We start from the raw sequence: 57671 nt of genomic DNA, 5'->3' as shown, positions 1-57671 counted from the left end.
GGCTGTCGTTACCTGGCGCGAACAAGAAGTCATCCGCCTCGAAAGGCAGCCCGGTGAGGCGCTGTGCGGTACGCCCGTCCGACAGCTGATTGGTCTGGCGGAGGTTCAGGATCAGATCGAATTGCGCCGGGTTGGCGGTAGGCAACATCGCCCGCAACACGCTGAGCGGTGCGGTCGCGGGATTCATCGGATGACCGATATCACCACTGAACCAGCGAGCAAGCCGGGAGAGGCGCTCAGGGTCGTCACGCCACAACGGCATCGCCTCCAGTTCGCGCATGCTCACCAACCAGCCGTTGCGAGGCCCGGGCAATCCCAGAGCCTGATACTCGGGGCGTTCCGCGCCATTCAGGCGCCTGAGCACATCAGTGTCAATGTAATCGTCCAGCACATCGATCATGGCCTGCGCGCGTTGCACCGTCACGCCGTCCTGCACCAGCAATGCTGTGAGTGCCTGGCGATCGCCACCATTGATCGCCAGCAAGCCTCTGACGTCCTGCACGGCTACAAAAGCCCCTTCCGCGGTGACGTAGCGACGGCCGTCATAGCGCATCTGGACTTCATGATTGCCGCGCCCTGCGGGCATCAACCCACGTGTGGAGTTCCAGTACAGCGTTGCCGCCAACGCACCGGCACCTGACGCTTTGGCCTGCGCGTACTGGCTGAAGTCCAGCGCGTTGCGGCGCAGGCCATCGTTTCTCTGTGCAAAACGCTGCGCCACCAAGGCAATGACGGCCAGGGCCGCCAAAACCATCAGCAGCACATAGCCACGCTGAGCTCTTGCGCCAACTCGCTTCACTGCTCCATGCTCCGACGCGATGTCCTTCCGGGCTCTGTCACGCTGAGCCGGGTGACGAGCGCACCACCCGCCTCATCACCAAGCTCGATCATGACGGCCACAGGCAAGCGCGGCAGCGCCGCCTGGGCCGCCCTGATGAGATCACTCTCGTACTGCACGTTGATGATGGGCACGGGCGGCGGCCAGTGGTCCTGCCATTCACCATCCCCGCCCAGGAACTTGATGCTGCCGGGCTTGCCCACCCAGGTCAGCAACTCGACAGTCCTGGGCGTGCCCCGCAGCTCCTGTTGGAAAGCGTCTGCCGTCGGTACCTCGCTCAGCAGCAGCCGTTGACGACCTGTTGGCGAATCGCTCTCAAGGCGAATCTGCAGCTTGTTCGAACGCATGCCAGCCAGACCCACAGCCTCGGCGCTTGCCAGCGTCATCTGTCGAGCATCGCCTTGCAGTTGCCGTGGACTGCCCATTTCTTCCACGAAGCTGGACTGGATGAGCCCCCGCAACCACTCCCGGCGCACGGCATCCAACTGGCCCTCGACACCCGAACGCTGCAGCACGCGCTCGACCCTCATGACCTGCTGCATCGCCTGCCAAAGAAGCGCGGAAATCATGGCCAATAAGGCCAGCGTGACCAGCATTTCAACAAGCGTAAAACCACGCTGAGATTGCTGGGAAAACTTGTAGAAATTCACCTTTGCGCTCCCGCGCTGGGTGAGCCAATACTATTTGATACGTTTGGCGAGCCACCCGAGGAATAGGTAGCAAGTTTCCAACCGGTTACCACTTGGACCCAATCCGCCCGTAGGCCGGTGTCGATACGCGTGACGCTGGCCTCCACGCGATAGAGGCCGAGAATCCAGCGCGGCAACAACCCTCCCCCGTAGTCAAACTCGGGCCGCATAGGCTCGATCAGCGTCGCCCGCCAAGCCAAGCGCATCCCGCTGAGCTCACGCTCACCGTCGGGCTCGACGGCCGGGTTGATGGTCGACAGCCACGACACGCCTTCCAGTTGGAGCTGGGAGCGTGCCTGGGACTGCTGCAAGCGGGTCGCCGTCGCTAAGTTCTGGCTGATCCAACTGAACAGGGCCAGGCCGGAGGTCGACAAGATGACGAGCGCCACCACCACTTCCAGCAACGTGAACCCCCTCGAGGTGCTGAGTGAGCACTGACGACGCTGGACTCCCGGACGCTTGCGAATCACCTCACGTCCCTTCAGTCACCCGGCCACTGACCGGCTCGATGGTCCAGACCTCTCGTGCATTTCCGCGACGCAGCTCCAACCGCCCGCCGACAGCAGCGCCGGTCGCACCATAAGACAGCGGCTCCGGCGTTCTCAACAAGATCGTCGCCGGCCCGCCGGGCACCGATGCGGCCAGCGCCGCGGCGTCCAATCTCATTTCCTGACCTGCAAGGAATGCCCTGACCGGCATACCTTCGAGATAGGCCTTCAGATCGGCGCGCCAACCTCGTTCCTGGACGCTATCCAGCCATCCCGCCGCCCTCGGCAGCACGATGCCGGTCGCAAGCGCCATCAACGCGAGGACGACCAGAACCTCAAGCAGCGTGAAGCCCCGCTCTTGTGCAGTGCGTTTCCCGGAGCTCGTGCTCATCAACGAGCGGAAGGACGCTTCACTATGGAGCGCGTGAGCACGATCAGTTGGCAGGCAGCACGCCAAGGTCCTGTGCGTCGCCTTCGCCCCCAGGCTGACCATCCGCCCCCAGCGAGTAGAGCGCGAAGGGCTGACCGTCACGTCCAGGAATCGCATACTGGTACGCCTTGCTCCAAGGGTCCAGAGGCACAGTCTCGTCGAGGTAAGGGCCACGCCAGCGGGTCGCGAGTGCAGGGTCAGCGGGCGCTTTGTTGAGCAGCGTCAGGCCCTCCTGCGCGGTCGGATAGCGTCCGATGTCCAGGCGCAGGTTCTCCACCGCGCCTCGCAACAGCTTGACCTGCGTGGTCGCCGTCGTGGTCTTGCCCTTGTCGACCTGCCTGAACAGCCTCGGCCCCACCAGACCGGCGATCAGGCCGATGATGGCCAGGACTACCAGCATCTCAAGCAAAGTGAAACCGCGCGCGCGCGCCGGCGAGGCCTGGAATTGTCGAAGCATGGTGCAGCAGTGTTGCAAGGGATTCGCAGTTTAAAGGATGGCGCCCACCATGAAAAAAGGGCGCCCGAAGGCGCCCTCTGGATTGCTGAACCGCCGAAGCGATCTGGCAATTAGTACGTCGGGTTGGCGTTGTTGTACGGACGATCCAGGGGGATGTACGAAGCAGCGGCGCCGTTGATGGCTTGCTGGTACACGCCCTTGATCTTGCCGGCCGACGAGTTGATCGTGAAGGTGATCGAACCACGCTTGCTGTTCTTGTCGAACGTGCAGATGTCCGAAGCCGTGATGGCCGTGGTACCTGCGTCCAGCACGCCGCTGCGCTTCGTGCCGTACGTCGGGGTCGTTGCGCCACCCGGGAAGGTGTTGGCTTCGCCGTAGCAAGTGGCCGAGTACGAAGCAGCTGCGCCCGTGTTCTGGAAGAAGAAGCGGGTCAGGTTGCCGTTCGAAGTGTCGTTGTTGAAGAACGCCGAGCGCAGCTCGATGGCGTTGGCCGTCCACACCCACCAGTTGGCATTGCCCGACAGAGTCTGGTCAGCCACGCCCGACAGAGCCGGATCCACAACAGCGGAGACGCCGAAGGTACGCGAGGTGCCCAGCGACTTCGTGGCAGCGGTCCTCAGGCGAACCTGAACCGTCGAGTTGCCGGTGGCTTGGAAAGCCGTACCAGCAGCGTTGAACGTGGCCGTGGCCGAAGAACCCGAACCAGCAACGGCGACACCAGCGGCGTTACCACCGTTGACGACGACCGACGAGTTGGTCATGTCCAGGCCGTCTTGGTCACCAGTCACCGTGAAGGTGATCTTGGTCACGTCGACGTGGGCGTTGAACAACGTACCGCCGGCGTTCGTCAGCGAACCGTTGACGTTGACGACGAAGTTGGCTTCAGCGACCAGGTTGGTGTCACCGCCCTGAGCGATGAAACCGAACAGCGGGCTGTTGCCACCGTTGAACAGCACGTCAGCCGACGTGTTGTTGTCTTGGGCAGCGACCAGCGTCACAGCGCGGAAGCTCTTGGCGACCACGTTCACCAGGTCATTGGAGTTGTCGATGCGGGCGGTTTCGCCCAGATCGAAGAAGCCCACGCCGATGCTTTCGGTAGCGCCTTCGGTGGCAAGCGAGTGATTCTGCAAAACCAGACCGGTCAGGGTCAAAGTGGCGTTGTCAGCAGCGACAAAGTTCGCGCTAACGTCAACTTCGTAGACGCACTCGGTCGTCGAAGCACGCTTCTGCGAAACCGCAGCAGCGCCGGAACCGCTACCGTTGCTGAACACCAGCGCCGGGCAGGTGCCGCTGAACTTCGTGGACGCGGATTGCGGACGCACAACCACGGTGAAGTCCTGAGCGGTGGTGCGAGCGACGCCGATGGTCGTCACGATGGAATCCAGCGTGACAGGCGTCGTGTTGGTGATGGCCTCCAAGGCGTAATTGCGCTGGGTAGCCGTTTGGGTGCCCGCGAAAGCGGAAGTACCGCAGGCCGCGGCGGCCGCCACAGCAAGGGCCTTGATGGTGAAGCTCTTCATCTTGATGAACTCTCCGGATCGTTGTTGCAACAAAAATCAAACACTAGGACTTAGCGGGACATCGCTCATCAGCACGCCGCACTGGATGATTGCTCTGCCCTGTGGCTGCAACAGTCACCAATACGGCGACCACTGCGTCGACTTGAGCTCCGTCCCGCCTCCCCCACCTTGCTTGCGACCACAAAGCATGGCCTCAACTCAGCAGGTTGGCAGGCAGCATAGCAGACGATTTAGTCAAGCCTTGCAAACCTTGCAAGTCGACAGTCGGGGTTTACCCCTTTCCATGTTGCATTCACGCATCAAGGAAAGCGTGAGCCATTTGAGAGTAACCGAACACCCCGACTCAATCGCCAAATTCGTCACAGACGACAAAGAAATAGCCAACCGCAACCCCTGGAGGATCGGGTTGGTCTACGGAGAAGGCGTCCGTTGAGGTGCCGATAAACTCGACCCCTTTGGCCCACCTGACGTGTCGACTGCGCGACATCGTTTCAAGACGCATCTGCAATGACCGCTCCACAAGAAAACGACATCGAGAGCCTGCTCGACCGACTCGAGCGCGCTGTGTTCCAGCGCCAGACCAAGGAAGGCGTCGCATTGCTGCTGCAGCTTCTGCAGGCAATGAGCACCACGCGCTCACCCTATGGAATCCTGCCGCCCAGCGCCTCCCCCGAAGAGCGGCGCGCCGCCTACACGCGGATCGCCGCCATGATCTCGGCGCTGATCTGCAGCCCCGATTTCCTGATCGACCTGGGCCAGATTGATTTCCTGTCAGGCCGCAAGCCGATGCTGGAAGCCATCTTCGAACTCAGCGGCTATGAAGGGCCCTTCCACCTGCTGAGCTACAACGGCCAACGCAATGCCGACGGCGGCGTCACTCTGCGGGCCAACCAGGTGTTCGTGCTGTCGTTGTTCTATTCGCTGGATGCGTTGCCGCCCGAGCTGATGCAAGGCGTGCTGAAGCTTCCTGCCGACCAACTGCTGCCGCTGATGGTCGGCTGGTTCACGGCGCCGTTCGTGCATCACGCCCGGGGCGAGGAGAACCGCAGCATCTTGATCGAACACTGCGCCAAGATTGAATCGGCCAAGCCGACGCAGGGCATCATCCAGGCGATGACGTCGGCGTGGATGCACTGCAGCTATGCAGATCATGTCCGCAAGCACGAGATCAAGCGCAGCCTCAACGAAGTGTGGCGCGGGCTCGCCAAGCTCGGCGGGCTCAAGTCCCACTGTTCGCCACGTCAGCTGACCGATCGCCCCAAACTGCTGATCTGCGCAGAGCGCATGAGTGCGGGCCATGCCATGCACCGCAGCTATGCAGCTGGCCTGAAGCAGTTGCGCTCCAAGTTCCACACGGTGTGCATGGCGATGACCGGATACATCACGGCAGACACGCACGACCTGTTTGATGAAGTTTCGATCCTCGAAGCGGGCATCCCTCTTCAGGAGATCGGCGCGCGCATCGTCCGACTGCAACCGGACGTCATCTACTACCCGAGTCTCGGGATGTCCGAGTGGACGCAGTTGGTCGCCAACCTGCGCTTCGCGCCCGTTCAGCTGATGTCGCTGGGCCACCCCGCGCCGGCGATGTGCGACACCATGGACTATGCGCTGGTCTCGCCCGGCGTCGGAGAGGTTTCATGGGAGTACGGCCGCAAGGTGGTGGAGATGCGAGCGACGCCTCCCTTCGAGCCACACGATGATGTTCTGGCCCATCAAGTGGACCGGGAGAAGTTCAACGACGGCCGCTTGCACCTGGCCGTCAACAGCTCGCTCATGAAGCTGTCGCCACGGTTCCTGGCCCTGTGCGAGCGCATCGAGGCGGAATCCCCGCGCCCCATCCACTTCCACTTCTTTGCATCGGCTGCGGGCGTCATGTATGACCGCATTCGCCAGGTCTTCGAACGACGCTTCCGTTACTTCACGCTGGAGCCGTCACGCACGTACGGCGGCTTCTTGAAGGTGCTGGAACGATGCGACGTCGCGCTCGCAGCCTTCCCGTTCGGCAACACCAACAGCACGGTGGACACCTGTCTTGTTCATGTGCCGACGGTGGCCTATCGCGGCAACGAACCGTTGAGCATCTTTGACCGGGACGTGCTGCGAATGGCAGGCATGCCCGACTGGTTGGCCTGCGACACCGACGAGGGTTACTTCCAGACGGTCATGCGGCTCATCAACGATGAGGCATTGCGGGCCGAATTGGTCGAGCAGCTTAAAATGAGCGACCTTCGCGAGAAGATGTTCGAGTGGCGGGCGTCGGAGGACAAAACGTCCTTTGTGGATGCGATCGAATGGATCTACCGCAACCACGAGACCTTGATGGCAAGTTCGGCGCATGTGATGCGCGCCGGTGAGCCCATTCCAGCCTAATCGCAGCCGAAGCCTTCCATGAGCGACAAGCCGTTGTACGTCACCGAACCTCACCTGCCCCCGTTGGAGGAGTTCCTCCCGAGCCTGCGGGAGGTGTGGGACAGCAAGTTCCTCACCAATGGTGGCCCGATGCACCAGAAGTTCGAGCGGGCGCTGTGTGAGTATCTTGGCGTGGAGCAGATTGCGCTGTTCTCCAATGGCACCCTCGCGCTGTTGACGGCGCTGCAGGCGCTGCGGATCACCGGCGAGGTCATCACCACGCCTTACTCCTTCGTCGCGACGGCGCACTCGCTGCTGTGGAACGGCATCAAGCCCGTCTTCGTCGACGTGGACCCGGTAAACCTGAACCTGGATCCCGCCAAGATCGAGGCCGCCATCACGCCGCAAACCACTGCCATCATGCCGGTGCACTGCTATGGGCATCCCTGCGACGTGGCGGCCATCGAGAAGATCGCCGACAGGTACAACCTCAAGGTCATCTACGACGCCGCGCACTCCTTCGGCGTGGAGTCCGACGGCCAGAGCGTGCTGAACTTCGGCGACATGTCGGTGCTGAGCTTCCACGCAACCAAGGTCTTCAACACGTTCGAAGGCGGCGCGATCGTCTGCAAGGACGCAAAGACCAAGCTGCGCATTGACCAGCTCAAGAACTTCGGCTTCGTCGACGAGACAACCGTGGTCGCGCCCGGCATCAACGGCAAGATGAGCGAGTTCAACGCGGCCCTCGGCCTGGTGCAGCTCCAGCACATTGGCGAGGCGCTGCGCCGTCGCGGCGAGATCGATGCCCGCTACCGCGCCTTGCTGGCCGACATTCCAGGCATTGAGTGCCTGCCCCCCAGCCCGGGCAGCAAGCACAACTACTCCTACTTCCCTGTTCTGGTGAAGCCGGAGTACGGCATCACGCGTGATGAGCTCTATGCGGCCATGCGGACCAAGAACATCTATGCGCGGCGCTACTTCTATCCGCTGATCAGCAGCTTCCCGATGTACCGCGCGCTGCCATCCGCGGCGGCGGCCAACCTGCCCGTGGCGCACCACGCCGCTGAGCAGGTGCTTTGCCTGCCCATCTTCCCCAGCCTGACCGAAAGCGATCAGCAACGCGTGATCGACGTCATCCGCAGCTTGGGACGCTGACGACATGAACCGCAGTGGTGGGCTTGCAGCGCATCAGTGCTCCGCTGCAAGCGGACGCCCCGTTGAACGTCATGTACGCCTCACCCCAAGTCTTAGCATCCGCCGGCAATCGGCCCCGAGCGAGCCTTCATGCCACTGAACGCCACCATCCTTGACATCGCGCCCTATCTGCCGGCGGGCCGCCTCGACAACGGGGACCTGGAGGTGCTGTACCCGAGTTGGCCCGCGAGCAAGATCCTGGACAAGACGGGCATCCAGAGTCGCGCCATCGCCGCAGAGAACGAGACCGCCGGCGATCTGGCATTTGCCGCCGCCAAGGCATTGTTTGCTCAAGGCCGGGTCGCGGCCGCTGACGTGGACTTTGTGATCCTGTGCACGCAGGCTCCCGACTACGTGCTACCGACGACGGCCTGCGTTCTCCAGCACCGCCTGGGCATCCCGACCTCGGCCGGCGCGCTGGACGTCAACCTCGGCTGCTCCGGCTATGTCTACTGCCTGTCGCTGGCCAAAGGCCTCATCGAGACGGGCGCGGCGCGCTGCGTGCTGCTGCTGACGGCGGACACCTACTCGAAGTACATCCACCCGCTGGACAAGAGCGTGCGCACGCTGTTCGGCGACGGTGCAACGGCCACCGCCGTGGTCGGCCGCGACACCCCCGCGCCCAACATCGGCCCCTTCGTGTTCGGCACCGATGGCGCAGGCGCCGAGCAGCTCATCGTGCCGGCGGGCGGATTCCGCCGACCCGCCAGCGCCGAAACGGCACTGGAAGAGGAAGACGCTTCGGGCAACGTTCGCAGCGCCGACCACCTGTACATGAACGGCGCCGAGGTGATGGCGTTCACGCTGCGTGAGGTGCCTCGTGCCGTTGACCAGTTGCTGATCAAGGCCGACATTGCCCGGGACGACATCGACCACTTCGTGCTTCATCAGGCCAATCGCTTCATGCTTGAAGCACTGCGCAAGAAGCTCAAGGTTCCCGAGGCACGCCTCCCCATCGAGTTGGAGACGGTTGGCAATACCGTGTCTTCGACAATCCCGCTGACGCTGCACGCCATGAAACGGGCCGGCGACCTGGTTGAGGCCAAACGGCTGATGCTGGTCGGGTTTGGTGTGGGCCTGTCGTGGGCTGCTTGTATTTTGACTATTGAAGGAATGGCGAATGAGTGAGTTTTATCAAGGCCTGGCCGAGATCGTGGAAGTCGACACCTCGGCGATCAATCCCGCATTCGATCTGCACAGCGGCGAAGCCGCGTGGGATTCGCTGGCGGTGGTGTCGACCATGGCCCTCATCGACGAAGTGTTCAACGTGATGGTGGATGGCCAGTCGTTGGGCAAGTGCGCCACGGTGGCCGACATCGAGGCGCTCATCGAGGCGGCCAAGAAGGCCTGACGCCGCAGCACCTCCGCACAGCCATCGCCCTGCGCGACAGGTTCCTGTCACCGATCCACTCAGCCGAATCGAAATGAACCCGACCAATACTCCCGCCGGCAAATACGTTCGGGTTGAACACGTCGCTCTGCGGGGCGTCGTCAGCGCATCGCCGAAGACGGAGATCAGGAACCAGGATCTCACCGACCGGTTCAGCCCGGAACTGATCGAGGAGATCGGCAAGATGACCGGCGTTCGTACGCGCCGGGTGGCCACGGAGGAGCAGACCACGTCCGACCTGTCCGAGGCGGCAGCTCGCGCGCTCATGGCGGACCTGGGCTGGGAACCGGACTCGGTGGATGCTATCGTCTTCGTGTCGCAGACGCCGGACTACCGGCTGCCGGCCACGGCATGCGCGCTGCAGAGCCGGCTGGGCCTGGGCACGCATTGCGCCGCGTTCGACGTGAACCTGGGCTGCTCGGGCTATGTGTACGGCCTGTGGCTGGCCTCCAAGCTGATCGATGGTCATGCCGTACGGCGCGTCCTTCTGCTGGCCGGTGACACGTCGTCCAAGCTGGTGGACCCGCAGGACCGCGCGACGGCATTGCTGTTCGGCGATGCCGGCACCGCCACCGCGCTGGAGTTCGATGCCACGGCCAGCCCGACCTCCTACGTACTTGGCACGGACGGACGTGGGGAGAAGAACCTGATCATTCCCAAGAGCACCTATCGCGGCGCCTGCGGCGCAGGTGATCTGCCGGAAAGTAACCCCGACTACCTGTACATGAACGGGCCGGAGGTCTTCAACTTCACGATCCGCAGCGTGCCGATGATGGTGAACGCAGTGCTGGAGGCCTCGGGCAAGTCGGTCAATGGCATCGGCTGCGCGCTGTTCCACCAGGCCAACGCCTTCATGCTCAAGCACATCGCGAAAAAGCTGAAGCTGCCCGCCGAGAAGTTCCCGCTCAACATCGATCGCTTCGGCAACACCTCCAGCGCCACCATCCCGCTGCTGATGGCCACGCTCGACGACAAGGCCCCGCTGGCGGGAGATGTCGTCATGGCCGGTTTCGGGGTCGGCTACTCCTGGGCTGCGGCGCACCTGTCGCTGAACACCATGACTGTGTGCCGTTGGATTGAAGTGTGATGCAGATCTTCAATGAGCATTACTTGGCCGGCAAGCGGGTGCTGGTCACCGGCGCGTCGTCTGGCATCGGCCGTCAGGCCGCCATCACGCTCGCCGCGTGCGGCGCTCGCGTCTGCCTGTCCGGGCGCGATGCCGGTCGGCTTCAGGCCACCCTGGACCTGCTGCCCGGCGCTGGCCACACGCTGCTCCCACTCGACCTGAACGGCGACGACGGTATCGCCGACGCCATCCAGGCCGACGCAAAGGCCTCCGGCAGCTTCTTCGCAGCCTTCCACGCGGCCGGCGTCAGCATGGTGCGGCAGGTCAAGCTGTGCAAGAGCAAGCAGTTTGACGATGTGTTCGCATCCAGCGTGCAGTCGGCCATGGCCATTTCCAGGGCCATGTCGCTGCGTGGCGTGATGGACGACGGTGGCGCGCTGGTGCTCATGTCTTCCGTGGCAGGCCTGCGCGGGCAGGCCGGGATGAGCCTGTACTCCGCGGCCAAGGCCGCCATCGACGGCCTGGCCCGGTCGCTGGCCGTCGAGTTCGCACCGCGCGGCATTCGCGTGAATTCCGTGTCTGCCGGCGCCGTTGAGACCCCCATGCATGACAGCCTGCTGACCACGCTCAACGGTGAGTCAGTGGAGGCCTACCGCAGCAAGCACCTGCTGGGCTTTGGCAGCGTGAATGACGTCGCCAACGCCGTGGCGTTCCTGGTCGGCGAAGGCGGCCGCTGGATCACCGGCACATCGCTGGTGGTCGACGGCGGCTACACAGTGAGGTAAGCATGAAGAAGATTGTCATTGTGGGCGCGGGCGGCATGGCACGCGAGATCATCGGCCTGCTGGCCCCCCTGATCCAGAGCGGACAGGTGGCCATTCGCGGGTTGATCGACGACACCCAGGCACCGTGCGAGTCCTTCTCGCCGGGCTATCCGCACCCGATCCTCGGCGGCATCGCCCAGTTCACGCCGCAGGCCGACGACGAGATCATCATCGCCATCGGTGACCCGGCTGCAAGGCTGCGCATCGGCGCCGAACTGCGGGCACGAGGTGGCCGGTTCTACACCCTCATTCACCCGCTCAGCGTGATCGCGCCCGACGCCAAGATCGGCGAGGGCGTGATCATCTATCCGTACAGCCTCATCTCGGCCAACACGCAGCTCGCCGATTTCGTCGTCATCAACGTGCACTCGGGGGCTGGGCACGATGTGTCAATCGGCGAGGGCAGCGTGATCTGCGCGCATGTGGATCTGACGGGCTTCGTGCAGGTGGGCCGAGGCGTGCTGGTCGGCTCGCACGCCTCCATCCTCCCGAAGGTCAAGCTCGGAGAGGGCTCGCGCATCGGCGCCGGCTCCATCGTGGTCCGCAGCGTCAAGGCCGGTGCCACGGTGTTCTGCCAACCCGCGCGTACGCTTCAACAATCGACCTGATGATGGATGCGCTGCTGCGTGATCGCTACTGGCACCTGCTGTGCCATGCCTCCGAGCTGGCAAAGCCGGGTGATTTCCTGAAGCTCCGCTGGCTGGACAAGGACGTCGTCGTTGCCTCTGACCAAGGCAATCTGGTCGTGTTCGACAACGTGTGCCCGCACCGCGGCGCCAAGCTCTATGCCGCCGAGCACGGCAATGGCCCCATCACCTGTCGCTATCACGGCTGGAGCTACAACGCCGGCGAACTGCATATCCCCTGCCGGCCCAAGTTCCGCGAAGACGAGGTGGCCTTGCTCTCGCTGACGACGCTGAAGATCGATTGGTGCGGTGACTTCCTCTTCGCGTCGCCCGACCCCGCACACACGCTGGACGAACAACTGGGCGATCTGTTCGATCAGTTGGCCGCCATCTCGATGGAGGTCCACGGCAGGCACGCGTGGAACGCGTACACCTACGACTGCGACTGGAAGATCGCCGTCGAGAACGCGCTGGACTCATTGCACACGCCCTTCGTGCACAAGGACTCGCTGAATCGCCTGCGCCTGTCAGATCCGGTGAACAGCTACGTGGGCATGAATTCGGTCGCTCGGTTCGAGATCTGCGATGCGCAGATGCTCAAGCAGCTCAAGTCCACATCGCGCCTGTTCGCGGGCAGCGAGCGGTTCGAGGGCTACATGAGCATCTATCTCTTCCCGTTCACGATGCTCACATCGACGTTCGGATACTCCTACTCGCTGCAGCACTTCTTCCCGTCCGACGTGCCGCAGAAGGCCAATTTCTACAGCCGCCTCCTGCGGGGCTCGCTGCGCCAGGGGCTGCCATCGAACGCGCTCGATCACTTCTTCGACTCGACGGCAAAGGTCAATGAGACCGTCTTCGAGGAGGACAACTCGATCTGCCGCGAGATGGACTTCAGCCGCTACGACATCAACGACCTGGGCCGCCTCTCCGTCGACGAAGAGAAGATCGAGTACTTCCGCCGCGGCCTGCAGACAGTGGCAGCGAAAGGTGCAGCCACCACGCCACAGTCGCTGCCGGCGTCCCTGCGCCAGCCATGATGGCGCAGCGTCCCATGAACTTGAAGGTTCCAGGCTGCGTGCTCGCCGCCAGCGCGTCAAGACGCAGCCTGCCTCACGGCCCCGCGGGAAACCGGTGAGCAGTCGCGCCGAAGTGGTCTGGCTGACCGGCCTGTCTGGAGCCGGCAAAAGCACGCTGGCCGAGGCCTTGGCCGCGGCCTTGCGCGCACATGGTGAAACGGTGGCCGTGCTCGACGGCGACGTGCTGCGGCAAGGGCTGTGTTCGGACCTGGGCTTCAGCCCCGAGGACAGAGTCGAGAACATTCGCCGCACGGCCGAGGTGGCTCGGCTGATGCAGCAGGCGGGCCTGCGCGTCATCGTCGCGTTGATCTCGCCTTACGCCGCCGAACGCGCTGCCGCACAGGCACGCTTCGCACCCGGAGAGTTCATCGAAGTGCATGTGCATGCCCCACTGTCCGTGGCCGAGGCGCGCGACCCCAAGGGGCTCTACGCACGGGCCAGGCGAGGCGAGATCCGGCAGTTCACGGGCATCGATGCACCCTACGAAGCCCCCGCTACACCGGCGCTGCGCATCGACACGAGCCGCTGCAACGTGACCGAGGCGGTCACGCAGTTGCTCAACCTCCTGCGGCCTGCCGACTGATGCTGCGGCTGGCCATCGTGGGCGGCGGGTTCAGCGCCGTGGCGTTGGTCCTGGCGTTGACAGAACAGCGGATCGCCGCCGACGCCCTGTCCCTGCACATCGATGTGTTCGAGCCCCGCGCCGAGTTGGGCCAGGGTCTGGCCTACGCGCCATGGGAGCGTGGAGCCTGGGGGCCCCTGCTCAACGTGCCGGCGGGTCGCATGGGTCCCAGCCTCGGACGACTGGACGCCTTCGCCACCTGGTGGTCAGCGCGCAGCGGCCGCTCCGCCGACTTTGCGCCCCGCGCGGATTACGGGCGTTTTCTCGCGCAGACGCTGGCTCAGGCTCTCGAAGCCTCGCCCTGGCTGCGGCTGAATCATTGCCGGCATGCCGTGGCCGCCCTGGAACGAACCACTTCCGGTTGGCGGCTGCAAGGCGGTGGCGACGAATGGACGGCTGATCATGTCGTGCTGGCCTATGGCCATGAGGCCAGAAGCCTGCCCCCTGGGGCTTGGGGGGAGTCCGGCTGGTACGCCGACCCCTGGTCTTGCGGCCAACTCCTCGATCAGTTGCCATCAGCCGCCCCCGTGTTGTTGCTCGGGAGCGGGCTGACGGCAGTGGATGTGTGGCAGCGCCTGGCCCTCAGGCCCCACTCGCATGCCGCGCCGCCGGTCCAGGTTCTGTCCCGCCACGGCTGGCTGCCTCAACCGCACCGCGCCCACGACTCACAGCCCGCTGGCGGCATCCTGCCGCCGGACGTGCTGCTGCGTGCCGATTCCGCAGCAGGTCTGATGAACGGCCTGCGAAGCCTGGTCGGTGAAGCCGGCATCGCTGGCGTCGACTGGCGCGACATCGTGGGCGACCTGCGCTCGCATACCCCACGACTGTGGCGTCAACTGCCACCAGAACAGCAGCGCCGGGCTGCAAGGCACGCCATGGCCGCGTGGGACAGCCATCGCCATCGTTTGGCGCCGCCGGTGGCAACGCAGGTGGAGGCAGCGCGCCGAGACGGCCGCCTGCAGATCGATGCTGGACGCCTCCTCGACTGGGAGCCCGGCGACGACGGAGGCTGGCTGCTGAAATGCCGGCGCCGCAACGGCGAAGCCACGGAGATACGGGCGAGCACCATCGTGAATTGCACTGGGCCGGCGCCTCAGGCCTGCAAACCGGCCTTGCAGCTTCGTGCCCAAGGTCTGAGCAGCGGCTGGTACCAGCCCCATCCCAACGGACTGGGGCCTCGCATCGGCGAGTCCGGGCAAATGCTGGACCCAGGCAACCAGCCTCAACCAGGCCTGTGGATGCTGGGTCCCGCGCTGCGCGCCGAGCACTGGGAGGCTACCGCGGTGCCCGAACTGCGCCAGCATGCCGCGAGGCTGGCGAGCGCGCTGCTCGCAACGCCGCGCGGCTGATCAGCGCCCCTCGCCCGCCGTCTCGGCGGTGCGACGGGCGATGGCGTCATCCAGGCCCATCAGCAGCGCCGCGCGATGGGGAAGCACCTGCTGCACCTGAAAGCGGGCAGCCAGCAGTTGCATCACGAAAGCCAGATTGGCTTGGCCCTTGGTGAAAGTTGTCGACGCATCCATGCGGTTCGCCACGAGAGCTTCCACAGCGCGCCCATCCATCGTGGCCAGCGCTTGTCGAATGCCTTGGATGGCAGTCGCCACCTCAGCCCAGTTCATCGCCAGCACGGCCGTTGCAGTACGCCGCCGCAAATCGGCTTCGTCACCGCCCGCCAACGCATGCTGCGCAAGCAGTTCGTTCAGCAGTCCCGCGCTCTGCCGGCCCGACTCGCTGGATTGCAGGTCGCGCGCGGCGCGGACCGCGTCGAGTGCGGCCTGCCAACGCCCCTCGCTCTGAGCCAACACGGCTTGGTGGATATGCCATTCGATCTTCTGCGACGCGGTCAGCTGAGCCCACTCGGCCCGCTTCGCCTCCAGCAGGGGGTGCACCACGGCGAGGACGGGCTTCCAGGTTGCGTCGCTGGCCACAAGGAGCTCACTGGGCTTCTTGGGAAGGAGCACGCTTGCCGCCGTCTCGGTTGCGTCAGCCGGCTGGGACAGCGCTGCGCCCAAACTGAGCATGCAGACCAGCCCCAACGGGCGAAGCCAGGTCGCTGCCTGCCGCGAATGCGTACGAGCGGCGATGGCGAAGATTCGGAACATGTTCAGGACTCCGTCAAAGGTGCGTGAAATTCGGGCCCCAGCCATCGACCCAGCAAGGCTCTTGGACGCGACGCATCCAATCGCGCCAGGTCGTCCAGCACGCGCTCGCCGGCACCGTCATCGACGAGCCGTGCGACACGCACGCCAGTGCAGGCTGTGGGCAAACTGGTCTCCTGGTCGGCGAGAAGCTCCTCGAAGAGCTTCTCGCCAGGCCGCAAGCCGGTGTATTCGATGCGGACGTCGTCGGTGGAGTGCCCGCTCATGCGAATCATCTGTCGCGCCAGGTCGGCGATACGCACCGGCTCGCCCATGTCCAGCACCAGCACCTGGCCGCTTTCGCCAATCGCGGCGGCCTGGATGACGAGGCGGGCCGCCTCGGGGATGGTCATGAAGTAGCGAATGATGTCCGGGTGCGTGACGGTGAGCGGCCCCCCGCGTGCAATCTGTTCCTTGAACTTCGGGATGACGCTGCCGCTGGACCCCAGCACATTGCCAAATCGCACCGCCATGAAACGTGTACCTTGGTGCCGCTTGGCGAGCGCCACCAGGGCCATTTCCGCGGCGCGCTTGGTGGCACCCATCACGTTGGTGGGGTTCACGGCCTTGTCCGTGCTGATCAGCACGAAGCGCTGCACACCCACTTCGGCCGCGGCAAGCGCCGCGTTGTAGGTACCCAGCGTGTTGTTGCGGATGCAGGCGGCCGAGTTGTCGGACTCCTCCATCAACGGCACATGCTTGAAGGCGGCAGCATGGAAGACCAGTTGCGGCCGGTGCCGGACGAAGCAGGCGCGCAGGTGGTCGAGATCCTTGACGTCACCGATGACACGCACCAGCGGCAGATGCGGGAAGGACTCGGCCAGCGTCTGCTCGATGGCATACAGAGCGTATTCGCTCAGCTCGTACAGCACGATGGAACGGGGACCGTAGCGCGCGATCTGGCGACACAGCTCGCTGCCGATGCTGCCGCCTGCACCAGTGACCAACACCACCTTGCCGCTGATGGTTTCGCTGATACCGCCCTCGTCCAGCTGAACAGGCTCGCGACCCAGCAAATCCTCGGGCTCGATGTCGCGCACTTCATTGACGCGACGGCCCGCCAGCAGCTCCGCGCCGCTGGGCACCGTGAGCACCGGCAAGCCCGTGCCAGCGGCGATGTCCAGCGCCCGACGGCGCTCGGCCAGGGCAGCCGCCGGCAACGCCACGATGACGTGCGTGACCCCCTGTACTTCCACGATGCGCCCGGCGTCGGGCAGGGCCCCCAGCACTGGCAGCCCCGCGACGCGCGCACCGCGTTTCTCCGGCGCGTCGTCGAGGAACCCCACCACCACCCATCCCTGCTGATGCTGAATGCCAGCCACCAGCAGCCGACCCGCATCGCCCGCACCCAGCACCAATGCGCGCCGCCGCTCCTGAGCGCTGCCGCTGATGCGGCTGCGCATCTGCTCGTACAGCATGCGGTAGCCCATGCGCATCATCGCCAGCAGCATCAGCGTGAACAGCGGATGCAGTGTCAGCACCGCGCGAGGCACTGCGCGCAGATGGGCCATCAGCACCAGCGTCGCACCGACCAGGCCCGCGATCAGGCAGGCGACTGCCAGCCGCTGAATCTCACCAAAGCCCGAGAAGCGCCACATGCCCTTGGGCACGCGCAGGCCCCAGAACACCAGCGCGTAGATGCCCACGAGCCCCAACAGCACCCAGCCGTCGTAGACCGGCCGCGCCGTGAACCAGCGCTCGAAGCCGAGCCGGAAGAGATAGGTCGCCTGCCAGGCCAGCGCCACAACGCTCAGGTCGAGCGACAGCGCCAGCACCTCGCGGTGGGGCCGCAGCCGCGTCAACAGGGTGTCAAGAAACTGCCAGTTCATCGGGGCGGTATTGTCAGCCGCGCAGCACGCGGCCCAGCGTGGCCAGGATCAGGCGCAAGTCGGTGCCCAGGTTGGCGCGGCTCGCATAGTCGGCCGACAGCCGCAGCTTGGCCGGCAGCACCACCTCGCGGTACTCCCGCTCCGGGTCCGCCGCCGCGGCCAGCAACTCGGCCTCGTGGCTGAAAGCCAGCGACGCCGGATCGGTGATGCCCGGTCGCACCGACAGCACGCGCTCCCTCAGGTCGGCGGGATACAGCTCGACATAGCGCGGCAGCTCCGGCCGCGGCCCGACCAGGCTCATCGCGCCGCGCAACACATCCCACAACTGCGGCAGTTCATCCAGCTTGCTGGCGCGCAGCACACGGCCGCTGCGGGTGATGCGGGGGTCCTCGCCCACCGTGATGGCCGATCCCGGCTCGACGCGCATCGTGCGGAACTTGTGGATGGTGAAGGGCACGCCGAAGCGGCCCACACGGATCTGGCGGAACAGCACGGGCCCCGGCGAATCCAGCCTGATCCAGACCGCCACGGCGAGCAGCAACGGCGCCAACAGCAGCAGCCCCAGGCCCGAGGCCAGCATGTCCAGCAGGCGCTTGCTCAAGACAGGATGCCGCGCACGGCCGCGATGACGCGCTCGACGTCGGCATCGCTCATCGCCGTGTACAGCGGGATGCTGACCATGCGCTCGTAGGCCTTCTGCGACTGCGGGAACATCTCCGGCGTCAGGCCATATCGGTCGCGCCAGTAGGGGTGCAGGTGCAGCGGCACGTAGTGCACGGAGCAGCCGATGCCGGCCGCGTACATGCCTTCGATGAAGGCGTTGCGGTCAATGCCGGCGTCGTCCGCCAGGCGCAGCACGTACAGATGCCAGCTGTGTGTGTCGCCTTCCGGCGCATTCGGCGGCAGCACCAGCGGCAGGTCGGCCAGCGCTTCGTGATAGCGGCGCGCGATGGCTTCGCGGCGTGCCTGGAAGGCGGGCAGGCGCTTGAGCTGGTGCAGGCCCAGCGCCGCCGCGATGTCGGTCAGGTTGTACTTGAAGCCGGGCGCGACGATCTCGTAATACCAGCTGGGCACCTTGGCCGTGAAGCGGTCGAAGGCGTCGCGGCTCATGCCGTGCAGGCGCATGACGCGGGCGCGCTTGGCCAGCTCGGGGTTGCGCGTGACCAGCATGCCGCCCTCGCCGGTTGTCATGGTCTTGTTGGCGTAGAAGCTGAAGACCGTGGCGTCGCTGCCCAGCGTGCCGATCAGCTCCTTCTCCAGCGTGGTGGGCAGCGCGTGGGCGGCGTCCTCCACGACGCGCAGGCCATGGCGGCGCGCGATGTCCAGCACGGCCAGCATGTCCACGGCCAGGCCGGCGTAGTGCACCGGCAGGATGGCCTTGGTACGCGGCGTGATGGCGGCCTCGAGGGCGGCAATGTCGATGTTCAAGGTGTTGGGGTCGATGTCGACCAGCTTCACGTCGGCGCCGAGGTAGCGCACCACCTCGGCGGTGGCGGTGAAGGTGTGCGTGGTCGTGATGACCTCGTCGCCGGGCTGCAGGCCGATGGCCTCCAGTGCCAGGTGCAGGCCCGCGGTGGCCGAATTGACGGCGATGCACTCGATCTGCGGGTCGCCCAGGAACTCGGCGAACGCGGCCTCGAAGCGCTTGGCCTTGGGGCCGGTGGTGACCCAGCCGGATTTCAGCGTGTCGACGACCTCGGCGATCTCGTCGTCGCCGATCTCGGGCAAGGCAAAGGGCAGGAAAGGCAGAGAACTCATGGAACGGGATTTTCGGTGATCAGGGCTTGGCGATCAGCACCAGGCGGTGCGTGCGCAGCCATGGGACCAGATTGAGCAGGCCATAGGCCGCCGGCAGCGCGCGCGCCAGCGGCGGCGCCAGCGTGACGCGGCGGGCGGCGAACTGGCCTTGCGGGAACAGCTCGCGCACGCGCGCCAGCGGCACGCCGCGCACATCCGGGTTGCGCGGGTTGTTGACGGTGAAGTCGTACCAGACGACGGCGCCGCCGGGCTTGAGCCAGCGCCACATCGCGTCGGCCACGCGCTGCTGCAGCGCGTCGTCGAGGATGGAGGAGAAGACCGTGGACTGCAACACCAGGTCCTGGCTGGCCGGCGCCACATCGGCGGCGCCGGCGTCGCCCGCCAGCAGGCGCACGCCTTCGGGCAAGGCCGCGCGCGCCGCCGTCAAGCGGTCGGGCAGTAGCTCGATGCCCGTCAGGTGCGAGGGCTGCAGGCCCAGACGCAGCAGGTCCAGCAGGTTGCCGCCGGCGCCGCAGCCCACCTCGGTGGCATGCCAGTCGGACGGCACGCCGGGGCGCTGCGCGAGCAGGCGCAGCAGCGCGCGCTGGCGCTCCTGCCACATCTGCCAGACCTCGGGGCGCAGCAGGCTGTAGCGGTCGCCGGCATCGCGGCGGGCGTAGCGCTGGGCGATCTGTTCAAGCTCGCTCATGAAATCGCATCGATGAAACGTGCGGCGAGCACGGGATAGGCGTGGTGGGCCATCGCGAAAGCGCGACCGCGCTGGCCCATGGCGGCGCGCTCAGCGATCGGCAGCGCCGCCAGTTTGAGCAGACCGTCGGCGACGGCTTGCGGGTCCTCGGGCGCGACGGTCAAGCCCGCGCCGGCCTCGGCCACCGGATCGTTGCCGGCCTCGACCGAATGCAGCACGGCGCACCCGGCCATCAGGTAGTCGATGAGCTTGTTGGGCGCGATGCCAAAGCGGTAGATGGGCGTGCGCTGCCAGCCGATGTAGGCGATGTCGAAGTGACCCAGCAGCGTCGGGATCTGCGCCTTGGGGATGGGCGCGAAGAAGCGCACGTTCGCCAGCCCCTCGGCCGCGGCGCTCTCGGCGAGACGAGTGGCCTCGTGGCCACTGCCGACGAGCACGAAGCTCAGCGGTTGGTCCTTGAGCTTGGCGGCGGCGTCCAGCAACACGTCCAGCGCGTTGGGCAGGCCCATGGAGCCGGCATAGCCCACGATGACGCGGCCGGCGGCCCGTTCGGCGTCCAGGTGTGCCCGCAGCGTGTCGCCCAGCGGCGCGGCCTCGCCCTGCCATTCCTCCGGCGCAAAACCATTCGGCACGATGTGCAGCTTGGCGCAATCCAGGCCCCGCGACGCCATGTGCTCCTGCACGCAGGGCAGCATGGAGACCACCCGGTCAGCGTCCCGATAGGCATCGGCCTCGGCCTTGCCGCACAGCATCACGAACGGATGGCGCGGCGACATGCCCGACAGCTCGATCAGCGACAGCGGCCACAGGTCGTGCACCTCGTAGACCAGCCTGGCCTTGGCGAGCTTGGCCAGCTTCTTTGCCACCCACACATCCATCGGATAGGTGCTGGACGCGATGACCGCGTCGGGCCGGAACTCACGCGTCAGCCGCCACGCATCGGCGCGCAGCTGGCGCAGGAAGCTCAGGATGTTGCGCAAGCGCCCCACGCCGTTGCCCTGGTAGGCCGGCACCGGCAGCCAGCGGTAGCGGATGCCGTCGATGAGTTCCTCAACCGCTTGGCCAGGCACCTCGGGCTGCACGGCCCGCACATGCGAATGGCTGGCGGCAACGATGGTGACCTCGTGCCCCGCCCTCACCCATTCGCGGGCCAGGTAGTAGGGCCGGAACTCCATGCCATGGCGCGGCGAGCCGGCGTAGTGGTTGACGAGCAGGATCCTCATTAGCGATGCCCGGCCGCCCGAAGGCGCTGATGCGCCCCCTCGGGGGGCAGTGAGCAAAGCGAACGTGGGGGCTTCATCATGCGGCCGACAACTCGCGCAGGCGGGTCAGGAAGCGCTGCACATGCGGCTCGAACAGCCCGTGCGCGGCCACCCAATCGCGGTTGACGACGGCAAGCCTTGCCGTGTCCAGCGCGGCCATGCGGGCGGGCAGGTCCTCGACCGCGCCGACGATGAGCCCGCGCGCCGAGTCGCCGATCAGCTCGCGGTTGGCCGGCAGTTCCGACAGCAGCGGCACGCAGCCATGGGCCATGGCCTCCAGCACCGACACCGACACCGAGTCACTTTCGGGCATGCTCAGGAACCACGTCGAGCGCGCGTAGTGCGCGGCCTGGGCCGCGGCATCCAGCCGGCCGACGAAGCTGATGCGATCCGTCAGACCACGCGCGGCCACGTCGGCTTCCAGCTCTGCACGCAGCGAGCCATCGTTGGCCACCACCAGCTTCGCCTCGGGCTGCACCGCCGCAATGCGCGCGAACGCTCCGATCACCCGCTGTGGCCGGTAGATGGGCTCCAGGCCCCGGTTGGCAAAGCACAGCCAGGGCTGCTTCTTCGCGTTCTGCTTGGGCATGGCCTCCAGGCCGAACGGAAACGTCATCACCTCGCCCGCGCCCAGTTCGCGCATGCGGTCGGCCATGTAGACCGAGTCGGATGTCGTGATCGCGCAGCTGCGCAGCGCCTTGCTCGTCAACCAGCGCCAGCCGCCGCCGCGGGTCGGCGTGACGAGGATGTCGCTGCCCCAGGCCGAGCCGGCGATCTGCGCACGCAGCCGCCAACCAAGCTTGGCCGCCCAGGCCATCGTGCCGTGCGAGGTCAGGTAGTGGGCGTGCAGCCAGTCGGCATCCACGGCAGCCAGCCAGTTGCCGATGCGCGGCAACTGCTTGATCAGCGCGACATTGCCGCCGCCATGGTCCGGCGCCGTGTTCAGTGCCAGCCGCTGCGCGTCGGGCAGCAGCAACTCCCAACCCGGCGCGAACCCACGCGACGAGATGGCCCACAGCCGTACGCGCGGCTGCAGCGCGCGCGCCCACTTCAGCAGGTGCGGGCTTTCGCCGTCGCCGATCAACACCAGTTTCAAGAGTCAGATCCTCACAACGGAAGGCGGCACCGCGCCTCGATACAACCAGGCCAGATAGGCCGCGAAGTACAGCGGCATCACGACGGAAACGGCGCCCAGCGCCTCGGTGACCGGCCGCCCCGACGCCAGCACCACGACCAGCGCCAGCACGTACAAGGCGTTGCCGACCAGGCTGAAGGCGAGCGCCCCGGTCTGGCGCTGCGTCACCATGGGCGCCACGGTCAGCGGCGCGCAGACGAAGTGTGCCGCGACATAGGGCGCCATCCATCGCGCGTATTCACCGGCGGGCGTCCAATCGGCCCCCAGCGCCCAGCCGAACAACGCGGGGCCCACCAGTGCCAACAGCACCGCGCCCCCAACAGCCGGCAGCAACAGGCCGCGCATGGCGCGGGCCAGCGTGGGTTGCAGGCTGCGGCCTTCGCGCCAGTCCTCGGCCAGCCGCGACAGCAGCGCTTCCGACAGCGCCCCGCCCACCAGCGTGGCGGGCGCCTTCACCAGCCTCACCATGACGGCGTACCAACCCGCCGCGGCCAGGCCCGCACAGGTTGCGATCAACGACAGCGCGATGGCTTCCTGCAGCCCGTTGATGAAGGCATGCGGGCTGTTCACCAGCGGGAACTGGCGGTAGCGCCACACCAGCGCCCGCACCCGCCGCCAGCGCCGCCGCGCGGCGACTGCCGTTCGCGCCGAGCGCAAACGCACTCGCTGGCCGCGCCACCACAGCCACAGCGGCGGCAGCAGCAGCGACAGCAGCTGCGCCCCCACCAGCGCGGCTGCCGTCAGCCAGCCCATGGCCACCGCCGCCAGCTGCGCCAGCGCCATGACGACTTGCTGGCCCACGCGCGCTTGCGCAATCACCGCAAAGCGGCCATGGCGGTTGTTCCACAAGGCCAGGCCTTGCTGCAGGCCCAGCAGGCCCACCGCCAACGCCAGTGCCGGCGCGTAGTCGTTCAGCCAGCCGACCTGTGCCCAGCGTCCGCCCAAAGCGCCCCCGGGCAGTGCGGCCAGGGCCCAGGCCAGCAGGGCCGTCGCCAGCGTGGCCACCAGCGCAAGCGCCAATGACAGCGACAGCAGCGCCCCGGCTTCGCCGCGCCGGCGCGGCAGCGGGATGGCGTACTCGTAGCGCGCGTTGGCCACCACCGCCAAGCTGGCCACGATGGCTGCGAACCAGGCCCATTGGCCCAGCACCTCGGCGCCAAACGTGCGCGTCAGCAGTGGCGCCATCGCCATGGGCAGGGCCTGGCTGATGGCCGACGCCGCTGCCAGCTGCGCGAAACGCTGGCGCAGGCTCATGCCGTCAACCGCGCACGCAGCGCCTGACGCTGGCGCTGGCTGAGACCGGCGTGCAGCCCCAGCGGCAGGTTAGCCACGCAGTCCGCGGTCGCCTCACCCACCGGGCAGTCGCCGCTGCGGTAGCCGTAGCGCAGGCTGCCGCGTGGATGAACGACGTCGTCAAACCAGCGGCCGAGTTCAATATCCTCGGTGGCCATCGCCACTGCCAAGGTCTCGTGGTCCAGGCCCGCCGGCAGCCGCAGCGGATAGCGCAGCAATACGTCGCCGGCGCCGCGCTCGGCGCGCAGCGTCGCGGGCAACAGCGCGTCATAGGAATCGGCCTGTGTGCGGCGCGCGGCCCAGATCTCTGCCGCGCGCGCGGCCTGACGCTCGCCCAGCGCGGCGGACCACGGATGCAGACTGAGCCGGTAATCCGGCCTCGCGCTGCCTTGCAGCTCACCGGCCGGTGTGGCGGCCACGACACCCAGCCGCCGCGACGGCGCGCGCAGCAATTGTTTGAGGCCGTTCAACCACGACACCGGCAGCGCTTGCACCAGGCGGTGCCAGGCCAGCGTCAGCGCCTGCTTCGCGACCACAAGCGCCGCGGGCCGGTGCAGCGCGGGCGGCTGCCAGCCTGACGCTGAGTCATTGACGAGCAGCGCGCCGCCCAGGCCGGTCGACAGCGGCTTGGAGTACTCAAAACTGAAGAAGGCCGCGTGGCCCAGCGTGCCCACCATGTGCCCGCCAGCGTCGCGGCTGCCCCAGGCGTGAGCAGCATCCTCGATGAAGACGATGTGCGGGAAGCGCTCGCGCAAGCTGGCGACGCCAGCCATGCTGATACCGAAGTTGTGCGGCACCAGCACCAGCCTCGTCGCCGGGCCGATCGCGCTGGCGACGCCTGCGGCGCTCGGGTTGAAGCCGCCCGCCTCGATGTCGACGTAGCGGACCGGCAACCCCAGGTGCTCGAAGACATTGGGCACCACGGCGCAGGTGTAGCCCGGCAACAGCACCTCGGCGTCGGTGGGCAGGTCCAAGCTGGCCACATAGGCGTGCAGCGCGGCGCGGCCGCTGCCGAACAAGTGGACGCGTGTCGTGTCCACACCCAGCGAGGTCGCGAAGCTGGCGCGAAAGTCCTGCAGGCAGGCGTCACCCCGGCGCAGCCAGCGCCAGGTGGCGAGGGGAAAGTCCAGCCAGCGCAGCGCCGTCGCTGCGTGGGATTTCATGAGGCCGCCGCCAGCGGGCGCAACGGCCGAGCCGGGCAGCCGCCGTAGACCCAGCCGGACGCGAGCCGGCCGCCAACCACCGCATGCGCGGCCACCACGACGTGGTCCTCGATCACCGCGCCGGGCAGCACGGTGACGCGGGCGCCGATGAAGACGTTGGAGCCTATGCGCACGGGCGCCCGCCGGTACTGCGTGCGAAAGAGCCCCTGCGGCCCGGCGTCGTTGGACTCGCAGAACAACATCAACCCCGGGCCGATGGCCACGTCATCGCCGATGTCCAGCGTCTGGCCGCCCACGAGAACGTAGGCGCCCGGCGCCAAGTGGCTGTCGCGCCCGATGCGAAAGCGCCCCTCGCCGGTGACCAGGATATTCACATCACGGTAGAGCACGCTGCGCGCGCCGAGGGCGCTGCCCGCGCCAAAACGCAGGCGCACGCCGCCATGCACGGCGGTTGCCGGGCCTGCCTCCAGGCCGCGCAGACGCCACGCCCACGCGCGCAGGCGTGCGGCGGCAGCTTCCAGGCGATAGGGCCAGAGCGCCATCAGTGGCGTCCTCGCCTCGCACAGCAGCGCGGCAGTCGGGCAGACAGGGGTGCGGAAGGCGGCATGACGGAGGTGGAAAGGGCCGAGTCGCAGCGTGTTGAGACATGCCGAAGGCCCCGACGGGGTGGCGGATTCTAAAATCGCCGGTTCGACCTAAGGCCCGCAATGACTCAAGCACCCTCGACCACGCCCGTCCCGCCCACCGACGACAACCAACTGATCGCCGAGCGCCGCGAAAAACTGGCCGCGCTGCGGGCTGCCACCAAGGTGCCCTTCCCCAACGACTTCAAGCCCCAGCACCGCGCGGCGCCGCTGCAGGCCCAGTACGGTGAGGTGGCCAACGAGGAACTGGAACCTCAAGGCATCAAGGTCAGCGTGGCCGGCCGCATGATGCTCAAGCGCATGATGGGCAAGGCCAGCTTCTGCACGCTGCAGGACGCCACCGGCCGCATCCAGCTGCGCGTGACCATCGACAACGTCGGCGCCGACGTCTACGAGGCCTTCAAGAAGTGGGACCTGGGCGACATCCTCGGCGCCGAAGGCACGCTGATGAAGACCAAGACCGGCGAACTGTCGGTGGCCGTCACGACGCTGCGCCTGCTGACCAAGAGCCTGCGACCGCTGCCGGACAAGTTCCACGGCATGACCGACCAGGAGCAGAAGTACCGCCAGCGCTACGTCGACCTGATCACCGACGAGGACGCCCGCAAGCGCTTCGTCGCGCGCAGCCAGGGCGTGTCGGCCATCCGCTCGTTCATGGTGGACAACGGCTTCCTGGAAGTGGAGACGCCCATGCTCCACCCCATCCCCGGCGGCGCCAACGCCAAGCCGTTCACGACGCATCACAACGCGCTGGACCAGGAGATGTTCCTGCGCATCGCGCCGGAGCTGTACCTGAAGCGGCTGGTGGTGGGCGGCTTCGAACGCGTGTTCGAGATCAACCGCAACTTCCGCAACGAAGGCATCTCGGTCCGGCACAACCCCGAGTTCACGATGATGGAGTTCTATGCGGCCTACTGGACGCATCACGAGATCATGGACTTCACCGAAGCCGTGCTGCGTCATGCCGCGATTGCCGCCACCGGCAGCGCCGAGCTGACCTACGCCGGCAAGCCCGTCGCGCTGGACAAGCCGTTCGCCCGCGTGTCGGTGCGTGACTCGCTGATCCAGTTCGCCGGCCTGACGGCCGAGGAAGCGGATTCGCCGGACGTGCTGCGCGCCAAGATCATCGCCGCCGGCGAAGAGGCGCCGGCCCGCTGGAGCCTGGCCGAGCTGCAGTTCGGCCTGTTCGAGGCGGTCGTCGAAGAGAAGCTGTGGGAACCCACCTTCATCATCGACTACCCCGTCGAGGTGTCGCCGCTGGCTCGCGCGTCGGACGACAACCCCAAGATCACCGAGCGCTTCGAGCTCTTCATCACCGGCCGCGAGTACGCCAATGGCTTCTCCGAGCTGAACGACGCCGAGGACCAGGCCGCGCGCTTCCAGGCCCAGGTGGCCAACAAGGACGACGGCGACGAGGAGGCGATGTACTTTGACGCCGACTTCATCCGCGCGCTGGAATACGGCATGCCCCCGACCGGCGGCTGCGGCATCGGCATCGACCGGCTGATGATGCTGATCACGGACTCGCCGTCGATCCGGGATGTGATCCTATTCCCGGCATTGCGCCGGGAGGCTTGAGTCCTGGGCGCGACCGGCCTCTAGCGAGGGGCCGACCGCCCTTGTTCGCCGTAGCGGATGGACACGATCCTTCCCTCGCGGATGCGCACCACCGCCACCAGGTTGCCCGTCCCGCGGTCGTAAAGCAATTCCTCGACCACCACGCAGGTCTGCGGGTACGCTGGCGAACCGTAACGGGCCGGGAGCGCCGGTTGCAGGATGGGAGCGCAGTACGCGTCGGACAACGTGGGCTGACCGCAAGCGCGCAAGAGCCACAGCTTGCCGTCGCCTTCATCGACGCTGATGCCGCTACAGCGTAGCGGATCCGCATGGGCTCCTCCGGCGGCCAGCAATGCCGCCAGGGCCCAAGCGTGGAAAAACCGTTGATTCAGTTGATTTATGCGGCGCTCCCGGGCGGCTGCTGATCGACCAGCAACGGCTTTCAGGCGGCCGGCGTTGACGGCCTCCTCAGCGGGCTGCCGCTATCGATGCGCCGTCGGCGCCTTGCCTGCAATGATCATCGCCAGCACCTCGTCCTCCGTGACCGCGGACGTCTGCGTCATGCCGACCAGGCGGCCGTTCTTCATGACCATCAGCCTGTTGGACAACGCGAACACGTCCGGCATGTCATGTGTGACGAGCAGGATGCCGACGCCCTCGGCGCTGAGGCGCCGGATCAGGTCGTGCACCATCGCCGTCTCGCTAGGGCCCAGCGCCGCGCAGGGTTCGTCCATGATGAGCACACGCGCCTCGAACTGCAGCGCCCGCGCAATGGCTACCACCTGGCGCTGGCCGCCCGACAAGGACGTCACCGGGTCGGCGATGTTCTTGAAGTTCGGGTTCAGCCGCGCGAACAGCGGCACGGCCGCGGCACGCATGGCGGCGTCGTCCAGCAGGCCGAACCGGGTGCGGATCTCGCGGCCCAGGAACAGGTTGGCGACCGAGTCCAGGTTGTCGGCCAGCGCCAGCTTCTGGTGAATGGTCTCGATGCCTGCGGCGCGCGAATCGGCCGGGCTGTTGAACTTGACCGGCTGCCCGTTCAGCAGCAATTCGCCACCATCAAAGGGCAGCGCCCCCGCCAGCATCTGCATCAGCGTGGACTTGCCGGCGCCGTTGTGCCCCAGCACGGCCAGCACCTCGCCGGGCGCCAGGCTCAGCGAGATGCCGTCGACCGCATGCACGCCGCCAAACGATTTGCGCGCATCGCGCACTTCAAGCAAAGGCGTCGCGCTCATTTCTGCACCACCCGATCGAAAACCACGGCCGCGACCAGCACCTGGCCCAGCACCACCATGCGCCAGCCGATGCTGACGTCGGTCAGCAGCAGGCCGCTGTCTATGCTCTGGATGATGAGTGCGCCCAGCACCGTGCCGCCCACGCTGCCGCTGCCCCCGGCCAGGCTCACGCCGCCGATGACGGCTGCCGCGATAACCGTCAGCTCCATGCCCGTGCCCATCGAGTTCGTGCCCGCGTTCAGGCGCGCCATCGCGACGACGGCGGCCAGCGCCACCAGCGCTGCCAGCAACAGGTTCAGCTGGATCAGCACGCGCCGCACCGGGATGCCGGCCAGGCGCGCCGCGTCCGGGTTGCCGCCGATCGCGTAGACGTAGCGGCCGAAGCGCGTGTGCTTGGCGATGAAGCCCAGCACCAGCACGACGGCCACCCAGATCACCAGCGGCAGCGGCAAGCCCTGCCCCTGCTCCATGCCTTCGATCTTGTAGGCGTTGAAGACAGCCACCGAACCGAACACGGCCAGCGCGGCCAGGCCGCTCTTGATCAGCTCATGCTTCGCATCGCCCGGCACGCCGCCGGCGCGCAGTTGCGCGCGGCGCTGCGTGACCTGCCAGCCCCACAGCACGGCCACCAGCGCCACGCCCAGCAGCCAGCTGCCACGCTCGCCCAGCGAGCCGTCCAGGCCGCCGCCCAGCGCCAACAGCCAGGGCTCGGTGACGGGCTGCGTCTTGCCGTCGGCGATCAGGAAGGCTGCGCCGCGGAACGACACCAGGCCGCCCAGCGTGACGACGAAGGACGGGATGCCGATGACGGCCGACAGCCAGCCCTGGAACATGCCTGCCACCAGCGCGAACGCGAGGCCCGCCAGCAGCGACGCGCCGACCGACCAGCCCTGTGTGTACTGCAGCCAGGCCATCAGCACACCCACGGCGCCCAGCAGCGAGCCCACGGCGAGGTCGATCTGCCGCGCGACGATGATGAGCGCCATGCCGCTGGCGACGATGCCGACCACCGCTGTCTGTTGCGCGATGTTGTAGAGGTTCTCCGCCGTCAGGAAGCTGCCGGTGAGCACATGAAAGCCGATGGCGATGGCCACCAGCACGGCCGCCATGACGGCGAGCCGCTGGGTCTGGGCATTCATTGCTGATCCTTACTTGCAGGCCGCCGGCGCCTTGGCCGCGTCCACGCCCTTGCAGACCACGGCCTTGGGCACCCAGCCCGCCGTGATGACTTCACCCAGGTTGGCCTGCGTGATGGCCACAGGGGCCAGGAACTTTGCCTGAAGGCTGACCTTGCGCTCGCCGCCCGCCCAGGGCGCTGCGCCGTCGACCTTCTTGCCGCCGGCCAGTTGCACGGCGGCCGCGGCGGCTTCCTTGCCCAGCGCGCGCGAGTCCTTCCAGACCGTGACGGTCTGCGTGCCCAGCGCCACGCGGTTCAGCGCGGCGTGGTCGGCGTCCTGGCCGCTGACCGGCACACCCTTGATGCCCTTGCCGGCCAAGGCGGCGATGGCGCCACCTGCAGTGCCGTCGTTGCTGGCCACCACGGCGTCCACACCGCCCTTGAGCTTGGTGAGGATCTGCTCCATGTTCTTCTGCGCCACCTCTGGCTTCCAGCCGTCGGTGTACTCCTCGGCAACGATCTTCACGTCGCCTTTCTTGACGGCGTCGGCCAGCGCGTCCTGCTGACCAGCGCGCAGGAAGTCGGCATTGGGGTCGCTGGGCGAGCCCTTGATCATCACGTAGCGGCCCTGCGGCTTCACGGCCAGCACGGCCTTGGCCTGCAGGCGGCCCACCTCGCGGTTGTCGAAGGTCAGGTAGAAGACCTCGGGGGCTTCGATGAGGCGGTCATAGGCCACCACCGGCACCTTGCGGGCCTTGGCCTTGTTCAGCGCGGGGACGATGGCGTCCTTGTCCATGGCCAGGATGATGAGCACCTTGGCGCCCTTGGCCAGCAGCGATTCGACATCACCGATCTGCTTCTCGGGCGAGCCGCCGGCATCGGCGCTCACGTAGCTGGCGCCCTGGCGGGTCAGTTCGGCCTTGATGGCGGCCTCGTCGGTCTTCCAGCGCTCTTCCTGGAAGTTGGACCAGCTCACACCCACCACGGGGCCAGCAGCCAACGCTGTCATCGAACTCATCAGCAGCGTTGTTGCCGCTGCCCACACGTGTTTGCGCATCTTGTCTCCAACACCCGTTCGGCCGGGCGGCGGATTCTAGGAACGCCGACAAAAAAAAAGCGACCCTTTCGGGCCGCCTTTGATACGGTTGAAACCGCTTTGTTTCAGCGGCCAGCCACCGCGGTGCCGCGGCGGATGACGGGGGCAGCGAAGTCACCCAGCTCGCGGGCGGCGTTCTCGCCGTGGTCGGCGGCCAGGGCGGCGGCCGTCTTCTGGTCGACGGTCACGTCGGTGGGCTTGACCGTCAGCACGGCCTGGCGGGGCAGCTTGGCGGTGGCGACGGCGGACTTGCCAGCGGCCGGGGAGGCAAGTTCAACGCCCTTTTCGCCTTGGATGGCGGCGAGTTCACCGCTGTTGCGGGCGGCAACCAGTTCGGCGATGACGGCCTCGCGGGTCAGCGGGGCGGTGGTTTGGGCGGTGGCGGCGCCAGCGGCAACAAGGGCAACGGTGGCGATCAGGGTGGACAGCTTGCTCATGACGGGCTCCTTCAGCTTTGCGCAGGAACGTCCTGCTTTCGGTTCACTTGGACATCGCGACCGCGGTGTCCATGGGTGTGAACTGTAGGGAGCTCGTCTCAGTAGAAATACTAGGCTACGCTGAACTGACTATTCATCTTCCGCAAACAGTCGATCATCGAACGTCACCGTTGCGCCACAAAAACAAGCAATCAGCGGTGCTCGAACTTCGGGGCCCGTTTGGCCAGGAAGGCTTCCATGCCCTCGCGTTGGTCATGGCTGCCGAACAGCGCGTGGAAGTAGCGGCGCTCCACCGCCACGCCGTCGCGCAGCGGCGTCTGGTAGGCCAGGTTCACCAGTTCCTTGATCAGCGCGACGGACGGTGCGCTGAAGCCGTTGATGGTCTCGGCCGCGCCCAGCGCCTCTTCCAGCAGCTTGTCCGCCGGCACGATGCGCGACACCAGGCCGGCGCGCTCGGCCTCGGCCGCGTCCATCATGCGCGAGGTCAGCATCATGTCCATGGCCTTGCTCTTGCCCACCGCACGCGGCAGGCGCTGCGAACCACCCGCACCGGGCACCACGCCCAGCTTGACCTCGGGCTGGCCGAACTTGGCCGTGTCGGCGGCGATGATGAAGTCGCACATCATGGCCAGCTCGCAGCCGCCGCCCAGCGCATAGCCGGCCACCGCGGCGATGACGGGCTTGCGCACCTGCAGGATGGTCTCCCAGTTCTTGGACAGCAGGCCGCTGGTGAAGGCGCTGACGAAGGTGTGCGGCAGCATGGTCGGGATGTCCGCACCAGCCGCAAAGGCACGCTCGGAGCCCGTCAGCACAATGCAGCCGATGCCGTCGTCGGCGTCGAAGGCCAGCAAAGCCTCGCCCAGCTCGTCCATAAGCGGGTCGCTCAGCGCATTCAGCGCCTTGGGGCGGTTCAGCGTGATGAGGCCGGTCTTGCGCGGGCCGTCGCCATGGACGGACGTGAGGATGCATTCGTAGGTCATGGGCGGGATCTCCTGGGGATGTCGTTGGCCTATTCTGGCGCGGCCTGCAGCGGCGCGCTCTTCAGCATGAGGTCGATGTAGGTGTCGGCGTCCTGGCGGATGACGAGGCGCACCGGCAGGAACTGCAGCGACGGCGCCAGCCACACCTCCGCCAGCAGGTCGCCGCCGGCCACACCGCGCGTGGGCTTCAGATGCCAGCTAGCGACTGGGCCCATGGGCGTGTCCAGCAGTTCCTCGCCGACGACCTGGTACTGCCAGGCGTACTGGCGGTAGGGCAGCACGAGCGGGAAGTTGATGACGCGGCCCGCCTCCAGCGGCTCGCGGCCGGTCAGGAACAGCCAGGTCAGCTGCACGAACTGGCTGGCCGAGTCCTGCGCGCCGCGCGCCACGGGCTGGCGCGCGCCGTTGGCCAGTTGCACCTCGGTCCCCTGCAACAGCACGGTGGCGCGGCGGGCGTCGCCGAGGATGACGCGGGTCTCCTCGTCGTAGCGCTGCGGCGCGATGCCCTCGGGCGTGAGCTTGCCCTGGCTGCTCATGCGGCGCGAGATCAGCGGCGCAAAGCTGGGGCCCACGCCCACGTCCAGATGGACCTGATAGTCGCGCCCCTGGCGCAGCCACTCGACCTGCGCCTGGCCATGGACGGAACCCCGGTAGTTGCCGGTCAGCACATAACTGAGCCGCGTGGACAACGGCCATTCGGGACCGGGCTCGTCGGTGACCGGCGCAGACGCGGCCGCCGCCACCACTTCCGGGGCGGCGACCGGCGGGGCCTCGGCGACGGGCTCCGGGGTGGATGCCGGCGGCTCCGGCATCGGCAGCGGCTCGGACGCCGCAGCTGCCGCACCACGGGCCGGTATGGCGGGCGGCGGCGCGGCCATCCGGGCCACCGCGGGCGGCGGCTGCAGCACCATCTCGCGCACGAACTCCACCTGCATGCGCGGCGGCATGGGGGGCGGGCCATCGCGCTGCCAGCCCTCGTGAATGCGTTGCACCTCCTGGCCCAGCCACAGGTGCAGGGCCAGCACGCAGAGCACCAGCAGCCATGGCGGCCGCGGCGTCTTCATCGCGGGGTCAGGCGCCCAGCCAGCGGCGCCGCTCGGCGTGCTCGCCCACTGCCAGGCTCAGCGCGACTGCGGCGGCCCGCGCGGGCGGCAGCTCCACATCCAGCTCCAGCAGGCGCTGGTCGCGGCTCACGAGCAGCCGCAACTGCTTGGTACCAGCGGAAAGCAGCGACGGTGCATCATCCAGCCGGCGCAGCCGCCAGCCGTTGCAGCCCAGCACCTCGTCACGCGCATTGACGCCGCCCGCCTCGGCCGCACCGCCGCTCAGCACATGGCTGACCTGGATGCCCGCCAGCGCGCTCTCGCGAGCCCGCAGGCCCAGACGCTGGGCGACCGTTTGGCGACCATCGTCGCGCCAGTCCACGCCCAAAGCGGCCAGCAGCTCGCGCAGCGGCAGTTCGTCCGTGCCGTGGACCCAGCCATGCAACTGCGCGGCGACCTCGTCGCCACCCAGCTCGCGCACCGCGGACAGGATGTCCGCCTCGCTGACCGGGCCACCGGCGCTGCGCTGCCACAGCGACTGCATCACCACATCCAGGCTGGACTGGCGGCTGCGCAGGCTCAGGTCCAGGCACAGCGCCACCAGCGCGCCCTGTGCGTAGTAGTTGCTGGCCGCGTTGACGCTGTTCTCGTCAGGCCGGTAGTACTTGGTCCAGGCCTCAAAGCTGGCCTGCGCCAGCGGCTGCACACGACGCCCCGGCGCGGCCAGCACGCCGTTGACGGACGCCACCAGCAGCTTCAGATAGCGCGCTGCGTCGACGAGGCCGGCGCGGCACAGCATCAGCTCGTCGTAGTAACTCGTGAAGCCCTCGAAGAACCACAGCAGCTCGGTGTAGTTCTCGCGCTGGTAGTCGAAGGTGGCGAACTCGACGGGCCGCAGTCGCTTCACGTTCCACGCATGGAAGTACTCGTGGCTGAACAGGCCCAGCAGCCGCGCGTAGTTGTCACTGGGCGATGTGCCTTCCGCCGCTGCGGGCAACTCGCGGCGGGCGCAGATCAGCGCCGTGCTGGCGCGATGCTCCAGGCCGCCGTGACCGTCGTCGACGGCCCACAGCAGAAAGCTGTAGCGCTCGAACGGCGCCCCGCCCCAGAACGCGATCTGCGCCTCGCAGATGCGCTGCACGTCCGCCAGCAGCCGTTCACCGTCGAAACTGGGCCAAGCGCCGGCCACCACGACACGGTGCGGCACGCCGGCGGCAATGAACTCGCCCTGCCAGTGCGGGCCGATCTCGAAGGGGTGGTCCAGCAGCTCGTCGTAATCGGCCGCTTCGAAACCACTGGCGTCGGCCCGCATCTCGGTGGCGACGCGCCAGCCTCCGGGCACGCCGGCGAGTTCCAGACGGTGCGGCTGCGACTCGCGCCCATGGGCGCGCAGGCACAGGCTGCTGGCGTTGAAGAAGGCGCGCTGGCTGTCCAGCCAGGCGGTGCGCACGGACGCATCGAAGGCGTAGACGTCGTAACTCAGCGTCAGCGCCGCGCGGCCGCTGCAGCGCACGCGCCAGCTCGCCTTGTCTAGCTGCTCGACTGCGAGCTCGTGACCGCGCTGGTGCGCCCGCAGTCCGCTCAGATGTTTGGCGAACTCGCGCACGAGGTAGCTGCCCGGGATCCACACCGGCAGGCTGAAGTCCTGTTCCGCGGCCGGCTGGGCCAACGTCAGCGTGACGCGGTAGCGGTGGGCCGCGATGTCGGCCAGCTCGATGCGGTAGCTGGGCCCCGCCATCAGCTGCCCGCGGCGGCGAGGAAGCAGCTCAGCGACGCGACGGCCGTGAGACGGAAACGCAGGGTCAGCCAGTCTGCGGCGCCCAGTTGCGGGTAGACGCGCCGGTCGACGACATAGCAGGCGATCAACACCGCGCCGTGCAGCGCCAGCCCGGCATAGGGCGACATCAGCACGCCCAACCACCCCAGCAGCATCGCGAAGCCGCCCCAGACCAGCGGCTGCCGCACGGGCAGGCCGCGAGCGAATGACAGGCCCCAGTGGATGCCCCCCAGGAACGCGATCACCAAGCCTGCGTAGGCCGACAGCGCGAGGCTGACGAAGGCATGCTGATCCAGGCTGCGGTCACCGATCAGCCAGATCAACGCGCTGCCCAGCACGAAGGGAATCAGGCCGGCATAGCCCAGGCGATGCACCAGCCGGCGGAGGTCTGCAGTCATGATGGGGTCAGGACTTGCCGGCCGGCGCGGCCAGCACCTGCAGGCGACGCTCCAGTTCCACGGCACCCACGGCACCCGGGATGCGGTTGCCGTCTTCCAGCAGGATGGCCGGCGTTCCGTTCACATGGATCTTGCGCGACAGCGCGAGGTTGCGCTCGATGGCGGCGCTGTCACAACTGCCCGGCGCCTTGGGCGGCTGCTCGTTCTTCAACATCCAGCCCAGCCAGGCGGCGGTGTTGTCCTTGGCGCACCAGATCGCACGGGACTTCTCGGGCGAATCACCGCCCAGGATGGGGATGAGGAAGGTGTAGACCGTGACGTCCTTCAGATCCTGCAACGACTTCTCGAAGCGCTTGCAGTAGCCGCAATTGGGGTCGGCGAACACGGCGATGCGGCGCTTGCCGTTGCCGTTCTTCCAGACCACCGCATCCTTGAACGGCAGCGCCGCGAAGTCCACGCGGTTGAGCTGTGCGACACGCTCTTCGGTGATGTTCTTCTTGGCCTTGAGGTCGTAGATCTCGCCCTCGAAAAGAAAGCTGCCCGTCGGGTCGGTGTAGCGCACTTCGTTGCCGATGCGAAGCTCCCACAAGCCGGGTACGGGCGACGGACGCACTTCATCGATCTTGGGCGCGTTGGGCATGCGCTCGGTGAAAGCCTTGCGGATGACGGCCTCGTTCGCCAGGGCGGGGAGGCAGGCGGCCAGCAACAGGCCGGCCAGGATGCGGGAAAGGGACAGCACGGTAGGAACGATGAAGGGGTTAGAGACCGAGGGCGCGCTGGGTCAGCCAGCGTTTCACGGGGGTGAGTTGGTTGAGCGCGTCCAGGCCGCGATTGCGCAGGCTTTGAGCCACCGGCGACGAGTGCGCGAACAGCCGCTGCAACGCGTCCGTCAGCTCGCCCATCGCCAGCGTCGGCGCCAGCCGCTCACGGGCGTAGCGCCGCAGCAGGCGTTCGTCGCCCAGCGGTCGCCATGATTCCCGAGCAGCAAGCACCCCGGCGAGCGCACTGACATCGCCCAGGCCCAGATTGAGTCCCTGCCCGGCCAGCGGGTGCACGATGTGGGCGGCATCACCCAGCAGTACCCAACCGGGTCCGCTGACCGCGTCAGCGCGTGCGAGGGCCAACGGCCAGCTCGAACGCTCACTGGCCAGCTTCAAGGTGCCCACCGCGGTCGATGCGATGGTCTGCAACTCATGCTCGAATGCTTCGGGCTCCATCTGCTGCAGCGCCTGCGCCCGCACCGCTTCGCAGGACCACACGAGTCCGTACGACGCACCAGCCTCGGGGCGCTCAAAGGGCAGCAACGCGAGCACCTCGCCGCCGGCACGGAACCACTGCCGCGCGACGCCTTGATGGGGGCGATCGGTGGTCAAGCGCGCTGCGAGCGCGTGATGTCCGTAGGGCCGCAACTTGAACTCCACGCCCAGTGCTGCACGCGCCTTCGACTCACGCCCTTCGCACAGCGCCGTCAGCGCCGCATCGCAATCGTCGGGCACGTCGTGCACATGGGGTGAGAAGCGCAACGCCATGGCCAGCTGCGCGTCCAACGCGGCGGCGTCGACGATGACGGCCAACTCGCGCAGGCCTTGCTGCCAGGCCGAGAAGCTCAGTCGGCCTGCCGGCTCCCCAAGGCCATCGCCCCAAACGACCATGTCGTACACCGGGCTGATCGCATCAGGCGGCAGCGCGTCCCAGATCTTCAACTCGGTCAGCAAAGCCACCGACGCGGCGTTCAGCGCATAGGTGCGCACATCGCCCGCACGTGCGGGCTCCGACCGTCCAGCCATGCCGACGGACAACCCTTGAGCCGCCAAGGCCAATGCCAGGCTGCTCCCAACGGCACCACGCCCTCTGACCAGTACATCCACGCTCTGCATCGGGCGATTGTAGGCAGCGGGGCGAATCCGCCCCGCGGGCGGCAGTTGCCCAGGTCGGCGCGACTAAAATCATCGGTTCGGCACGCCGGTCTGCGGCGATTGCCTCCCAAAGGAAAGTCCCAGCCATGAGCCTCAAATGCGGCATCGTGGGCCTGCCCAACGTCGGCAAGTCCACTCTCTTCAACGCCCTGACCAAAGCCGGCATCGCCGCCGAGAACTATCCCTTCTGCACGATCGAGCCCAACGTGGGCATCGTTGAACTGCCCGACCCGCGACTGGCTGCGCTGGCGGAGATCGTGAAGCCCGAGCGCGTGATGCCCGCGGTCGTGGAGTTCGTGGACATCGCCGGCCTGGTGGCTGGCGCCAGCAAGGGTGAAGGCCTGGGCAACCAGTTCCTGTCGCACATCCGCGAAACGGACGCCATCGTCAACGTGGTGCGTTGCTTCGAAGACCCGAACGTCATCCACGTCAATGGCAAGGTCGACCCGATCTCTGACATCGAGGTGATCCAGACCGAACTGTGCCTGGCCGACTTGGGCACCGTCGAGAAGAGCCTGCACCGCTACAACAAGGTCGCCCGCGCCGGCGACAAGGAAGCCATCGCACTGGTCAAGGTGCTGGAGAAGTGCCAGGCCGCACTGGACCAGGCCAAGCCGGTCCGCACGATCGACTTCAGCAAGGAAGAACTGGTCATCCTGAAGCCGCTGTGCCTGATCACCGCCAAGCCGGCGATGTTCGTCGGCAACGTGTCCGAGGACGGTTTCGAGAACAACCCCTTCCTGGACCGCCTGAAGGAATACGCGGCCGCCCAAAACGGCCCGGTCGTGGCCATCTGCGCAAAGACCGAGTCGGAACTGTCCGAGATGGAAGACGAGGACCGCGCCATGTTCCTGGCCGAGATGGGTCAGGACGAGCCAGGTCTCAACCGCCTGATCCGCGCCGCTTTCAAGTTACTGGGCCTGCAGACCTACTTCACCGCTGGCGTGAAGGAAGTGCGCGCCTGGACCATCCGCATCGGCGACACCGGCCCGCAAGCGGCCGGCGTCATCCACACGGACTTCGAGCGCGGCTACATCCGCGCCCAGACCATTGCCTACGACGACTTCATCCAGTACCGCGGAGAGCAAGGCGCAAAGGACGCCGGCAAGATGCGTGCGGAAGGCAAAGAGTACGTCGTCAAGGATGGCGACGTGCTGCACTTCCTGTTCACCCCCGTATAGCAGCCCATTGACACGCACCCCTGCAGTGATACCTTATGGACATCCATGAGGTGTTGAACCGCGTCTTTGAAAAAGACGAGTAGCGGTGGGGGTCCGGGGGAGGCCCTGGCCTCTCCCGGGAGCGAGGGGCAAATGGGCAGGGCTGTGGATAACTCAATCCTGGAAGAGTGGCGCAACCTTGACACATTGCTGGTGCTCAAGCGCCTTGGCTGCTATTCGAAGCAGGATTCGTCCTTCACGCCCCTCAAGGCCATGGGCACGCGGCGTTACCACGTCAACGCGGATGGCGTGGACTACGAGTTGCTCGTCAAGGGGCCACGGTTCTTCGACACTCGTGCGCAGCGGGGCGGTGGCGGCGCCATCGATCTCGTCATGCACCTCTACGGAATTGACTTCAGCGCGGCGGTCAGGCGCTTGAAGGCCGTTTCATGACGGCAAGAAACGGCACCGTCGACGGCATGCCAACGCCTTTCTAGTCGGAGGGGCGAAGCTCACCGTGTCAATGCTGTCGTACATCCGATTCCAACCTTGGCATGAGGCAGCTGCGGACGATGGCGTTGCGTGGGAACGCGACGCCAATCACCCCGACATAGACCGCCTACCCCAGATCTTCTGGAGAAGCAGAGAAGGCTGGGCCGAAGCTAACTACTGGGCGCTAACGAAGGTTTCGGACGACGGTGTCGATCTCGAAACCGTCAAGTCCCTGATGAAGCACCTTCACGCTTACTCGGAATTCCTTGAAGATTCAAAACTGGACTGGCGGCACTTTCCAATTCGAATGGAAGACCGGGTATTGGTTCGCTTTCGCGGCCACCTGATCAAACAAATCGAATCAGGAAGCCTCAAGTCGAGCACAGCGAGCGCTCGGATCCGCGCAGTCATTCAATTTTACAAACACGCTAACGACCAGAATTTCATCACGCCAGAGTATCCGATGTGGCGTGATAAAACTGTCGTAATTCCATTTTTCGATGTGACTGGTTTCAGGCGCACGCTTGCCAGAGCGTCTACAAGCTTGGCAATAGCAAATCGAACCCGCCTCGGCACAAAACTCGAGGACGGGCTTCAGCCACTCAGCGAGCAACACATGAGCGAGCTGCTGGGATTTACGTTGCACGAAGCATCCGAGGAGCTTCATTTGCTGCTCACAACGGGCTTCTTTGTCGGCGCCCGGTTAGAAACCATTACGACGATTCGCATCGAAAATCTCGAAGCCGCCCTCCCCGACCCCTTTATAAAAGGCTTTCACCAACTTAACGCCGGCCCTGGAACAGGGATTCAGACAAAATTCGACGTCCAAGGCCAACTTCTCTTGCCAGACTTCCTATTGGCTGAACTGCTTCGCTACGCCTACTCAACTCCACGACTCAAACGAGAAGCCAGGGCTGCGCCCAGAGATCGCTCTCTGATTTTCCTCACCAGCAGAGGAAGCCGGTACAGCAGCAACTCCGTCAGCCGCTTAATGACGGAACTTCGCAGAGACGCGTCGCGCGCAGGGCTGAAGTTCATGTCTCGCTTCAAGTTCCACGAAACCCGAGCGACTTATGGAACTTGGTTGATGAAGATCATGCTGGGGATTACTTCAGTTCCCACAGCAATTGAGTTTGTCAAAAACGCGATGTTCCACAAGCATGAATCCACCACCTTTGGTTATGTGAAATTCATCGAATCCAGCCAAGGCAAACAGCAGGCCGCCGCCGCATTCAGCGAAGCATTTTCTGGTCTCACAACACGAAATTGGGATGATTTCCATGCGTGACGATCTGAGGCCCCCGGATCTAACTTTCCCGAGCATTCAGTATGGTGCCCGGGAAACACCGATGGATTTGCAGATTCTGCTGTACAAGGGTGGAGCCTTAACCTACACCAAGAAAACCAAGCAGCTCATCGACGACGGCGCCCTCGGCGAAGTGCTTGCGGAAAGAGTCGAGTTAGTCCGACGCATCCATGAGTTCATATCGGGCCAGTTGGCGGGCGGTGGCAGCCGGCAGACGGCCAAAAACAACCTTCGAAGCCTGCGAGACTTTTTCGGATGGCAAGATTCGACTAATACCTCTGCGTCAATCCACAACGTCGAACAGGTGTTTTTAAGCTGGGCAGACAGCATGCTCCTTCGTCACCGGGTGAAAAAGGATCTCACCATGCGTTCGGCCTATTCGATGGCCAGTCGCATCGCGCTGATACTGGATTTCATCTTGGAGCGCCCGACCACGCTTATTGCAGCGACCCGATTGATTCCACCGATTGTACGAAAGTCAGCTGTGTCGCGCGACTCGGAAAAGGAACTGCTGGAGGGCACGTTTGCTTTCGGCCATGCGCTGCAGGATATTTGCGACGGCTTGCCGAGAGACGTGGTACTGAAAGCCGCACTCCCCTTGCGCATCAAATTGCGCACCGGCCAGCACGTAGAGCAATGGTCGGACTTTCCTCGCAGATCCGTCGACATCTCGGAGCCTCCACGCACCGAGGCATTCTTGGCCTATCAGAACGAAGGCACATTGCGCACCCGCAGTCCGCTCGCGAATCTAAGAATCGAGGCCGAACTTCTCATGTTCATCGCGCAGACTGGGATGAATCTCGCTCAGGCGCATCAACTCAAGCTGCGTCACTTTTTCTATGCCAGCTACTTGGACGGTTACCAGGTCAGAGATCGCAAGAATCGCCGCGGCGGCGAAGTGCTGTTTGAGATATATAGGGACTACAAGCCGCATTTCGAACGCTACCTAACGTGGCGCAGGCAGCTATTTCCCGAGTCGGAATTCCTGTTCCCATTTATTCGCATGGGCCGGATCGCGAGTCAACACCCGCAGTTCCGACTCCGCACAATCTGCAAGGGATTGGGGATACGCTTTGTGCCGCCCCAGACGTTGCGAAATACCCGAGTCAACTGGCTCCTGCGCCGCAGCGGCGACCCCGACCAGACGGCGGAGATGGCCCAGCACACCAAGGAGACGCTGCTGCGGGTCTACGAAAGGCCCAGCCAGCAGCGGGCGATGGCCGAAGCCACCCACTTTTGGTCCAAGCACGATCCCCAATTGCTCTCCACCACGGCAGCCGCTCCCGGAGCATGTGATGGCAGGCCAGCGCCGCAAACAGACCCCCCCAAGGATGCGCCCTCGCCGGATTGCATTCGGCCGTCGGGCTGCCTGTGGTGCGAGAAGCACCGGGATGTCGACAGCCAGGACTATGTCTGGGCGCTGGCCAGCTTCCGACATGTAAAGGTCGTCGAACTGGCCGCATGGCCCGCGCCCAAAGCCACTCAAGAGGTGCATCCTGCACAGCTGGCCATCGAGCGCCTCTCCGGCAAGCTGGCCTGGTTTCGGGAATCGAATGCGCGTCGCCGCGGTTGGGTGGACGAGGCGCTGGCGCGCATCGACGAGGGAGACTACCACCTCGACTGGAGAAATCTGGTGTCTGCGTTGGAGGGCAGGCTGTGACGGCCAAGCTGCTTGAATTTGGGCTTCGTCTGCCCTGCGACTGGGTGACACCGACCAGCCGGAGTTTTCGTCCCCCTAGCTGGCCTCCTCCGCGGGACTGGGTGGTGAGCGAAGATGCCGATGGAGCCGTCCTATCGCGCTATGGCGACCCGACCTGGGATCTTTCGCCGTGGGCCGGAAAAAAAACCAGACTCGATTTCGGCGACGGACCCACCAAGAGATTGAAGAAGGCGGAACTGGACACTGGCAACGCCGACCTGTTGCGCGTCATCGCTGCTCTGCTCATCTGGGGGCCGAATGGCGTCGCCGCCGTGAATTCTCTCAAGAGCCGTTTCCTTGCGATCCGGCGTGTCGTCACCCATTGCAGCAAGCACGGCATACGTGCGGCCGATCTGATGCGCTTTCCTCGCGTCATCGACGACTTGGCCAAGCAAGTGCCTGAAAGCGAATATGAAACAACAATTGTTGCGTTCCATCGGCTGTGGGACTCTCGCGAAATCCTGGGCTTCACGATCCTTACCGCGGAAGGAATCAAGCGACTCGCCGCACTCAAGCCGCCGGCCCGAGATATCGTTCAAACGGCATACATTCCACCACGCATCTGGAAATATCAGCTCGAACGTTTGCGCGCCTGCATCGACGACTTCCTGAAGCATCAGCAGCAGATCGAGGACTGTTTCAAGTACTGCCTAGACGCCTACATCCACAATTTCGGCTCACTCGAAAAGGCCCTCTCGAAAAGAGGTCCGCAGACGCGGCACCTCAACCCCTTTGGACTCCGGAACAAGAAATCACGGAAATACAAATATCTTGGCCGCTTCGAACGGACCGCTGAGCAGTTCGGCGTCAAGGGACTGATGGAGCGCTGGCTGGGCGTCCAAGCAAGAGGATTGGAAATTCGCAGTTTCTCCGCCTATTTGACTTTGGTGCAATCGGCAGGTCTTGCGTATACCGCCAACTTCACTATCCAACGTGTCACCGAGGCCGCCTCTCTGCGCACGGACTGCCTGGTCTGGGATACAGATGCCAAGCTCGGGCGCATTCCGCTCATCTGCGGCGAGACGACCAAGACAGACGCTGACAGCGATGCGCGATGGCCGACGAGCCCCAGCGTCGAAGTGGCCGTGCGTGCCATGACCAGCATCGCTCGGCTGCGCATTCAGTGTGCCGCGGCCACGCCCGAGAGCCAACCCAGGGAGTCGGACATTCAAAATCCCTATCTTTTCGACAGGGCTTTCGAACCGTGGAGCGGCAATGAGGTGCAGGCGTACGGCCTGCGCCCACATGTCTCGGCATACCAATCCCAAGTCCAACGGAGCCCCTGCCTCTTCGACGAAAACCAACTGCGCATCACCGAAGAGGACTTAAAGATCGCCTGCATGCTGACGCCCAACCTGACGTCGAGGCAAGAGTTCGCGGTCGGCAACGTATGGCCCATGGCCTGGCATCAATTGCGCCGCACCGGCGCGGTGAACATGTTTGCGAGCGGGCTCCTGTCCGATTCCAGCATGCAGTTCTTGATGAAGCACCGCTCGAGGCTGATGCCCCTTTACTACGGGAGGGGCTACTCCAAGCTGCGCTTCAACACTGAAGTCGAGACCGCGCTCGTGTCCGCGATGTACGAAGTGATCGCCCGCAACTTGCACACCGCCATGAGCGAGCGCTTCGTTTCTCCACTGGGCGAAGACCGAAAGGCCGTAATCGTCGTCAACTTGGTCGGCGACAAAGACCTCAAAGCCCTGGCCGCGGCGGGTCGCAAGGGACAGACAGCCTTTCGCGAAATTCGCCTCGGCGCCTGCACAAAGCGGACCACCTGCTCGTACGGCGGCATCGAGTCGGTGGCACGTTGTGCGGGCGGCGACGGTAACGGCCCCTGTGCGGACGCGCTGTTTGATCGCGAGCGAGTTCCGGCCATCGAAGCAGACATGGCCGGCCTGGAATTGCAGATGAAGCAAGTCCCCGAGGGCAGCCCACGCCACCGCGCTCTGGCCGCCGAGCGCAACGGGATGGAGAACTTTCTGAATGTCACGCGCACCGATTGAACTGACGGCGGAGCAGCGCTTTCGTCAGGCATTCCAGCGACTCAAGGAAGGCAAGACGGAGGTCGTCGAGCGAGGCGCACCGGTGTCGCAGAACAACGTCGCCAAGGAAGCTGGATGCGACCCGAGCGCGCTGCGCAAAGAGAGGTTCCCCTCGCTGGTCCGAGAGATCCAAGCGTACGTCGAAATTCAGGGGCAACAACAGTCCTCCAAGAGGCAGGAGAAGCTCCAGCAACGTCGGTCACGCGCTGATCTGGCCACCCAACTTGAGGAGATCGCAGCTCAGCGGGACAGCGCGCAATCTCAGCTACTGAGCGCACATCGGCGAATCGTCGAACTGACCGCGGAACTCAAAGCGGCCCGCAATGAATCAAGCGGCCAGTCTGCCGCGCCAATTCAACTCGGTCGTGAGAGATAGCCTTTGCTGGGCATGCGGTCATCATGTTCGGCCCGCGCACCCAGGCTTGATTTGCTCGTAGATGACAAAAGGCCGGCGCATCGCGCCGGCCCCGGTCTCAGTTCAGTGAGGCCTTACAGACAGCAAAGCAACTGCTGGATGCAGCAGGCAATGTCGCCACAGCACGCCTGCGCGGCAAACGCAGCGGCGGAGCCGCCTAGCAGCACGCACCATACCAACGTATTCGTCGACATGGCCGCGATGGGACACTCACTTCCCCAAGCTCTCGGGCTTGTCCGCGCGCGACCCGGCCGACTGCCGACGCATCAGCGCAAAAGCCGCCGGCACGACGAACAGCGACAGCAGCGGCGCTGTCACCATGCCACCCAGCACGGGCGCGGCGATGCGGCTCATGACTTCGGAACCCGTGCCCGAGCCCCAGACGATGGGCAGCAGGCCGGCAAGGATGACGGCGACGGTCATCGCCTTCGGTCGCACCCGCAGCACCGCGCCCTCGCGGATCGCGTCCAGCACGACCTCCCAAGTGATTGCCGAGCCTGCGCGCACCCGGTCCTCCAGCGCGTGCTTCAGATACAGCAGCATCACCACGCCAAACTCGGCCGACACGCCCGCCAGCGCGATGAAACCCACCCCGGTGGCGACCGACAGGTTGTAGCCGAGCAGGTAGAGGAACCAGACGCCGCCGGTCAGCGCCAGTGGCAAGGTCGCCATGATGAGCGCTGCCTCGCTGGCGCTGCGGAACGTCAGGTAAAGCAGCACGAAGATGATGAGCAGCGTCGCAGGCACGACCACCTTCAGCCGCTCGTTGGCCCGCTCCATGAACTCGAACTGGCCGGAGTACGCCAGGCTCATGCCGGGCTCCAGCTTCACCTGCTCGGCCACGGCGCGTCGCAGGTCCCCGACCACCGAGGCAATGTCGCGGCCGCGCACGTCGATGTAGACCCAGCCCGACGGCCGGGCGTTCTCGCTCTTGAGCATGGGCGGCCCGTCGACGATGGCGACTGTGGCCAGCGAGCCGAGTGTCAGCTGCTGGCCGGACGGCGTCAGCACCGGCAGGTTGCGCAGCTTCTCGGGCGTGTCGCGCAGCTCGCGCGGGTAGCGCAGGTTGATCGGGAAACGCGCCAGCCCTTCGACCGTCTCACCGACGTTCTCGCCGCCGATCGCGCCGGAGACCACAGCCTGCACATCGCTCACGTTCATGCCGTAGCGCGCCGCGGCCGACCGGTCGATCTTGACGTCCACATAACGGCCGCCCGTCAGGCGCTCAGCGAGCGCCGAGCTGATGCCGGGGATGGTCTTGGCAACCGTCTCCACCTGCGCGGCGACGCGGTCGATGGCGGACAGGTCGGAAGCCGACACCTTCACGCCGATGGGGCTTTTGATGCCGGTGGCCAGCATGTCGATGCGGTTGCGGATGGGCGGGATCCAGATGTTGGAAAGGCCCGGCACCTTCACCGCGCGGTCGAGTTCCTCGACGAGCTTCTCAGGCGTCATGCCCGGGCGCCATTGGTCGCGCGGCTTGAGCTGCACCGTGGTCTCGAACATCTCCATCGGCGCCGGGTCGGTCGCGGTCTCGGCGCGGCCGGCCTTGCCGAAGACCCGCTGCACCTCGGGCACGGTCTTGATCATGCGGTCGGTGAGCTGCAGCAACTCAGCGGCCTTCTGCGCCGACAGCCCCGGCAGCGCCGAGGGCATGTAGAGCAGGTCGCCCTCGTCCAGCGGTGGCAGGAACTCGCCGCCCAGGCGCAGCAGCGGCCAGGCGGTGGTGGCCAGCATCGCAACCGCCAGCACCAGCGTGAGCCGGGGCCAGCACAGCACCCATTCCAGCGCGGGCCGGTACAGCGCGATCAGGCCGCGCGTGATCGGGTTGCGCTGCTCATCCGGGATGCGGCCGCGAATCCAGTAGCCCATCAGCACCGGGATCAGGGTGACGGACAGGCCGGCTGCGGCTGCCATCGCATAGGTCTTGGTGAAGGCCAGCGGCCCGAACAGCCGGCCCTCCTGCGCCTGCAGCGTGAACACGGGCACGAAGGACAGCGTGATGATCATCAGCGAGAAGAACAGCGCCGGGCCCACCTCCACGGCAGCGTCGGTGATGACGGCCCAGCGCGGCTCACCCTTGAGCTCTTCGCCCGGGTGGGCGTGCTGCCAAGCCTCCAGCTTCTTGTGCGCGTTCTCAATCATCACGACGGCCGCGTCCACCATGGCGCCGATGGCAATGGCAATGCCGCCGAGCGACATGATGTTGGCGTTGAGCCCCTGTTGCTGCATGACGAGGAAGGCCGCCATCACGCCCAGCGGCAGCGAGATGATGGCCACGAGGGCCGACCTCAGGTGCCACAGAAAGGCGACGCAGACCAGCGCCACGACGATGAACTCCTCGACCAGCTTGGTCGCCAGGTTGTCGATGGCCCGCTCGATCAGCGAGCTGCGGTCATAGGTCGTGACGATCTCCACGCCCTTGGGCAGGCTGGCCTGCAGTTGCTTGAGCTTGTCCTTGACCGCGGCAATCGCCGTCTGCGCGTTCTTGCCGGTGCGCAGGATCACCACGCCGCCCACGGCTTCGCCCTCGCCGTCCAGCTCGCTGATGCCGCGGCGCATCTCCGGGCCGGTCTGCACCGTGGCCACCTGGCCCAGCAGCACGGGCACGCCGTTGCGGCTGGTCAGCACGATGCTGCGGAAGTCGTCCAGCGACTTCAGGAAGCCACTGGCGCGCACCATGTATTCCGCCTCGGCCAGTTCCAGCACCGCGCCGCCAGCCTCCTGGTTGCCGTTCATCAGCGCCTCCCGCACTTGGCTGTGCGTGATGCCGTAGGCGAACAGCTTGGCGGGGTCCATCACCACCTGGTACTGCTTGACCATGCCGCCCACCGTGGCCACCTCGGCAACGTCGGCGACCGACTTCAACTCGAACTTCAGGAACCAATCCTGCAGGGCGCGCAGCTGTGACAGGTCGTGCTGGCCCGTCCGGTCCACCAGCGCGAACTGAAAGACCCAGCCCACGCCCGTCGCATCGGGCCCGAGCGAGGGCTTGGCCGTGGCAGGCAAGCGCGCCTGCACCTGGCTGAGGTATTCCAGCACGCGCGAGCGCGCCCAGTAGAGGTCCGTGCCGTCCTCGAAGAGCACGTAGACGAAGGAGTCGCCGAAGAAGGAGAACGCCCGCACGGCCTTGGCGCCGGGCACCGACAGCATGGTGGTCGCCAGCGGATAGGTGACCTGGTTCTCGACGATCTGCGGCGCCTGGCCCGGGTAGCTGGTGCGGATGATGACCTGCACGTCCGACAGATCGGGCAAGGCATCGATGGGCGTCGACCGCAGCGACAGCACGCCGGCGACGGCCAGGAACAGCGTGGCCAGCAACACCAGGAAGCGGTTGCCGACCGACCACCGGATCACGGCGGCGATCATTTGGCGCCCCCATTCGGATCGCGCTGCACACCCGTGACTTCATAGCCCTCAGCGCTCTCCCTGAACGTGAACTGCACCTTGTCGCCGACCTTGAAGCTATCGGCCAGCCCCGGTTGCGCGATCTTGAAGCCCATCTGCATGGCCGGCCACTTCAGGCTGGGCACCGGACCGTGGTCCAGGGTCACCTCCTGTGGGGTGAGCCCGACGATTCGCCCCTGTCCCTGATGGACCACCGCAGACGGAGCCCCCTGCGATCCCGCCGACGCCGCGGCACTGGCCGGCGCCGCACTCGGGCCTGCCTGGCGCTGCAGCAGGCCCTGCATGCTGGCTTCTGAGTCGATCAGGAACTGGCCCGAGGCGACGACTTGCTGACCCGCCTGCAGGCCTTCCAGCACCTCCAGCTTGTCGCCCCATTCGCGGCCGATGCGCACGGGCACGGGGGTGAAGCGCCCTGGCTGCTCGACGACGTAGACGATGGCGCGCTCGCCGGTCCGGATCACCGACTCGGCCGGCACCACCAGCGCCTCCTCGGCCGGCCCGCCCAGCCGCATCTGCGCAAACATGCCGGCGCGCAATCGACCATGAGGATTGGGCAGCTCCGCCCGGACGCGCAGCGTGCGCGTCTCGCTGCTGGCCTCGGGCAGCACTGAGGTGACCTTGCCTTTCAGCGTCTCGCCCGGGAAGGCCGCCAGCGTCACTTCGACCGGCTCGCCCACGCGCGCCGTGGCCGCCTGCACTTCGGGGAGCGCGGCCTCCAGCCAGACCGTCGACAAGCCGGTGATGCGCGCCAGGCTCATGCCCTGCGACACCGTCATCCCCGGCCGCACCATCATCTCCTGGACCAGACCACCAGTCGGCGCATGGACCGTGGTCAGGGCTTGCACCTCGCCGGTTCGCTCCACCTGCTGCACCAGCGCCGTGGGCATGCCGAGCAGGACCAGACGCTGGCGCGCGGCCGCAGTCAGCGCCGCGTCGCCCATTCGGCGCAGGGCCAGGAACTCCTGCTGGGCGCCAGCCCACTCGGGCACCAGCAGCTCGGCGATGAAGGCGCCTGCCGCCACGACGTCGCCCGGTGCCAAACGCGCCACCCGCTGCACGAAGCCCGCCGTGCGCGCTTGCAGGATCGCCACGTCGCGTTCGTTGAGCTGGACCGTGGCGGGCACCTGGACGGAGGCGCCGATGCGCTGCTTCTCCGCGGTCGCAGTGCGCACGCCCAGCATCTGGGCCACGCGCGGGTCGACGGCAACGCCGCTGGCGTCTGCCTCGCCGGCGTACTTCGGCACCAGCTGCATGTCCATGAATGGCGACTTGCCCGGCTTGTCGAACTTGTGCTGCGGCACCATGGGGTCGTACCAATAGAGCACCTTGCGGTCGTCTGCTGGCGGCTGACTGGACGCACCTTGCCCGCCAACTGCGGGAGACGGGCCGGTAGTCCATCGTGCGGCGCCGTAACCCAGGCCCGCGCCGATGGCAACGAGCAGGACCACCGTGAACAACTTCTTTTGAGGCGACATGGGGTTCACTCCGCGATGAGATAGGCCAGGCGGGCCTGCTGGGCCAGAACCTGGGCTTGCAGGTCCAGGGCGCGCAGCTGCACGTCGGCGGCGCTCCTGCGTGCCGTCAGCACGGTGCCGAGGTCGGCGCGGCCGGCCTGGTAGCTGGCCAGCGTCACCTGCACGCGATCTTTGGCCAGCGGCAGCGCGGCGGCCTGCAGGCGGTGCAGCACGCGCTCGGCGCGCTGCAGTTCGGCGACCAGCGCGTCGACCTCGGCGCGCACGCGGCGCAGCGCGTCCTCTCGCTCGGCCTGCAGCCGCTCCACTTCCTTCTGCCGCGAGGCCACCACCGGCTCCTGGCGCGTCGCGCGCGAGACCGGTAGCTCAAAGCTGAGCTGCACCGACACCATGTCCCCAAAGGCCCGGGGGCGGTTGCCGTAGGCGACTTCCCAGCCCCAGTCGCCACGGCGCATGGCGGCGGCTTCTTCAACGTCGGCCCGGGCCATGGCCAGCATGGGCGCGAAGGCCAGCAGGTCAGCGTGGCGATCCAGGTTGTCCAGCAGTCGGGCGAGGTCCAGTCGAAGCGCAGGCGGTTCGGCCTGGGCCGACAGCTCGGGTTGCTCGCCCGTCCAGCGGCGCAGCTGGGCGCGTGCCTGCTCGACGGCAGCCTGCAGCTCGTCGCGGCGGTCGGCGAGCTCCAGCGTCTCTTGCCGTGCCATCAGTGCGTCTGCCGGCATTGCGCCTCCAGAGGCGAGGCGTGAGGCCAGCGCGTCCTGCAGAAGTCGGTCTTCCTGCTCCAGCGCCGCAAACACGGCCAGTCGGCGCTGTGCGAAGTGCAGGCCCAGCCAGGCCAGCGCCGCTTCGCGCCGCACTGCAAGCCGTTCGGACTCCAGCATCGCCCGTTCTCGCGCGGTCTTGGCATCGGCCGCCTCCCGCTGGGCCGCCCGCCTGGCGGCGTTTGGCACGTCCTGCATGAGTCCGACCCGGCGCATCGTCATCGAGTCCCGGTTCCAGCTGAAACGCTCCGGGCCGGAGACTGGGAAGTTCTCGACCCCGACGGCGAGCTTGGGGTTGGGCAGTTGCCCGGCCGCCGTTCGTGCCTGCTGGGCGCCGTCGGCGGCCGCCTGGCGTGCGGTCAGCGCCGCCGAATGCTGCTCGGCAAGCAGCAGCGCCTGCTCGAAGCTGATGGGTGCGGCGCGCACCGTCCCGACAACGGTCAGGAAAACCGTGGCCAGGACGGCCACGCGTATGCGGCGCGAGGTTGAGCACGTGCCCTGATAGCGGACGCGTGATCCCGCTGAAAAGAAGATGGCCATGACGGCACTCCACAAAAGCCTTGGAAGCGATCAAGCGATCGCGCAGACGGGAGCGCGCTACCGAGCAATCGGCGGCGCGGGCGTCAGGGCTTAAATGCGAAAGACCTGGAGTGCGAGATAGACCGGCGGCGCGCCATCGGGCGGGCCGGTGTGGGCGGCAACGACCGCAGGCAGCGCCTGGGCCGCCTGGGGCGCTATCCACAGCGCCAGTCGCGTGAGCAGTCGGTCGAGCAGAACCGCTGGCGCTACATCCGCCACGGGTGCGTTGTTGACCGTCTGCCTGTCGCGGTCACAGTGCGCCTTGCACAGCTGCGGCTGTTCGGGGTCCATGCTCGACATGGCTTCGCAGTCAGGCATTGCTGCCATGGCCGGCTCACCATTGACGCCCTGCGGAGCGGGGCACGCGTATGCGGCCGTGGCGAACTGAAGGCATACCAGGACCGTCGCAAGCATGCTTGCGATCCAGCGCCGGTACACCTTCGTCAACCTCATGTCACCAGTTTACAGAGCAAGCCCGCCGATGTGCTGGCCTTCGTTTGCGCCAGCGCAAGGCCAAGCGACATATGGGCGCGGTGCGGTCGATGAGGCGAGAAGGCTCACTTGCTCTTCTGCAGCCAGGCCTCGAGCTGGGCAATTTCCTTGGACTGATCCTTGATCATCTTCTCGGCCATCGCCTTCAACTCTGGCGACTTGCCGTGCGCGACCTGAACCTTTGCCATGTCCAGCGCTTGCTGGTGATGCATCTTCATCATCATGGCGAAGTCCTTGTCGGTGTCGCCGGTCATCTTCATGCCCTGCATCTGCTGCATGCCGGACATCATGCTTTTGTGCATTAGCTCCGAGCCGTGGTTGGCAGACTGGGCGGTTGCGGCACCGCTCATTGCGAGGATGAGGCCGGTTGAACAAAGGGCGAGCCGTAGTGCAGCGACAGAACGATTCATGGAGAGGTCTCCTGGGTGGCTGGCGGATGACCCGCCAGCCCATCGCCGGCAATCAACGCTCCCGCTGGCACGTTCAATCAGCGAGTTCATCCAGGATCGGGCAATCGGGCCGCTGGTCGCCGTGGCAGCATTCGGCCAAGCGCTCCAACGTGCGCTTCATAGCCTCAAGCTCCTTCATGCGCCGGTCCAGGTCGGCCACATGCGTGAGGGCGATCCGCTTGACGTTGGCGCTCGCCCGGCGGCGGTCCTGCCAAAGCCTCAGCAGTTCTGCGATCTCAGCCATGCTGAAACCCAGGTCGCGTGCCCGCCTGACGAAGCGCAGCGTGTGGATTTCCTTGCCGGTGTACTGCCGATAACCGGAATCGGTGCGGCCCACCTTGGGCAGCAAGCCCAGCGACTCGTAGTGGCGCACCATCTTGGCCGACACGCCGGAGCGGGCGGCGGCCTCCCCGATGTTGAAGGGGCCGTCGGTATGCGATGTGACCGTGCTCATTGCTGACTCCCTTTCCAGCTGCGCAGCATCAGCGCGTTGGTGACGACGCTCACACTGCTCAAGGCCATCGCGGCAGCGGCCACTACGGGGCTGAGCAGCCCGAAAGCGGCGAGCGGAATGCCGATGACGTTGTAGACGAAGGCCCAGAACAGGTTCTGGCGGATCTTGGCGTAGGTACGCCGCGAGATGTCGATGGCATCGGCGACAAGCGACGGATCGCCACGCATGAGCGTGACGCCAGCGGCATGCATGGCCACATCGGTGCCGGTGGACATCGCGATGCCGACATCGGCCGCCGCCAACGCCGGCGCGTCGTTGATGCCGTCACCGACCATGGCCACCCGGTGGCCACCGTTCTTCAACGCGGTGACGATGTCGGCCTTGTCTTCAGGGAGCACCTCGGCGCGGATCTCATCGATGCCCAGTTGCTGGCCGACCGAATCCGCGCTGCCCTGGTTGTCCCCGGTCAGCATGACGGTTCTGATGCCCAGCCGTTGCAGCTCTTGAACCGCGTGTGCCGCCGATGCCTTGGGTGCATCTGCGAAGGCCAGCAGCCCGATCAGCTGCGGTTCGTCCCCCACGTCCGCCAGCCACGACACGGTTCTACCGCTCGCCCGCAACGCCTGCGCACGCGCCTCCAACGCAGTCAGGTCGACACCCAGCTCCTGCATGTAGCGGCTGCTGCCCAGCCTCAGCTGGCGCTGGCGTACGACTGCCGCCATGCCGCGTCCGGCAACGGCCCGGACTTCAATGGCCATAGGCACGCCGACACGCTCCCGCTTCGCGGCGTCCATGACCGCGCGAGCCAGCGGATGCTCGCTGTTCGCCTGAATCGCCGCGCTTGCGCCCAGCAATCCAGCGTCGTTGCCGTCCACCGCCTCAAAGGCCACGAGCTCCGGCTTGCCTTCAGTCAGCGTGCCGGTCTTGTCGAAAGCGACCACCTCGACGCCGTGCGCCACCTCCAGCGCTTCGGCATCCTTGATGAGGACGCCGTGGCGCGCCGCGACCCCCGTGCCGGCCATGATCGCGGTCGGCGTGGCCAGGCCGAGGGCACAGGGGCAGGCAATCACCAGCACCGCGACGGCGTTGAGAATGGCTCCTTCCCAGTCACCCGTGCCCAGTCCCCAACCGAGCAGCGTCACCAACGCAATGCCGATGACCACCGGGACGAAGACCGCGCTGACACGGTCGACCAGCCTCTGGATAGGCGCCTTCTTGGCTTGCGCCGACTCCACGAGGCGGACGATCCTGGCCAAGGTGGACTCGGCTCCCACGGCCAAGGTACGAATGAGCAACAAGCCCTCAGCGTTGACGGACCCGCCCGTCGCCCGGTCACCTGGGTGCTTGGCGACCGGCAGGCTCTCCCCGGTGATCATGGATTCGTCGATCTCACTGGCGCCCTCGACGACTTCGCCGTCGACGGGCACGCGCTCGCCAGGCCTGACGACGACCAGATCGCCGACACGAACGTCTGCAAGGGCCACATCCACATCGGTCCCGTCGCGGCGCACGCGGGCGCGGTCCGGCCGCAGTGCCTGCAGCGCGCGGATCGCTTCGGTCGTCTGGCGCTTGGCGCGCCCCTCCAGCCATTTGCCCAGCAGCACCAGCGTGATGACCACGGCCGATGCCTCAAAGTACAGTTGGTGCATGGCGTGCTCGCCGTGCACCAAGAGCTGGTAGACACTGAGACCATAGCCAGCGGTGGTGCCCAAGGCGACCAGCAAGTCCATGTTGCCGGCGCCCGCGCGCAGCGCCTTCCAGCCGGCCCGATAGAAGCGCGCGCCGAGCCAGAACTGGACGGGCGTCGCGAGCAGCAGCTGCAGCCAGCCGGGCAACATCCAAGGCAGGCCGAACAAGGCCGTGAACATCGGCAGCACCAGCGGGGCCGACAGCACGCCGGCGACCGCGACGGGCCACCATTCGGGAAGACGATGCCTGTTGGGCGCAGCCTCGGCAGCGCCTTCGGTCACAGCGCCGGGCTCGGTCACCGGGCGCGCGGCATAGCCGGCCCGTTCGACGGCGCGCAGTATCGCGGCCATGTCGATCTCCCTGGCCGCCAAGCGGACTTGGGCTTGCTCTGTCGCCAGATTCACCTCGGCCGCGATCACGCCGGGAACCTTCAACAGCGCTTTCTCGACGCGGGCGACGCAGGACGCGCAGGTCATGCCTTCGATTTGCACGCTCAGCGCCTGCTCGGGGACCTCGTAGCCGGCCTTCTCCACGGCAGCTCGCAGTGCGGCGAGGTCGACGTCAGCCGCTGCCTCAACGGCTGCTGTCTCGGTCGCCAGGTTGACGCTGGCTTCGCGGACGCCCGGGACTTTGGCGAGCGCCTTTTCAACGCGGGCGACGCAGGACGCGCAGGTCATCCCCGTGATCGGGAACGACCAGCGGCGAACGTCTGCCGATGGAGCTGTGTGAGCAAGTGAGTTCATGTCTTCCTTCCTGGTCGGCTGGCATGCCAACCCGTGAACGGAAGTCTCAAGCTTGCCATGATGGGAGGGTCAAGGGGTGGATGCAAAGATTTTTTGGGATCGCGGCCACCGTTGCAATGGACGCCCTGCTGGCCCAGGTCATCGCCACACAGATGCACTCGCTGCGGGTGCCGCAATGCATCTGACCGTCCCTGATGAATCCGTTCTGGGTCAACGGCGGGAAGTTGTCCTTCAAACTTCACCGCGTGATTTGCCCTTCGCCAGCTGTATGTAGCGTTCTCGCGCCAGTCCCAGGAGATACGCGGCCTTGCTGAACCTGGTCATGGATGCCACGTCGCCCATGCGCAACCGGTCCAAAGCCGCGCTGTTGATGCGTTGGGCGGCGACTACGCGCCGGTTCGCTCGTAACAGTGGGCTGGGTGCCATGACATCTCCCGGGCGTAGCGAAACAGCCCTGCCGCTGCTGCTGAACAGAGTTCCACGACGGCGTCAAAACCCTTGATGGCTACGCTGCTGGTCATTGATCCGGCCGTCAACATAGCTTTGCGCGTAGCTGTGCTCCACTCGGCAGCACCATCGCGGCGTCGAGCTCGATCTTGGCCGCACGCGCCCAGCGCCCACCCCCTCGCAGGACGTCCAAATCCTTGGAACAGGCTCTGGCGAAAAACATGGACTCCGCCACCCCATGTGCATGCAACAGTTGCTTGACCCTGACCGTACGGTGACGGAGATCGAAGTCCTGAAACTCTGCCCCTCGCCCGATACCGCCAGCGACTTGCGCCACGACGCGCCGAAGATTCTGCTGGACCGTTGCTGACACGGCTGGCACCGCCCGGGGGGATGACAGCTTGGCATGGCGAATGAACGGGTTGCGCCCCACTACCAAACCCCATGGGCGTTGTCCTCCCACCAGGTCGACCGTCATCGCCTCCAACTTTGTGAGCCCGAAATCTCGCGCCACTTGCAGTCGAAGTGCCAGACCCGGGTCCGATTGCGCGATAGCCGAGAGCGCCTGGCCGGCATCCTCATCTCGTCCGTCAACGGGCAACACGAAGGTGCACAACAGTCTGAACGCGTGGTCGTCACCAGCCTGTGCGGCCAAGAACAGCCAGTTCAAGCCCTGTTCTACCTCGCGCAGCGACCCCGATCCGCGCAGGATGGTCGCGCCGAGCCGGCGCTGCGCCAACACAACGCCGTTGGCTGCCGCCTTTTCGAGGCAGAACCTCGCCATGGGCGGATTGGCCACCGAACCGTTGTGATTTGAGTGGATTTCGTAGAGCCGAGTCCAAGCCTCGCCGTGTCCGCCGTCGGCCGCGCGCATGAGCAGCGCCGACGCTTTCCGGAGGTTCTGCCCCGAGACCAGCGACTGCCAGCCCAGGTTCCCAACGTCGTTGCCGCTGAGTGCCTGGCCAAGCATCAGAGCCGCGCCGCTGTTCCCTCGCACCACACAATCGTCCAGCAAGGTTTCGATAGCCTGGCGGTCCAAGGTAAGGGTTGCGCCGTGAAGTGAACTCGCATGCGTCAAGGCTTCGAAGACCTTGTCTGCCAGATCAGCATCTGGCGTCGCGCCTGGCGCCAGGCCGAGCGCCAGTGCGCGGAACAGCAGCTGCGGTTCCTGCCTCACCAGCGCCCGATCCATCGCGAACGTCAGCAGGTCATGCCAGCCGATGCCGGGCAGTTCTTTCAGAGACCGCAGACGCGACACGACCTCGCGCCGGCGGCGGGTTCGACCCGGCGTACAACGCGCAGACGGCAGCGGACGAGGCCGCGCACATCATCGTGGCGGCGGAGTTGGACAACGTTGCGCCGGATGCGAACTGGCTGTTGCCGATGATCCAGTCGGTCAAGGACAACCTGGACGAGCTGCCCGCATTGGCCCTGGCGGACGCGGGCTACCGCAGCGAAGACAACCTGAAGAGTGCGCCGATCGAGCTGGTGGTGGCGCTGGGCCGCGAAGGCAAGGAACACGCCCAGGTCGACGCCGGCAAGTACCCGCACACGGCGGCGATGGCGGCCAAGCTGCAGACCGACGACGGCAACGCGGCGTACCGCAAGCGCAAGTGGATCGCCGAGCCGCCCAACGGCTGGATCAAGAACGTGCTGGGGTTCCGACAGTTCAGCCTGCGGGGGCTGCACCAGGTGCAGGCTGAGTGGAAGCTCGTGTGCATGGCGCTGAACCTGCGGCGCATGGCAACGATGGTCGGCTGAAGGTGCACAGATGTGCGAAGAGCACGCTTGCAATGTGCCTGCAGCAGCCTTGCCAGGCTGGCCAAAGGCTGCACCCCATCGGGACAGCCGCTAAAAGCTCATCGAAGCTCAAGCCGATGGGCTCGCAGCACGCTGCAACCGTGCGCAGCGAGTTCTGCCGCGCAGACTCCTAGGCCACCGACCCGCACTGCGAAATTCACTGGTGGGCTCTATAGAGCGTTAAGAGTTGCGAACGCAAGCGTCGGGTGGCCCTGCTATTTGCCTTTCCGCCGACGTGTGCGCTTTACGTATTTGCGACGGGCGTCGCCGCCCTTCGTTGAATTACGGCGCAATCGCCACACCGCCACCGCGGCAATCGCAACGCCGACCAGCCAGATCAGGATCAACTGGCTGAACAGCTCTCTTGAGATCCAGCGGCCTTCAATCCACATTCAACGCCTAGTTCAGATGGAGAAAAGCTGTCGACATGTCTACGGACGTTGTCAGGGTGTCGACGCTGGGGTTGCCGGGTGACCACCGCGAACGCGGCTATGTGCCGAGTCATCCGGTATGGTCTTCCTTCAGCAAGGCCTCCAGGCGGGCAACTTCGTTACCAACCGCCGTGATCTGGCGTCCGTCCTTGGCCGTGAGTATCTCGCCGCGCTTCAGGAATACGGCGCGACCGAAGGCATCCTCCTTGGACATCTTGCCATCCTTGAAGACGTGCAGTGTGGAGCCGTCACGCAACTCGATGGAGGCTTTCACTGCGTTGGCGAGCGCGTGATGGGCCTGTGCCGGAGCGGCCATGCCGCCAAGCGCGATGCAAGGACTGCAGAGGTGATGAAGGGCTTCATGGTCGATCCTTTCAGAGATGTGCCAAGTGCACGCGTTGACTCTAGGAACACATAACCAACATCAGCCGCACCGAACGATGACAAATCCGTCATCCGCCCTCCGATGCCGCTGGCCACCGAAGACCAATCTCCGTCCAACATCATGGGACCGCGCGAAGTCGTAGCCGCAGTGCATGACCGCGATTCCTGCTTGCACGAGGTTCATCCCAGGCCCTGATGGCTGCGCGAGTCCTGCCGCGCCCCGTCGCCGTATACGAAGCGGCTGAACAAGTGCCGCACCCTCCAGCGAGACGCCGACGCCGGGATTGCGAACCTCCAGCCTCACTTGGCTGCCCTGCGTAAGCAGCCAGGGAACACATGTTGATCTGACCGTGCCTCGGTAGTGAACATCTGTCCGCTTAGAAGGAGGCGGACACGTGAACACTTATGGG

General features: G+C 66.0%; 54 protein-coding genes and 1 pseudogene (1 of these 55 running past the window's edge). 18 read left to right on the top strand and 37 right to left on the bottom strand.

Going from position 1 to position 57671, the window contains the following annotated elements:
- The 6 genes from J2X21_RS19295 to J2X21_RS19270 all read right to left on the bottom strand — a co-directional run.
- A protein-coding gene (locus tag J2X21_RS19295) for a type II secretion system protein GspK (RefSeq protein ID WP_310331827.1) crosses the window boundary here: on the bottom strand, positions 1–754 show its 5' portion. It extends 203 nt beyond the left edge of the window; 754 of the gene's 957 nt are visible here — the first part of the coding sequence; its start codon is at positions 752–754; its stop codon lies beyond the left edge, outside the window.
- A gap of 41 nt (positions 755–795) precedes the next feature.
- On the bottom strand, positions 796–1488 hold the full coding sequence (locus J2X21_RS19290; RefSeq protein WP_310331329.1) for a prepilin-type N-terminal cleavage/methylation domain-containing protein: 693 nt from the start codon (positions 1486–1488) through the stop codon (positions 796–798).
- Positions 1485–1997: a type II secretion system protein gene (locus J2X21_RS19285; protein WP_310331328.1), complete on the bottom strand. Its 513-nt coding sequence runs from the start codon at positions 1995–1997 to the stop codon at positions 1485–1487. Before J2X21_RS19285 ends, J2X21_RS19290 begins: the two co-directional genes overlap by 4 nt.
- A gap of 1 nt (position 1998) precedes the next feature.
- Positions 1999–2406, bottom strand: coding sequence for a prepilin-type N-terminal cleavage/methylation domain-containing protein (locus tag J2X21_RS19280; RefSeq protein WP_310331327.1), 408 nt, complete (start codon positions 2404–2406; stop codon positions 1999–2001).
- Positions 2407–2449: 43 nt separating this feature from the next.
- Positions 2450–2902, bottom strand: a complete 453-nt coding sequence (gene gspG / locus J2X21_RS19275) for a type II secretion system major pseudopilin GspG (protein WP_310331326.1) — start codon at positions 2900–2902, stop codon at positions 2450–2452.
- Positions 2903–3012: 110 nt separating this feature from the next.
- Entirely contained in the window at positions 3013–4422 is a 1410-nt protein-coding gene (locus tag J2X21_RS19270; RefSeq protein ID WP_310331324.1) for a hypothetical protein, read from the bottom strand.
- A 507-nt stretch (positions 4423–4929) separates the two neighbouring features.
- Between J2X21_RS19270 and J2X21_RS19265 the strand changes: the two genes are divergently transcribed.
- The 10 genes from J2X21_RS19265 (at position 4930) to J2X21_RS19220 (ending at position 14924) form a co-directional block, all read left to right on the top strand.
- Positions 4930–6795 (top strand): hypothetical protein, encoded by a 1866-nt coding sequence (locus tag J2X21_RS19265; RefSeq protein WP_310331322.1) that lies wholly within the window; start codon positions 4930–4932, stop codon positions 6793–6795.
- A gap of 18 nt (positions 6796–6813) precedes the next feature.
- Positions 6814–7929, top strand: coding sequence for a DegT/DnrJ/EryC1/StrS family aminotransferase (locus J2X21_RS19260; protein ID WP_310331320.1), 1116 nt, complete (start codon positions 6814–6816; stop codon positions 7927–7929).
- Positions 7930–8058: 129 nt separating this feature from the next.
- Complete coding sequence (locus J2X21_RS19255; RefSeq protein ID WP_310331318.1) at positions 8059–9096, top strand: ketoacyl-ACP synthase III; 1038 nt, start codon at positions 8059–8061, stop codon at positions 9094–9096.
- Entirely contained in the window at positions 9089–9319 is a 231-nt protein-coding gene (locus tag J2X21_RS19250; protein WP_310331316.1) for an acyl carrier protein, read from the top strand. Before J2X21_RS19255 ends, J2X21_RS19250 begins: the two co-directional genes overlap by 8 nt.
- A 73-nt stretch (positions 9320–9392) precedes the next feature.
- Positions 9393–10445 carry a ketoacyl-ACP synthase III gene (locus tag J2X21_RS19245; protein WP_310331314.1) on the top strand — a complete coding sequence of 351 codons (1053 nt, stop codon included), beginning with the start codon at positions 9393–9395 and terminating at the stop codon, positions 10443–10445.
- Positions 10445–11209, top strand: coding sequence for an SDR family NAD(P)-dependent oxidoreductase (locus J2X21_RS19240; RefSeq protein WP_310331312.1), 765 nt, complete (start codon positions 10445–10447; stop codon positions 11207–11209). Before J2X21_RS19245 ends, J2X21_RS19240 begins: the two co-directional genes overlap by 1 nt.
- 2 nt (positions 11210–11211) lie before the next feature.
- Positions 11212–11856 (top strand): NeuD/PglB/VioB family sugar acetyltransferase, encoded by a 645-nt coding sequence (locus J2X21_RS19235; RefSeq protein WP_310331310.1) that lies wholly within the window; start codon positions 11212–11214, stop codon positions 11854–11856.
- Entirely contained in the window at positions 11856–12914 is a 1059-nt protein-coding gene (locus J2X21_RS19230; protein WP_310331308.1) for a Rieske 2Fe-2S domain-containing protein, read from the top strand. The genes J2X21_RS19235 and J2X21_RS19230 overlap by 1 nt, the downstream gene beginning before the upstream one ends.
- Positions 12915–13008: 94 nt before the next feature.
- Positions 13009–13536, top strand: a complete 528-nt coding sequence (cysC, locus tag J2X21_RS19225) for an adenylyl-sulfate kinase (protein WP_310331306.1) — start codon at positions 13009–13011, stop codon at positions 13534–13536.
- The gene (locus tag J2X21_RS19220; protein ID WP_310331304.1) at positions 13536–14924 is read left to right on the top strand and encodes an FAD/NAD(P)-binding protein; all 1389 of its coding nucleotides are present in this window, start codon (positions 13536–13538) and stop codon (positions 14922–14924) included. Before cysC ends, J2X21_RS19220 begins: the two co-directional genes overlap by 1 nt.
- Here J2X21_RS19220 and J2X21_RS19215 read toward each other — a convergent pair whose 3' ends face one another.
- From J2X21_RS19215 to J2X21_RS19170, 10 genes are all read right to left on the bottom strand, one after another.
- The gene (locus tag J2X21_RS19215; protein WP_310331303.1) at positions 14925–15677 is read right to left on the bottom strand and encodes a hypothetical protein; all 753 of its coding nucleotides are present in this window, start codon (positions 15675–15677) and stop codon (positions 14925–14927) included.
- Positions 15678–15679: 2 nt separating this feature from the next.
- Entirely contained in the window at positions 15680–17488 is a 1809-nt protein-coding gene (locus J2X21_RS19210; protein ID WP_310331301.1) for a polysaccharide biosynthesis protein, read from the bottom strand.
- A gap of 67 nt (positions 17489–17555) precedes the next feature.
- Complete coding sequence (locus J2X21_RS19205) at positions 17556–18143, bottom strand: sugar transferase (protein ID WP_310331300.1); 588 nt, start codon at positions 18141–18143, stop codon at positions 17556–17558.
- Complete coding sequence (locus J2X21_RS19200) at positions 18140–19300, bottom strand: DegT/DnrJ/EryC1/StrS family aminotransferase (protein WP_310331298.1); 1161 nt, start codon at positions 19298–19300, stop codon at positions 18140–18142. Before J2X21_RS19200 ends, J2X21_RS19205 begins: the two co-directional genes overlap by 4 nt.
- Before the next feature lie 19 nt (positions 19301–19319).
- Complete coding sequence (locus J2X21_RS19195; protein ID WP_310331296.1) at positions 19320–19988, bottom strand: methyltransferase domain-containing protein; 669 nt, start codon at positions 19986–19988, stop codon at positions 19320–19322.
- Positions 19985–21211, bottom strand: coding sequence for a glycosyltransferase family 4 protein (locus J2X21_RS19190; protein ID WP_310331294.1), 1227 nt, complete (start codon positions 21209–21211; stop codon positions 19985–19987). The genes J2X21_RS19195 and J2X21_RS19190 overlap by 4 nt, the downstream gene beginning before the upstream one ends.
- Positions 21212–21287: 76 nt before the next feature.
- A complete protein-coding gene (locus tag J2X21_RS19185; RefSeq protein WP_310331825.1) occupies positions 21288–22337 on the bottom strand; it encodes a glycosyltransferase family 4 protein in 1050 nt (349 codons plus the stop codon).
- A 12-nt stretch (positions 22338–22349) separates the two neighbouring features.
- Positions 22350–23639 carry a lipopolysaccharide biosynthesis protein gene (locus J2X21_RS19180; RefSeq protein ID WP_310331292.1) on the bottom strand — a complete coding sequence of 430 codons (1290 nt, stop codon included), beginning with the start codon at positions 23637–23639 and terminating at the stop codon, positions 22350–22352.
- Complete coding sequence (locus tag J2X21_RS19175; RefSeq protein WP_310331290.1) at positions 23636–24841, bottom strand: DegT/DnrJ/EryC1/StrS family aminotransferase; 1206 nt, start codon at positions 24839–24841, stop codon at positions 23636–23638. The genes J2X21_RS19180 and J2X21_RS19175 overlap by 4 nt, the downstream gene beginning before the upstream one ends.
- On the bottom strand, positions 24838–25383 hold the full coding sequence (locus J2X21_RS19170; RefSeq protein ID WP_310331289.1) for an acyltransferase: 546 nt from the start codon (positions 25381–25383) through the stop codon (positions 24838–24840). Before J2X21_RS19170 ends, J2X21_RS19175 begins: the two co-directional genes overlap by 4 nt.
- 165 nt (positions 25384–25548) lie before the next feature.
- On the opposite strand from J2X21_RS19170, the gene lysS reads away from it, so the two are divergent.
- Complete coding sequence (gene lysS / locus J2X21_RS19165) at positions 25549–27063, top strand: lysine--tRNA ligase (RefSeq protein WP_310331286.1); 1515 nt, start codon at positions 25549–25551, stop codon at positions 27061–27063.
- A gap of 20 nt (positions 27064–27083) precedes the next feature.
- Here lysS and J2X21_RS27170 read toward each other — a convergent pair whose 3' ends face one another.
- The 11 genes from J2X21_RS27170 to J2X21_RS19115 form a co-directional block, all read right to left on the bottom strand.
- Complete coding sequence (locus J2X21_RS27170) at positions 27084–27395, bottom strand: DUF2845 domain-containing protein (protein WP_404667385.1); 312 nt, start codon at positions 27393–27395, stop codon at positions 27084–27086.
- A gap of 129 nt (positions 27396–27524) precedes the next feature.
- The gene (locus tag J2X21_RS19160; protein ID WP_310331284.1) at positions 27525–28277 is read right to left on the bottom strand and encodes an ATP-binding cassette domain-containing protein; all 753 of its coding nucleotides are present in this window, start codon (positions 28275–28277) and stop codon (positions 27525–27527) included.
- Positions 28274–29416, bottom strand: a complete 1143-nt coding sequence (locus J2X21_RS19155) for a sugar ABC transporter permease (RefSeq protein ID WP_310331282.1) — start codon at positions 29414–29416, stop codon at positions 28274–28276. The genes J2X21_RS19160 and J2X21_RS19155 overlap by 4 nt, the downstream gene beginning before the upstream one ends.
- Before the next feature lie 9 nt (positions 29417–29425).
- Positions 29426–30412 carry a substrate-binding domain-containing protein gene (locus J2X21_RS19150; RefSeq protein WP_310331281.1) on the bottom strand — a complete coding sequence of 329 codons (987 nt, stop codon included), beginning with the start codon at positions 30410–30412 and terminating at the stop codon, positions 29426–29428.
- A 143-nt stretch (positions 30413–30555) separates the two neighbouring features.
- Positions 30556–30927, bottom strand: coding sequence for a DUF4148 domain-containing protein (locus J2X21_RS19145; protein WP_310331280.1), 372 nt, complete (start codon positions 30925–30927; stop codon positions 30556–30558).
- A 191-nt stretch (positions 30928–31118) separates the two neighbouring features.
- On the bottom strand, positions 31119–31907 hold the full coding sequence (locus J2X21_RS19140; protein WP_310331278.1) for an enoyl-CoA hydratase: 789 nt from the start codon (positions 31905–31907) through the stop codon (positions 31119–31121).
- 29 nt (positions 31908–31936) lie between these two features.
- Positions 31937–32971 (bottom strand): DUF3108 domain-containing protein, encoded by a 1035-nt coding sequence (locus J2X21_RS19135; protein WP_310331277.1) that lies wholly within the window; start codon positions 32969–32971, stop codon positions 31937–31939.
- Between the two features lie 7 nt (positions 32972–32978).
- Positions 32979–34688, bottom strand: coding sequence for a M61 family metallopeptidase (locus tag J2X21_RS19130; protein WP_310331275.1), 1710 nt, complete (start codon positions 34686–34688; stop codon positions 32979–32981).
- Positions 34688–35125 carry a DUF3429 domain-containing protein gene (locus tag J2X21_RS19125; protein WP_310331273.1) on the bottom strand — a complete coding sequence of 146 codons (438 nt, stop codon included), beginning with the start codon at positions 35123–35125 and terminating at the stop codon, positions 34688–34690. Before J2X21_RS19125 ends, J2X21_RS19130 begins: the two co-directional genes overlap by 1 nt.
- Positions 35126–35132: 7 nt before the next feature.
- Positions 35133–35864, bottom strand: coding sequence for a DsbC family protein (locus tag J2X21_RS19120; RefSeq protein ID WP_310331271.1), 732 nt, complete (start codon positions 35862–35864; stop codon positions 35133–35135).
- Positions 35865–35883: 19 nt separating this feature from the next.
- On the bottom strand, positions 35884–36828 hold the full coding sequence (locus J2X21_RS19115; protein ID WP_310331269.1) for an FAD-dependent monooxygenase: 945 nt from the start codon (positions 36826–36828) through the stop codon (positions 35884–35886).
- Between the two features lie 299 nt (positions 36829–37127).
- On the opposite strand from J2X21_RS19115, the gene ychF reads away from it, so the two are divergent.
- From ychF to J2X21_RS19085, 6 genes are all read left to right on the top strand, one after another.
- Positions 37128–38222: a redox-regulated ATPase YchF gene (gene ychF / locus J2X21_RS19110; RefSeq protein ID WP_310331267.1), complete on the top strand. Its 1095-nt coding sequence runs from the start codon at positions 37128–37130 to the stop codon at positions 38220–38222.
- 132 nt (positions 38223–38354) lie between these two features.
- Complete coding sequence (locus J2X21_RS19105; protein WP_310331266.1) at positions 38355–38654, top strand: hypothetical protein; 300 nt, start codon at positions 38355–38357, stop codon at positions 38652–38654.
- 64 nt (positions 38655–38718) lie between these two features.
- On the top strand, positions 38719–39981 hold the full coding sequence (locus tag J2X21_RS19100) for a site-specific integrase (RefSeq protein WP_404666607.1): 1263 nt from the start codon (positions 38719–38721) through the stop codon (positions 39979–39981).
- On the top strand, positions 39974–41659 hold the full coding sequence (locus J2X21_RS19095; protein ID WP_310331264.1) for a site-specific integrase: 1686 nt from the start codon (positions 39974–39976) through the stop codon (positions 41657–41659). The genes J2X21_RS19100 and J2X21_RS19095 overlap by 8 nt, the downstream gene beginning before the upstream one ends.
- Positions 41660–41763: 104 nt before the next feature.
- On the top strand, positions 41764–43701 hold the full coding sequence (locus tag J2X21_RS19090) for a hypothetical protein (RefSeq protein ID WP_310331263.1): 1938 nt from the start codon (positions 41764–41766) through the stop codon (positions 43699–43701).
- Positions 43682–44116 carry a hypothetical protein gene (locus tag J2X21_RS19085; RefSeq protein ID WP_310331261.1) on the top strand — a complete coding sequence of 145 codons (435 nt, stop codon included), beginning with the start codon at positions 43682–43684 and terminating at the stop codon, positions 44114–44116. The genes J2X21_RS19090 and J2X21_RS19085 overlap by 20 nt, the downstream gene beginning before the upstream one ends.
- Positions 44117–44365: 249 nt before the next feature.
- Here the strand turns inward: J2X21_RS19085 and J2X21_RS19080 are convergent, their stop codons facing one another.
- From J2X21_RS19080 to J2X21_RS19045, 8 genes are all read right to left on the bottom strand, one after another.
- Positions 44366–47524, bottom strand: coding sequence for an efflux RND transporter permease subunit (locus J2X21_RS19080; protein ID WP_310331260.1), 3159 nt, complete (start codon positions 47522–47524; stop codon positions 44366–44368).
- The gene (locus tag J2X21_RS19075) at positions 47521–49038 is read right to left on the bottom strand and encodes an efflux RND transporter periplasmic adaptor subunit (protein WP_310331258.1); all 1518 of its coding nucleotides are present in this window, start codon (positions 49036–49038) and stop codon (positions 47521–47523) included. The genes J2X21_RS19080 and J2X21_RS19075 overlap by 4 nt, the downstream gene beginning before the upstream one ends.
- Before the next feature lie 5 nt (positions 49039–49043).
- Positions 49044–50261 carry a TolC family protein gene (locus J2X21_RS19070; RefSeq protein ID WP_310331256.1) on the bottom strand — a complete coding sequence of 406 codons (1218 nt, stop codon included), beginning with the start codon at positions 50259–50261 and terminating at the stop codon, positions 49044–49046.
- 162 nt (positions 50262–50423) lie between these two features.
- Positions 50424–50825: a hypothetical protein gene (locus tag J2X21_RS19065; protein WP_310331253.1), complete on the bottom strand. Its 402-nt coding sequence runs from the start codon at positions 50823–50825 to the stop codon at positions 50424–50426.
- Positions 50826–50929: 104 nt separating this feature from the next.
- The gene (locus J2X21_RS19060; protein ID WP_310331251.1) at positions 50930–51274 is read right to left on the bottom strand and encodes a DUF305 domain-containing protein; all 345 of its coding nucleotides are present in this window, start codon (positions 51272–51274) and stop codon (positions 50930–50932) included.
- 73 nt (positions 51275–51347) lie between these two features.
- Positions 51348–51767, bottom strand: coding sequence for a Cu(I)-responsive transcriptional regulator (gene cueR / locus J2X21_RS19055; RefSeq protein ID WP_310331250.1), 420 nt, complete (start codon positions 51765–51767; stop codon positions 51348–51350).
- Complete coding sequence (locus J2X21_RS19050) at positions 51764–54199, bottom strand: heavy metal translocating P-type ATPase (RefSeq protein WP_310331248.1); 2436 nt, start codon at positions 54197–54199, stop codon at positions 51764–51766. The genes cueR and J2X21_RS19050 overlap by 4 nt, the downstream gene beginning before the upstream one ends.
- 532 nt (positions 54200–54731) lie before the next feature.
- On the bottom strand, positions 54732–55904 hold the full coding sequence (locus J2X21_RS19045) for a tetratricopeptide repeat protein (RefSeq protein WP_310331848.1): 1173 nt from the start codon (positions 55902–55904) through the stop codon (positions 54732–54734).
- Positions 55905–55909: 5 nt separating this feature from the next.
- Between J2X21_RS19045 and J2X21_RS19040 the strand changes: the two are divergent.
- Positions 55910–56407 (top strand): annotated as a pseudogene (locus J2X21_RS19040) (transposase); the annotation flags it as partial.
- 254 nt (positions 56408–56661) lie between these two features.
- Here J2X21_RS19040 and J2X21_RS19035 read toward each other — a convergent pair.
- Entirely contained in the window at positions 56662–56838 is a 177-nt protein-coding gene (locus J2X21_RS19035) for a hypothetical protein (RefSeq protein WP_310331246.1), read from the bottom strand.
- Between the two features lie 109 nt (positions 56839–56947).
- On the bottom strand, positions 56948–57193 hold the full coding sequence (locus J2X21_RS19030) for a CopK family periplasmic copper-binding protein (RefSeq protein ID WP_310331244.1): 246 nt from the start codon (positions 57191–57193) through the stop codon (positions 56948–56950).
- Between the last annotated feature and the right edge of the window lie 478 nt (positions 57194–57671).

This window comes from Roseateles asaccharophilus (assembly GCF_031458115.1).
GTDB lineage: Bacteria > Pseudomonadota > Gammaproteobacteria > Burkholderiales > Burkholderiaceae_C > Pelomonas > Pelomonas asaccharophilus_A.
The sequence above is the reverse complement of the archived record's forward strand: the minus strand, read 5'-3'. Positions and strand labels throughout refer to the sequence as shown.

Bases quoted from the DNA above. Each gene is read 5' to 3' on its own strand.
- gspG (WP_310331326.1), bottom strand. From the start codon at position 2,902: ATGCTTCGACAATTCCAGGCCTCGCCGGCGCGCGCGCGCGGTTTCACT.
- J2X21_RS19260 (WP_310331320.1), top strand. From the start codon at position 6,814: ATGAGCGACAAGCCGTTGTACGTCACCGAACCTCACCTGCCCCCGTTG.
- J2X21_RS19105 (WP_310331266.1), top strand. From the start codon at position 38,355: ATGGGCAGGGCTGTGGATAACTCAATCCTGGAAGAGTGGCGCAACCTT.
- J2X21_RS19235 (WP_310331310.1), top strand. From the start codon at position 11,212: ATGAAGAAGATTGTCATTGTGGGCGCGGGCGGCATGGCACGCGAGATC.
- J2X21_RS19095 (WP_310331264.1), top strand. From the start codon at position 39,974: ATGCGTGACGATCTGAGGCCCCCGGATCTAACTTTCCCGAGCATTCAG.
- J2X21_RS19160 (WP_310331284.1), bottom strand. From the start codon at position 28,277: ATGAGCGCGACGCCTTTGCTTGAAGTGCGCGATGCGCGCAAATCGTTT.
- J2X21_RS19180 (WP_310331292.1), bottom strand. From the start codon at position 23,639: ATGAGCCTGCGCCAGCGTTTCGCGCAGCTGGCAGCGGCGTCGGCCATC.
- J2X21_RS19270 (WP_310331324.1), bottom strand. From the start codon at position 4,422: ATGAAGAGCTTCACCATCAAGGCCCTTGCTGTGGCGGCCGCCGCGGCC.
- J2X21_RS19145 (WP_310331280.1), bottom strand. From the start codon at position 30,927: ATGAGCAAGCTGTCCACCCTGATCGCCACCGTTGCCCTTGTTGCCGCT.
- J2X21_RS19030 (WP_310331244.1), bottom strand. From the start codon at position 57,193: ATGGCCGCTCCGGCACAGGCCCATCACGCGCTCGCCAACGCAGTGAAA.
- J2X21_RS19215 (WP_310331303.1), bottom strand. From the start codon at position 15,677: ATGTTCCGAATCTTCGCCATCGCCGCTCGTACGCATTCGCGGCAGGCA.
- J2X21_RS19175 (WP_310331290.1), bottom strand. From the start codon at position 24,841: ATGAAATCCCACGCAGCGACGGCGCTGCGCTGGCTGGACTTTCCCCTC.
- J2X21_RS19230 (WP_310331308.1), top strand. From the start codon at position 11,856: ATGATGGATGCGCTGCTGCGTGATCGCTACTGGCACCTGCTGTGCCAT.
- ychF (WP_310331267.1), top strand. From the start codon at position 37,128: ATGAGCCTCAAATGCGGCATCGTGGGCCTGCCCAACGTCGGCAAGTCC.
- cueR (WP_310331250.1), bottom strand. From the start codon at position 51,767: ATGAGCACGGTCACATCGCATACCGACGGCCCCTTCAACATCGGGGAG.
- J2X21_RS19155 (WP_310331282.1), bottom strand. From the start codon at position 29,416: ATGAATGCCCAGACCCAGCGGCTCGCCGTCATGGCGGCCGTGCTGGTG.
- J2X21_RS19280 (WP_310331327.1), bottom strand. From the start codon at position 2,406: ATGAGCACGAGCTCCGGGAAACGCACTGCACAAGAGCGGGGCTTCACG.
- J2X21_RS19140 (WP_310331278.1), bottom strand. From the start codon at position 31,907: ATGACCTACGAATGCATCCTCACGTCCGTCCATGGCGACGGCCCGCGC.
- J2X21_RS19150 (WP_310331281.1), bottom strand. From the start codon at position 30,412: ATGAGTTCGATGACAGCGTTGGCTGCTGGCCCCGTGGTGGGTGTGAGC.
- J2X21_RS19250 (WP_310331316.1), top strand. From the start codon at position 9,089: ATGAGTGAGTTTTATCAAGGCCTGGCCGAGATCGTGGAAGTCGACACC.
- J2X21_RS19060 (WP_310331251.1), bottom strand. From the start codon at position 51,274: ATGAATCGTTCTGTCGCTGCACTACGGCTCGCCCTTTGTTCAACCGGC.
- J2X21_RS19220 (WP_310331304.1), top strand. From the start codon at position 13,536: ATGCTGCGGCTGGCCATCGTGGGCGGCGGGTTCAGCGCCGTGGCGTTG.
- J2X21_RS19085 (WP_310331261.1), top strand. From the start codon at position 43,682: ATGTCACGCGCACCGATTGAACTGACGGCGGAGCAGCGCTTTCGTCAG.
- J2X21_RS19195 (WP_310331296.1), bottom strand. From the start codon at position 19,988: ATGAGCGAGCTTGAACAGATCGCCCAGCGCTACGCCCGCCGCGATGCC.
- J2X21_RS19265 (WP_310331322.1), top strand. From the start codon at position 4,930: ATGACCGCTCCACAAGAAAACGACATCGAGAGCCTGCTCGACCGACTC.
- J2X21_RS19035 (WP_310331246.1), bottom strand. From the start codon at position 56,838: ATGTGGATTGAAGGCCGCTGGATCTCAAGAGAGCTGTTCAGCCAGTTG.
- J2X21_RS19075 (WP_310331258.1), bottom strand. From the start codon at position 49,038: ATGTCGCCTCAAAAGAAGTTGTTCACGGTGGTCCTGCTCGTTGCCATC.
- J2X21_RS19170 (WP_310331289.1), bottom strand. From the start codon at position 25,383: ATGGCGCTCTGGCCCTATCGCCTGGAAGCTGCCGCCGCACGCCTGCGC.
- lysS (WP_310331286.1), top strand. From the start codon at position 25,549: ATGACTCAAGCACCCTCGACCACGCCCGTCCCGCCCACCGACGACAAC.
- J2X21_RS19245 (WP_310331314.1), top strand. From the start codon at position 9,393: ATGAACCCGACCAATACTCCCGCCGGCAAATACGTTCGGGTTGAACAC.
- J2X21_RS19135 (WP_310331277.1), bottom strand. From the start codon at position 32,971: ATGAAGACGCCGCGGCCGCCATGGCTGCTGGTGCTCTGCGTGCTGGCC.
- J2X21_RS19125 (WP_310331273.1), bottom strand. From the start codon at position 35,125: ATGACTGCAGACCTCCGCCGGCTGGTGCATCGCCTGGGCTATGCCGGC.
- J2X21_RS19255 (WP_310331318.1), top strand. From the start codon at position 8,059: ATGCCACTGAACGCCACCATCCTTGACATCGCGCCCTATCTGCCGGCG.
- J2X21_RS19050 (WP_310331248.1), bottom strand. From the start codon at position 54,199: ATGAACTCACTTGCTCACACAGCTCCATCGGCAGACGTTCGCCGCTGG.
- J2X21_RS19080 (WP_310331260.1), bottom strand. From the start codon at position 47,524: ATGATCGCCGCCGTGATCCGGTGGTCGGTCGGCAACCGCTTCCTGGTG.
- J2X21_RS19240 (WP_310331312.1), top strand. From the start codon at position 10,445: ATGCAGATCTTCAATGAGCATTACTTGGCCGGCAAGCGGGTGCTGGTC.
- J2X21_RS19065 (WP_310331253.1), bottom strand. From the start codon at position 50,825: ATGAGGTTGACGAAGGTGTACCGGCGCTGGATCGCAAGCATGCTTGCG.
- J2X21_RS19130 (WP_310331275.1), bottom strand. From the start codon at position 34,688: ATGGCGGGGCCCAGCTACCGCATCGAGCTGGCCGACATCGCGGCCCAC.
- J2X21_RS19200 (WP_310331298.1), bottom strand. From the start codon at position 19,300: ATGAGTTCTCTGCCTTTCCTGCCCTTTGCCTTGCCCGAGATCGGCGAC.
- J2X21_RS19190 (WP_310331294.1), bottom strand. From the start codon at position 21,211: ATGAGGATCCTGCTCGTCAACCACTACGCCGGCTCGCCGCGCCATGGC.